Annotated in this window: 53 protein-coding genes (2 of these 53 only partly in view); 26 read left to right on the top strand and 27 right to left on the bottom strand. The window is 70.4% G+C overall.

Annotation, left to right across the window (positions count from 1 at the left end):
• On the bottom strand, positions 1-1,531 hold the 5' portion of the coding sequence (locus M1105_RS17665; RefSeq protein WP_249581707.1) for an extracellular solute-binding protein. 338 nt of this gene lie to the left of the window's left edge; the window shows 1,531 of its 1,869 coding nt (coding positions 1-1,531); its start codon is at positions 1,529-1,531; its stop codon lies beyond the left edge, outside the window.
• Positions 1,532-1,678: 147 nt separating this feature from the next.
• Complete coding sequence (locus M1105_RS17660; protein ID WP_249581706.1) at positions 1,679-2,746, bottom strand: c-type cytochrome; 1,068 nt, start codon at positions 2,744-2,746, stop codon at positions 1,679-1,681.
• A gap of 172 nt (positions 2,747-2,918) precedes the next feature.
• On the opposite strand from M1105_RS17660, the gene M1105_RS17655 reads away from it, so the two are divergent.
• Complete coding sequence (locus M1105_RS17655) at positions 2,919-3,764, top strand: prephenate dehydratase (RefSeq protein WP_249581766.1); 846 nt, start codon at positions 2,919-2,921, stop codon at positions 3,762-3,764.
• A gap of 4 nt (positions 3,765-3,768) precedes the next feature.
• On the opposite strand, the gene M1105_RS17650 is transcribed toward M1105_RS17655, so the two are convergent.
• From M1105_RS17650 to tldD, 3 genes are all read right to left on the bottom strand, one after another.
• The gene (locus M1105_RS17650; protein WP_249581705.1) at positions 3,769-4,590 is read right to left on the bottom strand and encodes a formate/nitrite transporter family protein; all 822 of its coding nucleotides are present in this window, start codon (positions 4,588-4,590) and stop codon (positions 3,769-3,771) included.
• 119 nt (positions 4,591-4,709) lie between these two features.
• Complete coding sequence (locus M1105_RS17645; RefSeq protein WP_249581704.1) at positions 4,710-5,078, bottom strand: hypothetical protein; 369 nt, start codon at positions 5,076-5,078, stop codon at positions 4,710-4,712.
• A 308-nt stretch (positions 5,079-5,386) separates the two neighbouring features.
• Entirely contained in the window at positions 5,387-6,814 is a 1,428-nt protein-coding gene (gene tldD, locus M1105_RS17640; protein ID WP_249581703.1) for a metalloprotease TldD, read from the bottom strand.
• A gap of 207 nt (positions 6,815-7,021) precedes the next feature.
• Between tldD and coxB the strand changes: the two genes are divergently transcribed.
• The 10 genes from coxB (at position 7,022) to M1105_RS17590 (ending at position 15,515) form a co-directional block, all read left to right on the top strand.
• On the top strand, positions 7,022-7,888 hold the full coding sequence (coxB, locus tag M1105_RS17635) for a cytochrome c oxidase subunit II (protein ID WP_319936803.1): 867 nt from the start codon (positions 7,022-7,024) through the stop codon (positions 7,886-7,888).
• Between the two features lie 116 nt (positions 7,889-8,004).
• Positions 8,005-8,964 carry a heme o synthase gene (locus tag M1105_RS17630; protein WP_249581701.1) on the top strand — a complete coding sequence of 320 codons (960 nt, stop codon included), beginning with the start codon at positions 8,005-8,007 and terminating at the stop codon, positions 8,962-8,964.
• Between the two features lie 17 nt (positions 8,965-8,981).
• A complete protein-coding gene (locus tag M1105_RS17625) occupies positions 8,982-9,122 on the top strand; it encodes a hypothetical protein (RefSeq protein WP_249581700.1) in 141 nt (46 codons plus the stop codon).
• Between the two features lies 1 nt (position 9,123).
• On the top strand, positions 9,124-9,744 hold the full coding sequence (locus M1105_RS17620) for a cytochrome c oxidase assembly protein (protein ID WP_249581699.1): 621 nt from the start codon (positions 9,124-9,126) through the stop codon (positions 9,742-9,744).
• A 22-nt stretch (positions 9,745-9,766) separates the two neighbouring features.
• Positions 9,767-10,582 (top strand): cytochrome c oxidase subunit 3, encoded by an 816-nt coding sequence (locus M1105_RS17615; RefSeq protein WP_249581698.1) that lies wholly within the window; start codon positions 9,767-9,769, stop codon positions 10,580-10,582.
• Positions 10,583-10,659: 77 nt separating this feature from the next.
• Positions 10,660-11,382, top strand: a complete 723-nt coding sequence (locus M1105_RS17610; RefSeq protein WP_249581697.1) for an SURF1 family protein — start codon at positions 10,660-10,662, stop codon at positions 11,380-11,382.
• A complete protein-coding gene (locus M1105_RS17605; protein ID WP_249581696.1) occupies positions 11,379-12,149 on the top strand; it encodes an SAM-dependent methyltransferase in 771 nt (256 codons plus the stop codon). The genes M1105_RS17610 and M1105_RS17605 overlap by 4 nt, the downstream gene beginning before the upstream one ends.
• A gap of 113 nt (positions 12,150-12,262) precedes the next feature.
• Entirely contained in the window at positions 12,263-13,654 is a 1,392-nt protein-coding gene (gene thrC, locus M1105_RS17600) for a threonine synthase (protein WP_249581695.1), read from the top strand.
• Positions 13,651-14,910 (top strand): M16 family metallopeptidase, encoded by a 1,260-nt coding sequence (locus M1105_RS17595; protein ID WP_249581694.1) that lies wholly within the window; start codon positions 13,651-13,653, stop codon positions 14,908-14,910. The genes thrC and M1105_RS17595 overlap by 4 nt, the downstream gene beginning before the upstream one ends.
• Before the next feature lie 5 nt (positions 14,911-14,915).
• Positions 14,916-15,515, top strand: coding sequence for a GNAT family N-acetyltransferase (locus M1105_RS17590; RefSeq protein WP_249581693.1), 600 nt, complete (start codon positions 14,916-14,918; stop codon positions 15,513-15,515).
• 3 nt (positions 15,516-15,518) lie between these two features.
• Here M1105_RS17590 and M1105_RS17585 read toward each other — a convergent pair whose 3' ends face one another.
• Entirely contained in the window at positions 15,519-16,076 is a 558-nt protein-coding gene (locus M1105_RS17585) for a YqgE/AlgH family protein (protein ID WP_249581692.1), read from the bottom strand.
• Positions 16,077-16,243: 167 nt separating this feature from the next.
• Between M1105_RS17585 and M1105_RS17580 the strand changes: the two genes are divergently transcribed.
• Positions 16,244-17,107: a protein-disulfide reductase DsbD domain-containing protein gene (locus M1105_RS17580; protein ID WP_249581691.1), complete on the top strand. Its 864-nt coding sequence runs from the start codon at positions 16,244-16,246 to the stop codon at positions 17,105-17,107.
• Between the two features lie 85 nt (positions 17,108-17,192).
• On the opposite strand, the gene rpoH is transcribed toward M1105_RS17580, so the two are convergent.
• Together rpoH and M1105_RS17570 are read right to left on the bottom strand one after the other, a co-directional pair.
• Positions 17,193-18,101 carry an RNA polymerase sigma factor RpoH gene (rpoH, locus tag M1105_RS17575; protein WP_249581690.1) on the bottom strand — a complete coding sequence of 303 codons (909 nt, stop codon included), beginning with the start codon at positions 18,099-18,101 and terminating at the stop codon, positions 17,193-17,195.
• Between the two features lie 96 nt (positions 18,102-18,197).
• Positions 18,198-19,277 (bottom strand): RluA family pseudouridine synthase, encoded by a 1,080-nt coding sequence (locus tag M1105_RS17570; protein ID WP_249581689.1) that lies wholly within the window; start codon positions 19,275-19,277, stop codon positions 18,198-18,200.
• Between M1105_RS17570 and M1105_RS17565 the strand changes: the two genes are divergently transcribed.
• A complete protein-coding gene (locus tag M1105_RS17565; protein WP_249581688.1) occupies positions 19,276-19,620 on the top strand; it encodes a DUF6476 family protein in 345 nt (114 codons plus the stop codon). The genes M1105_RS17570 and M1105_RS17565 overlap by 2 nt on opposite strands.
• Before the next feature lie 4 nt (positions 19,621-19,624).
• On the opposite strand, the gene M1105_RS17560 is transcribed toward M1105_RS17565, so the two are convergent.
• Positions 19,625-20,605 carry a P1 family peptidase gene (locus tag M1105_RS17560; protein ID WP_264759706.1) on the bottom strand — a complete coding sequence of 327 codons (981 nt, stop codon included), beginning with the start codon at positions 20,603-20,605 and terminating at the stop codon, positions 19,625-19,627.
• A gap of 130 nt (positions 20,606-20,735) precedes the next feature.
• Here M1105_RS17560 and M1105_RS17555 point away from each other — a divergent pair, with 130 nt between their 5' ends.
• On the top strand, positions 20,736-21,812 hold the full coding sequence (locus M1105_RS17555) for a CaiB/BaiF CoA transferase family protein (protein ID WP_249581687.1): 1,077 nt from the start codon (positions 20,736-20,738) through the stop codon (positions 21,810-21,812).
• A 162-nt stretch (positions 21,813-21,974) separates the two neighbouring features.
• On the opposite strand, the gene M1105_RS17550 is transcribed toward M1105_RS17555, so the two are convergent.
• Positions 21,975-22,760 carry a 3-hydroxybutyrate dehydrogenase gene (locus M1105_RS17550; protein WP_249581686.1) on the bottom strand — a complete coding sequence of 262 codons (786 nt, stop codon included), beginning with the start codon at positions 22,758-22,760 and terminating at the stop codon, positions 21,975-21,977.
• Positions 22,761-23,050: 290 nt separating this feature from the next.
• On the opposite strand from M1105_RS17550, the gene M1105_RS17545 reads away from it, so the two are divergent.
• Positions 23,051-24,847 (top strand): extracellular solute-binding protein, encoded by a 1,797-nt coding sequence (locus M1105_RS17545; RefSeq protein ID WP_264759705.1) that lies wholly within the window; start codon positions 23,051-23,053, stop codon positions 24,845-24,847.
• Complete coding sequence (gene recQ, locus M1105_RS17540) at positions 24,844-26,658, top strand: DNA helicase RecQ (RefSeq protein WP_249581684.1); 1,815 nt, start codon at positions 24,844-24,846, stop codon at positions 26,656-26,658. Before M1105_RS17545 ends, recQ begins: the two co-directional genes overlap by 4 nt.
• 1 nt (position 26,659) lies before the next feature.
• On the opposite strand, the gene M1105_RS17535 is transcribed toward recQ, so the two are convergent.
• Entirely contained in the window at positions 26,660-27,340 is a 681-nt protein-coding gene (locus M1105_RS17535) for a hypothetical protein (protein ID WP_249581683.1), read from the bottom strand.
• Between the two features lie 49 nt (positions 27,341-27,389).
• Between M1105_RS17535 and M1105_RS17530 the strand changes: the two genes are divergently transcribed.
• Positions 27,390-28,760 (top strand): sodium:solute symporter family transporter, encoded by a 1,371-nt coding sequence (locus M1105_RS17530; protein WP_249581682.1) that lies wholly within the window; start codon positions 27,390-27,392, stop codon positions 28,758-28,760.
• Positions 28,761-28,777: 17 nt separating this feature from the next.
• Here the strand turns inward: M1105_RS17530 and M1105_RS17525 are convergent, their stop codons facing one another.
• The 9 genes from M1105_RS17525 to M1105_RS17485 form a co-directional block, all read right to left on the bottom strand.
• Positions 28,778-29,548: a DUF502 domain-containing protein gene (locus M1105_RS17525; protein ID WP_249581681.1), complete on the bottom strand. Its 771-nt coding sequence runs from the start codon at positions 29,546-29,548 to the stop codon at positions 28,778-28,780.
• 78 nt (positions 29,549-29,626) lie between these two features.
• On the bottom strand, positions 29,627-30,574 hold the full coding sequence (locus M1105_RS17520; RefSeq protein WP_249581680.1) for a 2-hydroxyacid dehydrogenase: 948 nt from the start codon (positions 30,572-30,574) through the stop codon (positions 29,627-29,629).
• A 9-nt stretch (positions 30,575-30,583) separates the two neighbouring features.
• Positions 30,584-31,732, bottom strand: coding sequence for a rod shape-determining protein RodA (gene rodA / locus M1105_RS17515; RefSeq protein WP_249581679.1), 1,149 nt, complete (start codon positions 31,730-31,732; stop codon positions 30,584-30,586).
• Positions 31,729-33,705 carry a penicillin-binding protein 2 gene (gene mrdA / locus M1105_RS17510; protein WP_249581678.1) on the bottom strand — a complete coding sequence of 659 codons (1,977 nt, stop codon included), beginning with the start codon at positions 33,703-33,705 and terminating at the stop codon, positions 31,729-31,731. Before mrdA ends, rodA begins: the two co-directional genes overlap by 4 nt.
• Positions 33,706-33,708: 3 nt before the next feature.
• Positions 33,709-34,263 carry a hypothetical protein gene (locus tag M1105_RS17505; protein WP_249581677.1) on the bottom strand — a complete coding sequence of 185 codons (555 nt, stop codon included), beginning with the start codon at positions 34,261-34,263 and terminating at the stop codon, positions 33,709-33,711.
• Between the two features lie 4 nt (positions 34,264-34,267).
• Complete coding sequence (gene mreC, locus M1105_RS17500; RefSeq protein ID WP_249581676.1) at positions 34,268-35,215, bottom strand: rod shape-determining protein MreC; 948 nt, start codon at positions 35,213-35,215, stop codon at positions 34,268-34,270.
• A 17-nt stretch (positions 35,216-35,232) separates the two neighbouring features.
• Positions 35,233-36,273, bottom strand: coding sequence for a rod shape-determining protein (locus M1105_RS17495; protein ID WP_249581675.1), 1,041 nt, complete (start codon positions 36,271-36,273; stop codon positions 35,233-35,235).
• Positions 36,274-36,516: 243 nt separating this feature from the next.
• The gene (locus tag M1105_RS17490) at positions 36,517-38,088 is read right to left on the bottom strand and encodes a 2-isopropylmalate synthase (RefSeq protein ID WP_249581674.1); all 1,572 of its coding nucleotides are present in this window, start codon (positions 38,086-38,088) and stop codon (positions 36,517-36,519) included.
• Between the two features lie 244 nt (positions 38,089-38,332).
• Entirely contained in the window at positions 38,333-39,808 is a 1,476-nt protein-coding gene (locus tag M1105_RS17485; protein WP_249581673.1) for an MORN repeat-containing protein, read from the bottom strand.
• Positions 39,809-40,019: 211 nt separating this feature from the next.
• Between M1105_RS17485 and M1105_RS17480 the strand changes: the two genes are divergently transcribed.
• The 6 genes from M1105_RS17480 to M1105_RS17455 all read left to right on the top strand — a co-directional run bounded on the left by M1105_RS17480 (position 40,020) and on the right by M1105_RS17455 (position 47,697).
• The gene (locus M1105_RS17480; RefSeq protein ID WP_249581672.1) at positions 40,020-41,687 is read left to right on the top strand and encodes an NAD+ synthase; all 1,668 of its coding nucleotides are present in this window, start codon (positions 40,020-40,022) and stop codon (positions 41,685-41,687) included.
• Positions 41,684-42,241 carry a hypothetical protein gene (locus M1105_RS17475; RefSeq protein ID WP_249581671.1) on the top strand — a complete coding sequence of 186 codons (558 nt, stop codon included), beginning with the start codon at positions 41,684-41,686 and terminating at the stop codon, positions 42,239-42,241. The genes M1105_RS17480 and M1105_RS17475 overlap by 4 nt, the downstream gene beginning before the upstream one ends.
• Complete coding sequence (gene gltX, locus M1105_RS17470) at positions 42,238-43,590, top strand: glutamate--tRNA ligase (protein WP_249581670.1); 1,353 nt, start codon at positions 42,238-42,240, stop codon at positions 43,588-43,590. Before M1105_RS17475 ends, gltX begins: the two co-directional genes overlap by 4 nt.
• Positions 43,591-43,716: 126 nt before the next feature.
• Positions 43,717-45,237 carry a cysteine--tRNA ligase gene (gene cysS, locus M1105_RS17465; RefSeq protein ID WP_249581669.1) on the top strand — a complete coding sequence of 507 codons (1,521 nt, stop codon included), beginning with the start codon at positions 43,717-43,719 and terminating at the stop codon, positions 45,235-45,237.
• The gene (gene cimA / locus M1105_RS17460) at positions 45,234-46,877 is read left to right on the top strand and encodes a citramalate synthase (protein WP_249581668.1); all 1,644 of its coding nucleotides are present in this window, start codon (positions 45,234-45,236) and stop codon (positions 46,875-46,877) included. The genes cysS and cimA overlap by 4 nt, the downstream gene beginning before the upstream one ends.
• On the top strand, positions 46,870-47,697 hold the full coding sequence (locus M1105_RS17455; protein ID WP_249581667.1) for a squalene/phytoene synthase family protein: 828 nt from the start codon (positions 46,870-46,872) through the stop codon (positions 47,695-47,697). The genes cimA and M1105_RS17455 overlap by 8 nt, the downstream gene beginning before the upstream one ends.
• 7 nt (positions 47,698-47,704) lie before the next feature.
• On the opposite strand, the gene M1105_RS17450 is transcribed toward M1105_RS17455, so the two are convergent.
• From M1105_RS17450 to M1105_RS17425, 6 genes are all read right to left on the bottom strand, one after another.
• On the bottom strand, positions 47,705-47,914 hold the full coding sequence (locus M1105_RS17450; protein ID WP_249581666.1) for a hypothetical protein: 210 nt from the start codon (positions 47,912-47,914) through the stop codon (positions 47,705-47,707).
• 3 nt (positions 47,915-47,917) lie between these two features.
• On the bottom strand, positions 47,918-48,538 hold the full coding sequence (locus tag M1105_RS17445; protein WP_249581665.1) for a class I SAM-dependent methyltransferase: 621 nt from the start codon (positions 48,536-48,538) through the stop codon (positions 47,918-47,920).
• A gap of 56 nt (positions 48,539-48,594) precedes the next feature.
• Positions 48,595-49,965 (bottom strand): methylenetetrahydrofolate--tRNA-(uracil(54)-C(5))-methyltransferase (FADH(2)-oxidizing) TrmFO, encoded by a 1,371-nt coding sequence (trmFO, locus tag M1105_RS17440; RefSeq protein WP_249581664.1) that lies wholly within the window; start codon positions 49,963-49,965, stop codon positions 48,595-48,597.
• Positions 49,966-50,244: 279 nt separating this feature from the next.
• Positions 50,245-51,543, bottom strand: a complete 1,299-nt coding sequence (locus tag M1105_RS17435; protein WP_249581663.1) for an NAD(P)H-dependent oxidoreductase — start codon at positions 51,541-51,543, stop codon at positions 50,245-50,247.
• 235 nt (positions 51,544-51,778) lie between these two features.
• Positions 51,779-52,090 (bottom strand): DUF4389 domain-containing protein, encoded by a 312-nt coding sequence (locus tag M1105_RS17430; RefSeq protein WP_249581662.1) that lies wholly within the window; start codon positions 52,088-52,090, stop codon positions 51,779-51,781.
• A 110-nt stretch (positions 52,091-52,200) separates the two neighbouring features.
• On the bottom strand, positions 52,201-52,899 hold the full coding sequence (locus tag M1105_RS17425) for an aquaporin (protein WP_249581661.1): 699 nt from the start codon (positions 52,897-52,899) through the stop codon (positions 52,201-52,203).
• 352 nt (positions 52,900-53,251) lie between these two features.
• Between M1105_RS17425 and mtnA the strand changes: the two genes are divergently transcribed.
• Both mtnA and M1105_RS17415 read left to right on the top strand, forming a co-directional pair.
• Positions 53,252-54,343 (top strand): S-methyl-5-thioribose-1-phosphate isomerase, encoded by a 1,092-nt coding sequence (gene mtnA / locus M1105_RS17420; protein ID WP_249581660.1) that lies wholly within the window; start codon positions 53,252-53,254, stop codon positions 54,341-54,343.
• Positions 54,344-54,470: 127 nt separating this feature from the next.
• The gene (locus M1105_RS17415; protein ID WP_249581659.1) at positions 54,471-55,409 is read left to right on the top strand and encodes a hypothetical protein; all 939 of its coding nucleotides are present in this window, start codon (positions 54,471-54,473) and stop codon (positions 55,407-55,409) included.
• A gap of 39 nt (positions 55,410-55,448) precedes the next feature.
• Here M1105_RS17415 and M1105_RS17410 read toward each other — a convergent pair whose 3' ends face one another.
• Positions 55,449-55,643 (bottom strand): hypothetical protein, encoded by a 195-nt coding sequence (locus M1105_RS17410; protein ID WP_249581658.1) that lies wholly within the window; start codon positions 55,641-55,643, stop codon positions 55,449-55,451.
• A 209-nt stretch (positions 55,644-55,852) separates the two neighbouring features.
• Here M1105_RS17410 and lipA point away from each other — a divergent pair, with 209 nt between their 5' ends.
• Positions 55,853-55,992, top strand: partial view of a lipoyl synthase gene (gene lipA, locus M1105_RS17405; RefSeq protein WP_249581657.1) — the start only. The gene runs 814 nt beyond the window's last position; 140 of the gene's 954 nt are visible here — the first part of the coding sequence; the start codon lies at positions 55,853-55,855; the stop codon falls past the right edge of the window.

The following is a 55,992-nucleotide window of genomic DNA, read 5'->3' as shown; positions in this document are numbered from 1 at the left end:
CGGGCGTCAGCGACATCACCTTGCGGTCGGTGGTGATGTCGAAGTCGAAATCGTCCATACGCTGGCGATACTGTGCGGGGTCGATCACCCGGTTCGTCGCCGCGATGCCGATACGCTCGAGATTGCGGATATAGGGCACGGTGATCCGCTCGAAGGCCGATGAGGCGTCGAGGAACTCGATCTCCAGAAGCTCGCCCGCGGCGTTGCGCCGCTTGCCGTCCACGATGGTCCAGCCGGCGGCGTCCAGAAGCTCGGCCGCCTCGCGCAAGGCGCGCCGGTTACGGCCCGAGCCGTCGGTGACGGGCGGGACGTAGGCGGGGCCGAAGACGTCCTCGGGCAGGTCGGGCGGCAGCTCGGCGGCGAGGCGCTCGAGCAGCGCGGTCTCGCCTGGGGTGGGCAGGCCCGACGCCTCCATCGGGCCGCCCTCGAAGAAGCTGTCGGTGCGGGTGTAGAGATCGTAGAACAGCGTCTTGTTCGACCACTCGAAGTCGAAGCAGATCGCGATGGCCTTGCGCACGCGGGGGTCGGCGAACTTCGCTCGGCGCAGGTTGAACCAGTAGCCCTGCGTGCCCGAGGGACGGTTGTCGGGCAGGGTCTCGCGCACCACGTCGCCGCGCGCGAGCGCCGGGAAATCGTAGCCCGTGGCCCATTGCTTGGACCAGAATTCCTCGTTGAACAGGAACTTCCCGGCCTTGAACGCCTCGAAGCTGGCCGAGCGGTCGCGGTAGTACTCGAAGCTGATGCGCTGGTAGTTCCAGCGGCCGCGGTTCACCGGCAGGTCCTTGCCCCAGTAATCGTCGCGCAGGGCATAGGTGATGACGCGGCCGGGGTCGGCGCTCTCGACTCGGTAGGGGCCCGAGCCGAGGATGGGCGTGAGGCTCGATGCGGCGAAGTCGCGCCCCTCCCACCACTTCGCCGACATCACCGGCAGGCCAGCGACGGCCATCGGCAGGTCGCGCCGCGCGGCGTTCGGGTCGAAGTCGAAGCGCACGCGGTGCGGCCCCTCGACGGTCACGCCCGTGACGGCCGCGTATTGCAGGCGGAACGAGGGGTGGCCCTTCTCTCGCCGTATGTTGAAGGAGAGCGCCACGTCCTCGGCGGTGACGGGACTGCCGTCAGCGAAGGTGGCCTCCGGGCGCAGTTCGAAGGCGGCCCACATCCGGTCCTCGGGGTATTCGATCGACCGGGCGACGAGGCCGTACATCGAATCCGGCTCGTCCGCCGCGCTGTCCATCAGCGAGTCGAAGGTGAGGCCGGTCAGCGTCGCCGGGTTGCCCTTGAGGATGAAGGGGTTGAGGCTGTCGAACGTGCCGGGCCCGCCGCCGGTCGAGAAGGTGCCACCCTTGGGCGCCGCGGGGTTCACGTAGTCGTAATGGGCAAAGCCCTCGGGATACTTGAGGTCGCCGAAGGCAGACACGCCATGGGCGCGGATGATGCCGTCGGCCGCCTGCGCCGCCGCAAGGCGCGGCATGAGGCTCGCCGCCGCCATGCCAAGGCCGATCTGTCCGAACTTCCGCCGTGTCCAGCGCATGCTGACCCCATGTCGTTCGCCCGCCCTTACGGTTAGGGCGAAGGCGGGGGGGTTTCAAGCTGAGGCGCCCGTCGCGGCGGATTAAAAATATGAAACCGCGCCGCAATGTTCGTTGCGGCGCGGTCCGGAAGTGCCTCGGGAGCGGAGTTATTCCAGCGGCGCGGGGCTGCCGTCGGCCTCGTTGAGGTAGACGATCAGGTCGGCGCGGTCCTCGGCATCCTTGACGCCCGCGAAGGACATCTTGTTGCCCGGCGCGAAGCCCTTCGGGTCGGCGAGGAAGGCGTCGAGCTGTGCGGCGGTCCATTCACCGCCCACGCCCTTGAGCGCGTCGGAGTAGGAGAAGCCCTCGGCGCTGGCCACCGGGCGGCCGACGACGCCCCAGAGATAGGGGCCCACGCGGTTCTTGCCCTGCTCGAGCGTGTGGCAGGCCTTGCACTTGTTGAAGACCTTGGCGCCGTCCTCGGCCGAGGCGTCGGCGAAAGCGCCGGTCGCGGCGGCCACGGCGGTTTCGGCCGCGCCCTGCACGGCCTCGGCCGCCTCGCCCGCGGCCTCGACCACCGCTCCGGCGGCGGCGCCAGCCGCCTCGCTCACGGCTTCGGTCGCGGTTTCGGCCGCGGTCGCCGCTTGCTCACCGGCGGTCTCTGCCGCGGCGCCAGCCGCTTCGGCGGCATCGGTCGCGGTCTCAGCGGGCGCGGCGGCGAGCTCGATCGGCGAGCCGTCGGCCTCGTTGAGCCAGGCGATCAGGTTCACCCGGTCCTGCGGCTTCTTCATGCCGCCATAGGCCATCTTGGTGCCCGGCGCGTAGCCCTTGGGGTTCTCGAGGAAGGCGCTGAGGTGCTCGAGGTCCCAGACGCCGTCCTTGGAGCTCAGCGCCTCGGAGTAGCTGAAGCCCGACGCCGCCGCGATGTCGCGGCCGACGACGCCCCAGAGATAGGGGCCGACGGCGTTCGCGCCTTCCTCCATCTTGTGGCAGGCGCTGCACTGCTTGAACAGCTTCTCGCCCGCCGCCGCGTCGGCCGAGGCCACCAGAGCCGCGAGGTCGACGGTCTCGGTTTCGGCCCCGGCGGTCTCGGCGCCCTCGATCTCGACGGCGTAGGCAAGCACCTCGTCATGCCCGACGCCGTAGATCTGCTCGGAGAAGAAGCCCAGCAGCAGGAAGAGCAGGAACGCGCCGAGCACGGCGCCAGCGATCTTGTTGAACTCGCCTGAATCCATGGGTCTCACATCCTCCATCGCCCGTCGCAGGGCATAGCCGTTTGCGGGGCTGAATAGCGCCTTCCCCAAGGGCTTGCCAAGCCGTATAAGCCGCGACCAAACGCCTGAGGAGAGGTTTTTCGGGTGGTGGACGCGCCGGGCATGGCGCGGGAGGGGTGGGATGAACACGGAGCTGACGGGCAGAATCGCCTTCCAGGGCGAGATCGGCGCCTTCTCGCACCAGGCCTGCCGCGAGGTCTATCCGGCGATGGAGCCCTTGCCCTGCGCCACTTTCGAGGACGCGATCGCGGCCGTAAGGGGCGGCGCGGCCCGGCTGGCGATGATGCCGGTGGAGAACTCGCTCTACGGGCGGGTCGCCGACCTGCATCACCTGCTGCCCGAGTCGGGGCTCTACATCATCGGCGAGCATTTCGTGCCGATCCGGCTGCAACTGCTGGGCAGGCAGGGCATGAAGCTCGAGGACGTGCGCGAGGCGCAGAGCCACACCGTCGCGCTGGGCCAGTGCCGCATGTTCCTCAAGGAGCACGGGATCAGGGCGGTGACCGGTGGCGACACCGCGGGCAGCGCGAAGCAGGTGGCCGAGGACGACCACCCGGGGCGTGCCGCGATCGCCTCGCGGCTGGCGGGCGAAGTCTACGGGCTCGAGGTGCTGGCCGAGGACATCGAGGACGCCAAGCACAACACGACGCGATTCCTGGTCATGTCGCGCCAGAAGATCGAGGCCGACCCGCTGGGCGGCGACGCGATCACCTCGTTCGTGTTCGAGGTCAGGAACGTGCCGGCCGCTCTCTACAAGGCGATGGGCGGGTTCGCGACGAACGGCGTCAACATGATCAAGCTGGAAAGCTACATGGTCGGCGGCTCGTTCACCGCGACCCAGTTCTATGCCGACATCGAGGGCCACCCCGAGCACAGGTCGGTCCGGTTGGCGATGGAGGAGCTCGATTTTTTCACCAAGCGCGTGAAGATCCTCGGCGTCTATCCGGCCTCGCCGTTCCGACGCACGCAGGTGGCCTGACCGCTCAGCGCGCCGGGCGCAGGTAGACCGCCCAGTAGACGCCCGCGACCAGGACGCCGCCGCCGATCACGTTGCCCAGCGTGACCCACAGCATGTTGCCGAGGAAGCCGCCCGCCGTGACGGCGGCCCCATGCAGCCAGCCCGCCGGGATGAGGTACATGTTGGCGACCGAGTGCTCGAAGCCCAGCGCCACGAAGGCCGCGACCGGGAAGATCACCGCGAGGATTCGGTCGGTCACCGTGTGCGAGGCCATTGCGAGCCAGACGGCGAGGCAGACCAGCGCGTTGCACAGGATGCCGCGCACCAGCGCCTCGACGGGCCCGAGGGCCGCCTTCGCCTCGGCGATGCGGATCGCGGTCGCCGCGACCGAGCCCTCACCCGTCCCGTAGACGCCAGAGAGCCAGACCGCGAGCGCCGCGGCCAGCGAGCCCGCGAAGTTCGCGGCCCACACGATGGCCCAGGCGCGCAGCAGGCGCAGCGTCGTCACCTTCCGGTCGGCCCAGGCCATGACGATCAGGTTGTTGCCGGTGAACAGCTCCGCCCCCGCCACCACCACGAGGATCAGGCCCAGCGAGAAGGCGATCCCCGCCACCCAGCGCGTGAGGCCATATCCCAGCACCGGATCGGTGAGCACCAGCGTCGCCAGCATCCCCCCGAAGGCGATGAAGACGCCCGCGAGCCCGCCCAGCATGACCATCGGCACCGGCGCGAGATTGGCCTTGCGCACGCCCACCTCCTCGACCAGCCGCGCGATCATCTGCGGGGGGTGAGCGTCAGCCGCCGCCACGGGATGTGGCGGGGCAGGGGGAAGATGGTCGTCGCGCACGGCTTGCTCCCGGTAGCCCGTGTCCGTCATTCGGACCGCAGCATAGCAAGCCGCGAGCGCGGATGCTTGATCTGGATCAGAATGGCGCTGCGGCGGCCCCGCCGCATGCGCCGCACCGCTCAGGGGATTTCCCTGATGAGGGCGAACACCCCGACATCGCGCGCGATGAAGTACCGCTCCATTTCAGGCAGCACCTGAGGCGTGTCGAGCATCCGGCTGCGATACCGGTTGGCCGCGGGCTCGGGCGCCACCGCGGCGTCGCCGAAGGCGTAGCGCAGGCTCTCGGCCGTCACCGAGTGCTGGTAGGCGTTGAGCACGTGGCAGGCGTCCCGCATCCGCAACGCGAAATCTATCGGCAGCCTTCCCTCGGCCTGTGCCTCGAAGAAGCTGCAATCGAGATCGTCTGCGCGAGCGGGGCTCGTCGGCGCGGCCGTGGCAATCGTGGCGCTGGTCAGCAAGACGATGGTCCAAGGGGAAAAGCCGGTCATGATCGCCCTCATGGCAACCATGCACGGTCCCGGCTTCTGCATCCTGCAAATTGTTTCAAGGACACGCGCAAGAACGGCCCGGAATTGGCCTGGAGGCTAAGAGAACGTTTACATTCGTTACCACATTTCACGGCGCGCTGATTTCGTGGGACTCCATCATAGAATTTTCGTGATGTCCCGGCTCGCCGACCCCTCCAGCCGAGGCCGCTGCCAGCAACCCTGCTTTGATGCGGTCCGGGGCAGAGCACGGGCGTGACCCAAGTGGCGTCCCGAGCCACGCTGCGACGCCATCCACCCGGGGGCCGCCGTCAGGCCCCCGCGCCGCCTACCGTCAGCCCCTCGATCAGCAGCGTCGGCTGGCCCACGCCCACGGGCACGCCCTGGCCGTTCTTGCCGCAGGTGCCGATGCCGGGGTCCATGGCCATGTCGTTGCCGATAGCGCGCACCTTGTGCAGCGCGGTCGGCCCGTCGCCGATCAGGGTGGCGCCCTTGACCGGGTGGAGAATGCGGCCGTTCTTCACCCGGTAGGCCTCGGTGCACGAGAACACGAACTTGCCGTTGGTGATGTCCACCTGCCCGCCGCCGAAGTTCACGGCATAGATGCCATCCTTAACGCTCGCCACGATGTCGGCGGGCGTGGCGTCGCCGCCCAGCATGATGGTGTTGGTCATCCTGGGCATCGGGATATGGGCGTAGGACTGCCGCCGCCCGTTGCCGGTGGGGGCGACACCCATCAGGCGCGCGTTCTGGCGGTCCTGCATGTAGCCCGTCAGGACACCGTCCTCGATCAGCACCGTGCGGCCCGAGGGCGTGCCCTCGTCGTCGATGGTGAGCGAGCCGCGGCGGTCGGGGATGGTGCCGTCATCCACCACCGTCACGCCGGGCGCGGCCACGCGCTTGCCCATCAGCGACGAGAAGGCCGAGGTGCCCTTGCGGTTGAAGTCGCCTTCCAGCCCGTGGCCCACGGCCTCGTGCAGCAGGATGCCGGGCCAGCCGGGACCCAGCGCCACCTCCATGACGCCGGCGGGGGCGTCCTCGGCGTCGAGGTTGACCAGCGCCTGACGCAGCGCCTCGGCCGCCATGGCCTGCCAGTTCCCCTCGGACAGCAAGACGTCGAGCCCGTGGCGTCCGCCGGCCCCGGCCGAGCCGGATTCGCGCCGGCCATCCTTCTCGACGATCACCGAGATGTTGAGCCGGGCGAGCGGGCGGTGATCGCGGGCGCGCCACCCCTCGGGGCGCAGGATCTCGACCTCCTGCACGCTGGCCGAGAGCGCGGCGGTGACCTGCACCACGCGCGGGTCGCGGGCGCGAAGCCAGGCGTCGATTTCCGACAGCAGCCCGATCTTGCCGGCGAGCGGGCGCTCGGACACCGGGTCGCTGGCCGCGTAGAGCACGCGGTTGGTGCGGCCCGGCGGGGGGGAGATGGTGCCGCCGCCTTCGCGCGCGGCAAGCCGGGCGGTCTGGGCCGCCCGTTTCAGCGCGGCCTCGGTCAGTTCGGTCGAATGGGCATAGCCGGCGGTCGGGCCCGCCACCGCCCTGAGCCCGAAACCCTCGCCCGAATCGTAGGAGGCGGTGCGCAGCCGCCCGTCGTCGAACACCAGCATCTCGGCCCGCGAGCGCTCGATGAACAGCTCGCCATCATCGGCGCCGGCCACCGCCTCGCGCAGAATCGCAAGGGCGCGGGTCTCGTCGAGATGCGTCTCGAAGGGGCGGAAGGGCGAGTCGGCGGACGACATGGGCGCTCCAGACTGGGTTCACCGGCGGGGCAGGCCTTGACCGAGATCAAAAAGCGGCGTCTTGCCGCGCAGCATCTGCTTGCCCTCTCCCGGTCAATATGGTGATAGAGGCACGATGGCAAGGCATGGGGAGTTGCGCGACGCAACCGGCGCCCCCCGCGCCTCGCCCCGGAAACTGGGCATTTCGACGGGGAAGGCACGATGCAGATGGCAAGGATCTCCACGTTCGCCATGTCGGCGCTGATCGCAGCGACCGCGGGGCTGGCGCAGGCGCAGGACGTGTTGACGGGCAAGCCGCATCCGAACGGCATCGCCCTTCAGGCGCCCGTGACGCCGGTGGCGCATGATCTCGTGTGGCTCGACAACATGCTGCTGGTGATCATCACGCTGATCTCGATCTTCGTGCTGGCGCTGCTGGTGATCGTGGTTATGAAGTACAACGCCAAGGCCAACCCGACGCCCGCGCGCTTCACGCACAACGCGGTGCTCGAGGTGTTCTGGACGGCGATCCCGGTCATCATCCTGTTCGTCATCGCCGTGCCCTCGCTGAAGCTGCTGTTCAAGCAGCTTGACGTGCCGGAGGCGGATCTCACCATCAAGGCCACCGGCAACCAGTGGTTCTGGAGCTACGAGTATCCCGATCAGGGCATCAGCCTGGACGCCTTCATGATCGGCGGCGGCAGCGCGAACCTGACCGACGAGATCCGCGGCGAGCTTGCGGATGCGGGCTACAGCGAGGACGAGTTCCTGCTGGCCACCGACACCCGTGTCGTCGTCCCTGTGAACGCGAACGTGCATGTGCTGGTCACCGGGTCCGACGTGATCCACGCCTGGGCGGTGCCGTCCTTCGGCGTGAAGATCGACGCGATCCCCGGCCGCACCAACGAGACCTGGTTCCGCGCCGAGCAGGTCGGCACCTATTTCGGCCAGTGCTCGGAGCTTTGCGGCAAGGACCATTCCTACATGCCGATCGTGGTCGAGGTGGTGAGCCAGGAGGACTACGACGCCTGGGTGGCCGAGCAAACTGCGTCGCGCGCGGGCGCGACGAAGGTGGCGCTGAACGCGGCCGACTGAGATGCGGCGCGGCCGCGGCGGGGGAACCTCCGCGGCCTCGCGCAGACCGGGCGCCCGAGGGGCGCCCTGCGGGCGGTGCCCCGCGACAGACCGATCCGCCGAGAGATGGTGACCGCGTGACCGACATCACTCCCGATCTTGCGACACGCGCCGGCGCGGCCGAGCCGGGCTTCGGCGACTATGTACGCCTGCTCAAGCCGCGGGTGATGTCGCTCGTCGTCTTCACCGCGCTCGCAGGCATGATGGCGGCGCCTTCGGGCGTGCACCCGGTCGAGGCCTTCGCGGCGCTGGTGTGCATCGCGGTGGGCGCGGGCGCCTCGGGCGCGCTGAACATGTGGTACGACGCCGACATCGACGCCGAGATGGCCCGCACGAAGGGCCGCCCCGTCCCAACGGGGCAGGTCGAGCCGGGCGAGGCGCTGGGCCTGGGGCTGGGCCTCTCGATCCTGTCGGTGACGATGCTCGGCCTGTTCGCGAACCCGCTGGCGGCGGCGCTTCTGGCCTTCACGATCTTCTTCTACGCGGTGATCTACACGATGTGGCTCAAGCGCGCGACGCCGCAGAACATCGTGATCGGCGGAGCGGCGGGCGCCTTCCCGCCGGTGATCGCCTGGGCCGCCGTGACCGGCGAGATCACGCTGGCACCCGTGCTGATGTTCCTGGTGATCTTCCTGTGGACGCCGCCGCATTTCTGGGCGCTGGCGCTGTGGCGGCGCAGCGACTACGCCAAGGTCTCGGTGCCGATGCTGCCGGTCGTGGCAGGCGATGCCGAGACGCGGCGCCAGATCTGGTTCTATTCGCTGCTGCTGGCGCCCGTTGCGGTGGCGCCGGCCTTCACTGTGGCCGGCGGGCCGGTCTACCTGGTCGTGTCGGTGCTGGCGACGGCCGATTTCCTGCGCCGGGCATGGGCGGTGCGCCGCCGAGATCATGCCGCGGCCGAGGCCGACCGGTTCCGCGCCGAGAAGAAGCTGTTCGGCGTCTCGATCGTCTATCTGTTCGCGATCTTCGGCGCGTTCATCGCCGATGCCCTGTTGCGCGCCCTGGCGGCCCCGCTGGGCTGGCCAGTGTGGTTCTGAGGGGAGGCGGGGACGCGATGCGCAAGGATCACGAGCTTCACCGCCGGCGCCGCGGGCGGAACCTTGGCGTGCTGGCCGTGCTTGTTGCCTTCGTGGTCCTCCTCTTCTGGGTGACCGTCGTGAAGATGGGCACCCATGCAGGCAATCCGTGGGGCTGAGATGACGAAGCTCGACATGACGCGCGCCGGGCGCAGGCCCGAGAAGCTCTGGAAGAAGGCGATCCCGCTGGTGGGCGTGGTCGCCGGGATGGTGGGCATGGCCTATGCGGCGGTGCCATTCTACGACTGGTTCTGCCGGGTGACCGGCTTTGGCGGCACGACGCAGGTGGCGCAGGCGGGCGACGCGGTCGAAGTGCTGGACCGCATGGTGACGGTGCGCTTCGACGGCTCGCTGAGCCGCGGCATGCCGTGGCAGTTCCGCCCCGCGACGCCGCCGACCGAGATCCGGATCGGCGAGACGGGGCTGGCCTTCTACGAGGCCTACAACCCCACCGATCACCCGATCACGGGCACGGCGACATTCAACGTCACGCCCTTCGCGGCGGGGGCGTATTTCACCAAGATCGACTGTTTCTGCTTCACCGAGCAAACGCTCCAGCCCGGCGAGCGGGTGATGATGCCCGTCACCTTCTATGTCGACCCCGACATCGTGACGGACCCCGAGACCGACCGCGTGCACACGATCACGCTGTCCTACACCTTCTACGAGACCGAGCCCGACCAGCAGGCCCGGCTCGACACGGAACTGGGAGGCGCCGCAGCGTCCGCCCGGCGGAACTGACGGCGCAATGGAGGGAGAGGCCATGGCCCACGAGAAGAACCACGACTACCACATCCTGCCGCCGAGCCCCTGGCCCTTCATGGGGGCCGTGGGCGCCTTCGTCATGCTTTCGGGCATGGTGGTGTTCATGAAGGGCGGCACGCCGGCGATCGCGCTCCTGGGCCTCGCCATCGTGCTCTACACGATGTTCGTGTGGTGGCGCGACGTGATCTCCGAGGCGCATGGCGGCGACCACACCCCGGTCGTGCGCATCGGCCTGCGCTACGGGATGATCCTGTTCATCATCTCCGAGGTGATGTTCTTCTCGGCCTGGTTCTGGTCGTTCTTCAAGCACGCGATCTTCCCGATGACGGGCGATTTCGGGCTCGAGGCGACCTCCGCCGCCGCCGATGGCGTGTGGCCGCCCGAGGGCATCCTTACCTTCGACCCGTGGCACCTGCCGCTGATCAACACGCTGATCCTGCTGCTGTCGGGCACGACCGTCACCTGGGCGCACCATTCGCTGATCGAGGGCAAGCGGCCGGGCCTGATCTATGGCCTGATGGCGACGGTGGTGCTGGGCGCGGTGTTCACGATGTTCCAGGCCTACGAGTACAGCCACGCGGCGTTCTCGTTCTCGGGCAACATCTACGGCGCGAACTTCTTCATGGCGACGGGGTTCCACGGCTTCCACGTGATCGTCGGCACGATCTTCCTATTCGTCTGCCTGATGCGGGCCCGTGCGGGCCACTTCACGGCCGAGCAGCATGTCGGCTTCGAGGCGGCGGCCTGGTACTGGCACTTCGTCGACGTGGTCTGGCTGTTCCTGTTCGCCTGCATCTACATCTGGGGCGCCTGACGCCACAGCCGAACGACGACCTCGCCGCCGCTCGGCAGTGCCGGGCGGCGGTTTCGCATCCAATGGGAGCCCGCGCCATGATGCGCATCCGCCGCGGCGCCATCGCGCCCATCGTGATCGGTGTGCTGGGCGTGGCAATCCTGCTGGGCCTCTGTGCCTGGCAGGTGCAGCGCCTCGCCTGGAAGGAAGGGCTGATCGCAACGCTCGAGGCGCGCCTCGAGCGTGCGCCCGCCGCGCTGCCGGCCGCCCCGGGTCCCGAGGACGAGTTCCTGCGCGTGGCGGTGACCGGCCGCTTCGATGGCGAGGCGGGCAGCCATGGATTCCCCGACGCGCCGTTCCTTACGACGCGCGCGCGCGAGCCGGGATACCGTCTCATCCAGCCCTTCCGACTCGCGGACGGGCGGCGGATCATGGTTGACCGCGGCTTCGTGCCGGCGGCGCTGAAGAACGAGGGCGGGTTCGCCGTCCGGCCCACGCCCGCGCCCGGAGGCGAGATGACGCTGACCGGCGCGTTGCGTTTCCCGAACGAGACGGCCGACCCTCCCTTCGGCGCGCGCGACAACGTGTGGGTGGCGCGCGACCTTGGCGCGATGGCGCGGGTGTTCGCGGCGGATCCGGTGCTGGTGGTCTCAGAGACCTCGTCCGCAGGCCCCGAGGGCTGGCCGCAACCGATGCCGCTGGAGGTGGACCTGCCGAACGACCACCTCGGCTACGCGATCACCTGGGGCTCGCTTGCGCTGGTCTGGGCGCTCATGTCGGCGGTCTGGCTGCGGCGCGAACTGCGCGCGGCGGGCCGGTGAGCAGCGCGCCGACCACGCCCGCGACCGATCCTGCGAAGGCTGCGCTGATCGCGCTTCATCGCGGGCTGGAACGTCTGGGTCCCGGCAGCGACGCCGTCTCGCGCGATATCCTGAAGGCGTTGCCTCGACTGCCCTCGCCGCCCCGTCTCGCGGATCTGGGCTGCGGCTCGGGTGCCGCGAGCCTCATGCTGGCAGCGCATTTCCAGGCCCCTGTCCTCGCCGTCGACCTCTCGGCCGAGTTTCTCGGCGACCTCGCGCATCGTGCGGCCGCACGGGGGCTCGGGGCGCTGATCCGCCCGGTCCTGGCCGATATGGGAGCCCTCGACTGGCCCGAGGCCTCGCTCGACCTGCTGTGGTCCGAGGGGGCGGCCTACAACCTCGGTTTCGCGGGTGCCCTCGGCGCGTGGCGCCGGTTGCTGGCGCCGCTGGGTGTGGCCGTGGTCTCGGAACTCTCGTGGCATGTGCCGAACCCGCCTGAGGAAGCGGCCGCCTACTGGCGCGCGGCCTATCCCGACGTCAGCGACGAGGCCGGCAACCGCGCCCGTGCCGAGGCCGCGGGCTACCGCTTGCTGGGCCTGCGGCGCCTGCCGCGACAGGCGTGGTGGGACAGCTACTACGACCCGCTGCTCGCGCGGATCGCGAAATTGCGACCCGGGGGATCGCCGGAACTGGCCGAGGCCATTGCCGAGACCGAGACCGAGATCGACATCTTCCGCCGCTTTGGCGACAGCTACGGCTACACGTTCTACATCCTCGGGGCGGACTGACACCCGGGGTCGATGCACGCTGGTCGCGGTGCGCCTTGCCGCGTCCGGCATGGACATTGTGCCCCCCGGCGTGCTGCGCTATGAGGCGCGGCAGGAACGAGGGGACCCGGCTCATGCGCTACATCTCGACCCGCGGACAGGCACCGGAGCTCGATTTCGAGGCGGCGATGCTGACGGGCCTGGCGCGCGACGGCGGTCTCTACGTGCCCGAGACGGTGCCCGCGATGCGACCGGCCGAGATCGCGGCGCTTGCGGGGCTGTCCTACGAGGACGCGGCCTTCAGGGTCATGCGCCCGTTCATCGGCGACTGTTTCAGCGACGACGCGTTCCGCGCTATCATCGCGCGCGCCTATGCCGCCTTCCCGCACCCCGCGCGCTGCCCGCTGGTCCAGATCGGGCCGAACGACTGGGTGCTCGAGCTGCATCACGGGCCGACGCTGGCGTTCAAGGACGTGGCGATGCAGCTGATCGGCCAGATGTTCGAGACGGTCCTGGCGCGACGGGGCGAGCGGGTGACCATCGTCGGCGCGACCAGCGGAGACACCGGCTCGGCGGCGATCGAGGCTTTCCGCGGGCTTGACGCGGTGGACGTGGTGATCCTCTACCCGCATGGCCGGGTCAGCGAGGTGCAGCGCCGCCAGATGACGACGCCGGCCGAGCCCAATGTCCACGCGCTGGCGGTCGAGGGCACCTTCGACGACTGCCAGGCGCTGGTGAAGGGGATGTTCAACGACTTCGCCTTCCGCGACGAGGTGGGGCTCGCGGCGGTGAACTCGATCAACTGGGCCCGGGTTCTGGCGCAGGTGGTCTATTACATCACCGCGGCCGTGAGCCTCGGCGCGCCGCACCGGGCCGTGAGCTTCTCGGTTCCCACGGGCAATTTCGGCGACATCTTCGCGGGGCACATCGCGCGGCGGATGGGCCTGCCGATCGAGACCCTTGTGATCGCGACCAACGAGAACGATATCCTGCATCGGACGCTGGAAACCGGCGTCTACGAGAGCCGCGGGGTCGTCGCGACCATCGCGCCTTCCATGGACATCCAGGTCAGCTCGAATTTCGAGCGGCTGCTGTTCGAACTCTACGGCGCGGACGGCCAGGCGGTGGCGACCGCGATGGACGAACTGAAATCGACGGGCCGATTCGCGCTGCCGCAAGGCGCGCGGGAGGCGTTGCGCGCGGGGTTCGCCTCGGCGCGCGTGGACAGGGACGAGGCGATGACGACGATCGCAAGGCTGCATCGCGAGACGGGGATCGTGCTCGACCCCCACACCGCCATCGGCGTGGCGGCAGCGGGGCATGCGCGCGGCGACGCGGCAGTGCCGATGGTCACGCTGGGCACGGCCCATGCCGCGAAGTTCCCCGACGCGGTCGAGCAGGCCTGCGGGCTGCGCCCTGCGCTTCCCGCGCGGATGGCCGACCTCTACGACCGGCCCGAGCGGGTCACGGTGGTCGCGAATGATCTTGCCGCGGTCGAGGCGCTGGTGCGGGAGCGGCGGCGATGAGCATCGAGATCTCGCGCCTCGCCAATGGCTTCCGCGTCGCGACCGAAGTGATGCCGGGCTTCGGCTCGGCCAGCGTCGGCATCTGGATCGACGCGGGCACGCGCCACGAGCGGGCCGACGAGAACGGCATCGCGCATTTCCTCGAGCACATGGCGTTCAAGGGCACGGCGCGGCGCTCGGCGCTCGACATCGCCGAGGCGATCGAGGATGTGGGTGGCTACCTCAACGCCTATACCTCGCGCGAGCGCACGGCCTACTACGCCCGGGTGCTGCCGGGAGACGTGCCGCTCGCGCTCGACATCCTCGCCGACATCCTGCGCGCGCCGAAACTGGCCGAGGCGGATATCGAGCTGGAACGCGGCGTGATCCTGCAGGAGATCGGGCAGGCGCTCGACACGCCCGACGACATCATCTTCGACTGGCTGCAGGAGGTGGCATACCCCGCGCAGGCGATGGGGCGGTCGATCCTGGGCCCGGCGGCGGCGGTGCGCGGCTTCGGGCGCGAGCACCTCGCGGGCTTCATCGCCGAGCATTACCGGCCCGAGCGGATGCTCCTCGCGGCCGCGGGCGCGGTCGACCACGGCGCGATCCTGCGCCTGGCCGAGGGTCTGTTCGGCGACATGGCGCCGGGGACCGAGCCCGCGCCCGAGCCCGCGGCCTTCAGGGGCGGCGAGCGGCGGGTCAAGAAGAAGCTGGAACAGGCGCATTTCGCGCTGGCGCTGTCCTCGCCCAGCTATCGCGACGAGCGCTATTACGCCGCCCAGATCGCGGCGACGGCGCTGGGGGGCGGCATGTCCTCGCGCCTGTTCCAGGAGGCGCGCGAGAGGCGGGGGCTGTGCTACACGATCTTCGCGCAGTGTTCGGCCTGGGCGGATTCGGGCATGCTGACGGTCTATGCCGGCACCGGGGCCGAGGCGATCGGCGGCCTCGTGGACCTGACCGTCGACGAGTTGCAGCGCGCGGCCGGCGACCTGGCCGAGGCCGAAATCGCGCGGGCCCGTGCGCAGACCCGGGCAGGGCTGGTGATGGGGCTGGAAAGCGCCTCGGCCCGGGCAGAGCGGCTGGCCACGCAGGTGTCGATCTGGGGCCGCGCGATCCCGGTCGAGGAGACGGTCGCCCGCGTCGATGCCGTCGGCGTGGCCGAGGCGCGCGCCGCCGTGGCGGACTTCGCGCGCTCGGCCCCTGCCGTCGCGCTCTACGGCCCGGTCGCGGGGGCACGCCCGGCGGCCGAGATCGCGCGCCGCCTGGCTGCCTGAGGGCGATGTTCCTCCGCCGCGCCCGCAACCGCCCGCCCGAGATCGGCACCGGGCGGCTGCTGCTGCGCCCGCCCAGGATGGGCGACTACGAGGGCTGGGCGCGGCTGCGGCGCGAGAGCCGCGCCTTCCTCCAGCCCTGGGAACCCGCCTGGGCGCGCGATCACCTCACCTCGCGGTCCTTCCGCAACCGGGTCATCTGGGCCGAGCGCGCGATCCGGCTGGGCGAGGCGCTGCCGCTGATGCTGTTCCGGATCGAGGACGGGGCGATCCTGGGCGGCCTCACGCTGTCGAACATCCGGCGCGAGCCGGCGCAGGCCGGTACGCTGGGCTACTGGATCGGCGCGCCTTACGCCCGTGCGGGCTACATGACCGAGGCGCTGGCGGCGCTGCGCGAGCACGCCTTCGGCGAGATGGACCTCTCGCGGCTCGAAGCCGCCTGCCTGCCTGACAACCTGCCCTCGCGCAAGCTGCTCGAACGGTGCCAGTTCAAGTACGAGGGGGTCGCGCAGGCCTACCTGCAGATCGACGGGCGCTGGCGCAATCACGTCCTCTATGCCGCGCTGCGGCCGGATCGCCGTGGACGGGTCGAGACGCAGGGGCGCTGAGGCTCAGGCGCTGCCGCCGGGCGAGACCAGCATGGACGCGCTGATGCCGAGCTTGGCGAGGGCGCGTTCCCATTTGCGCGACTGGTCGTCGCCGAACAGAAGCTCGCGATCTGCCTCGCAGGTCAGCCAGCCATTCTGGCGCAGCTCGGCCTCGAGCTGGCCCGGCGCCCAGCCGGCATAGCCCAGCGCGACGATGGCATCGCGCGGCCCGTGGCCGGCGCCCATGGCGTGCAGGATGTCGAGCGTCGCGGTCATCGAAACGCTGTCGTTCACATGCATTGTCGCCTCGGCGCTCTCGTAGTCGGTCGAGTGCAGCACGAAGCCCCGGCCGGGCTCGACCGGACCGCCCTGGCGCACCCGCACGTCGCGCAGCGCGGCGCCGAGCGGAATGCCAAGCGTGCCGAACAGGTCCGCAAGCGTGAGGTCCCCCGCCTCGCGGTTGACGACGAGACCCATCGCGCCCTCGTCGGAATGGGCGCAGAGATAGACGAGGCTGCGCTGGAACCGCGGGTCGCTCATCGACGGCATGGCGATCAGGATCTGGCCGTCAAGGAACTGCACGACACCCGCCTCCTGCGCGGCGCCACTCTCCGTTCCGCCATCAATGTCCCTAGGCTGGCTCATGCAACAAATGTGGACCCGCATCGGGGCGAGGGCAAGTCGGCAGCCCTGCGGCATCTGGTGATCGGCTGGCGATGACGGAAATGCTATGTTCATGTCAGGCGGGGATGATTATCTATCGGGCCATGAGAACGGCATGGGCATATCTGCTGGCCACGGCGCTCGGCGCTGGCGCGGTGCCGGGCGTGATGCCCGGCGCCCCGGCTTTGGCGCAGGCGATCGTCTCGACCGGCGAATCCTTCGTGACCGCGCGGCTCGCGGTCGGCCCCCGCAGCGGCGACGGCCTGCGCGAGGCGGGGCTGGTGCTCGACATCGCGAAGGGCTGGAAGACCTACTGGCGCAATCCGGGCGAGGCCGGCATCCCGCCCGCCTTCGACTGGTCGGGCTCGCGGAACGTCGCCGACATCGAGATCGACTGGCCGCGCCCGACCAGCTTCGAGAGCTTCGGCATGCGGACGCTGGGCTATGCCCGGCAGGTGGTGCTGCCGCTGCGCATCCACCCGGTGGACCCGGCAGCCCCGGTCGGGCTCGACCTGCGCGTGGCGCTGGGCGTGTGCTCGGACATCTGCATCCTCGAGGAGACGCGCGTCCAGCGCGAGATCCCTGCCGGGGCCGAGGGCGAGGACGCGGCCCTGATCGCCGCCGCCCGCGCCACCGTGCCGGGGCCGGGTGCGGGGCAGGGGCTGGTCTCGGCCGTCTGCCGGGTCACCGGGACGGGCACCGATCGCGGCTTCACCGCGCGGCTGGTCTTCGACAAGGCGCTGGCCGACCCGACGATCGTGCTTGAGGGGCCCGCCGACAGCTGGTTCCACGGCACTGAGATAGCGTCGGACGGCGCCGAGATCGCCGTCAGCTCGCAGCTTTCGCTGGTCGACCCCGCCGCGTGGATCGAGCGGGGCGATCTCAGGATCAGCGTGTTCGCGGGCGATGTCGCGGCCGATATAAGGGGCTGCACGGCACCCGCGGGCTGAAGCGCCGCTGCGTCACGCGGGCGGCATGAAAAAGGCCCCGGCGCGCGATGCCCCGGGGCCTTCGGTCTGTCATATGGGTGCCGCGTCAGGCGCCCACGGCCGGGATCAGGCCCTTCTCGGCGGCAAGCTCGCGCATGCGCTTCTGCAGCTTCTCGAAGCCGCGGACCTCGATCTGGCGGATGCGCTCGCGGCTCACGTCATAGACCTTCGAGAGGTCCTCGAGCGTCACCGGCTCGTCCTTCAGGCGCCGCTCGGTCAGGATGTGGCGCTCGCGCTCGTTGAGCGTGGCCAGCGCCTCCATCAGCAACTCTCGCCGGGCGTCCAGTTCCTGCGTCTCGGCATACTGCGCGGCCTGGTCGGCGTCGTCGTCGGCCAGCCAGTCCTGCCATTCGCTGGTGCCCTCGCCGTCGCCCTTGATGGTGGCATTCAGCGAGCTGTCGCCGCCGCCCGAGAGGCGCCGGTTCATCGACACCACCTCGTCCTCGGACACGCCGAGGTCCGTTGCGATCTTCGTCACATGCTCGGGGCGCAGGTCGCCTTCCTCCAGCGCGCCGATCTTGCCCTTGGCCTTACGCAGGTTGAAGAACAGCTTCTTCTGCGCCGCCGTGGTGCCCAGCTTCACCATCGACCAGGACCGCAGGATGTATTCCTGGATCGAGGCGCGGATCCACCACATGGCATAGGTCGCAAGCCGGAAGCCCTTGTCCGGGTCGAAGCGCTTGACCGCCTGCATCAGGCCCACATTGGCCTCGGACACGACCTCGGCCGTCGGCAGGCCGTAACCGCGATAGCCCATCGCGATCTTGGCCGCCAGGCGCAGATGCGAGGTCACCAGCCTGTGCGCGGCCTCGCGGTCGCCGTGGTCGACCCAAGCCTTGGCCAGCATGAATTCCTCGTCCGGGTCCAGCATCGGGAACTTGCGGATCTCGGAGAGATAGCGGCTCATTCCCTGTTCCGGCGAGGGCGCGGGAAGCGCCGAATAGGTGCTGCTCATTCGGTCCCTCTCTCTCGTTCTTGCCCCTTGGCGCGGATCTGAGGTCGGCGAGATATAGGATCGCCGTTCCGCGCGACTATCCTTTCAACGACCAATCTAAGATTTCCGGCGCAAAATACACAAAAGCGTGTCCATATCAGGTGGAATCGGGCTCTCGAAGCAAAGATCGGCACCCGTGACCGGGTGGCGGAAGCCGAGCCGCGCCGCATGGAGCGCCTGACGTGGAAACGCGGCCAGCGCAGCGCGGGTTCCCTCGCCGGCCACGTCGGGCGAGAGGCGCCGCGGCCGGCCATAAACCTGGTCGCCCACCAGCGGGTGGCCGACATGGGCGGCATGGACGCGGATCTGGTGGGTGCGGCCGGTCTCGAGCCGAAAGGCCGCGAGGCAGGCAAAGGGCCGATCGCCGAAGACCTCGATCACCCGCAGGCGGCTGACAGCGTGCCGCCCGCCCGCGCGCGCGACGGCCATGCGCTTGCGGTCGACCGGGTGGCGCGCGATCGCGGCCTCGATGCGGATCCAGCCGTCCTCGAAGCTCACGCCAGGCAGGCCGGCGAGGCGCGGCTCGGCCCGGTCGGGCACACCCCACAGGATTGCGCGGTATTCGCGCTCGATGTCATGGGCGGCGAAGAGGGCGGCGAGCCCGGCCATGGCAGCCTCGGTCTTAGCGACGACCAGCAGGCCCGAGGTGTCCTTGTCGATGCGGTGGACGATGCCGGGGCGCCGCTCGCCGCCGATGCCGGCAAGGCTTGCGCCGCAATGCGCGAGCAGCGCGTTCACCAGCGTCCCGCGCTCCGCCCCCGGCGCGGGGTGGACCACCATCCCGGCGGGCTTGTCGATGACGATCAGGTGCGCGTCCTCGTGGACCACGCTCAACGGGATGGCCTCGGGCTCGGGGCGCGCGGGGGCGGGGGCGGGCATGGCGAGGCGGAACACCTCGCCCGCCTTGACTTTGCGCCTCGCGGCGGTGACGGTCGCGCCGGTCGCGTCGCTGACCCGGCCGGCGGCGAGCGCATCGGCGATGCGCGAGCGCGACAGGCCCGGAAGGCCGGCCGCTGCTTCTGCCAGCGCCTTGTCGAGGCGCAGCCCGTCGGCCGCATCCGGGATGGCCAGGTCGTGGACCTGCTCGCCCACACCCGGCGGGGCCGGCATATCGTCGTCGTCGAGAGGATCGTCCATGCCTGATGCCCGCCGCTACGACCCCGAGGACGAACCGCCCGAGCCCGCGCCGGTGCGCCGGCTGCGGCTGATGGTCAGCGCCCTGATCTTCGTGCTCATCGCGGGGGTGGTAACGGTCGCGGCGACGCTTGTCATCCGGCTTGGCGCGATCGAGCCTGCCAAGGCGCCGCCGATCGGCGCCGAGCGGCTCAGCCTGCCTGCGGGCGAGATGATCTTGGCGATGGGGCAGGGCGGCGGGCGCGTGCTGATCGCCACGCGCGACGCCGAGGGGGTCGAGCGGCTGCGCGCCTTCGACGCGGACAGCGGGGCGGAAAGCTCGGTCACGCTGATCGAACGGGACTGAGGGGTCACGAAAGCTCGCGCCAGGCGGGCAGGCCCGCGAGGGGCGCGGCCTCGACCACGCCGCGGGTGACGGCGCGCGCGACGCAGTCGGCCGCCAGCATGCCGATCCGCGAGAGCGCCGCGAGATCGGCGGGCGGCCCGGCGCGGCCGGTCGACAGCACGAACACCGTGTCGCCATCGAGCGGCGCATGAACAGGGCGGATCGCGCGGGCGAAGCCGTCATGCGCCATCGCGGCGATACGCCCCGCCTGGGCCCGCGTCAGGCGCGCGTCGGTCGCGACCACGACGAGCGTGGTGTTCGCCCGCGCCTCGCCCGCGAAGCCGTGGTCGAGCGTGGCGGGCGGCCCGGCCGGTGGTTCGACGCCGCCCCATTCGCCCGCCTGCTCCAGCCACCACGCCCAGGGCGTGCGGCCGCCCGGCATGACGACCGAGCCAAGCGGGTTCGCCACCGCCAGCGCGCCGATCGTGACGCCGCCCGCCACGAAGGACGCGGTGCCGAGCCCGCCCTTCAGCCCGCCCGCCTTCGCGCCCAGCCCCGCGCCGGCATTGCCCAGCGCGAAGTCCGGGCCGGCCGCGGCGGCCGCCTCGCGCCCCAGCCGCCACCAGGGGGGCGTCTGCCAGTCCTTGGGACCGCCGATGGCGAGGTCGAAGATGATCGCGGCGGGTACGATGGGCACGACCGCCCCGCCCACCGCGAAGCCGCGGCCCTGTTCGCGCAGCCAGTCCATCACACCCCCGGCCGCGTCGAGCCCGTAGGCCGAGCCGCCCGAGAGCGCGAGCCCGTGCACCACCTCGACCGTGCCGAGGGGACCCAGCGCGTCGGTCTCGCGCGTGCCGGGGCCGCCGCCGCGGACGTCGCAGGCGGCGATGGCAGGGGTTTCGGGAATGACGGCGGTCGCGCCGGTGGTCAGCGCCGCATCCTCGGCATTGCCGACGAAGATGCCCGCGACATCGGTGATCGAATTGCGCGGCCCCGGCCGGATCATCGCTCGCCCCCACGGTTGACGCGCCCCGAGCCTATACCGCGCGGGACGCCGCGCAAGCCCCGGCGCCCGCCGCTTGCGCGCGCCGCCGCGCGCGGCCAAGCTGGCAGGGGGCAGCGACAGGGGGGATGGCATGGCCGGGCCGCTGACTGGGACGCGGATCGTCGAGTTCGAGGGCATCGGCCCCGCGCCCTATGCCGGGATGCTGCTGGCCGACATGGGCGCGGACGTGGTCAAGATCGCCCGCCCGGCCGTCGCACGCGGGCCGCTGATCGCGGACACCGGCGCCGCGGTGATGGACCGGGGCAAGCGGGTGGTCGCGCTCGATCTCAAGGCCGCTGCGGGGCGCGAGGCGGCTCTGGCGCTGGCCGCGCGTGCCGACGGGCTGATCGAGGGGCTGCGGCCGGGGGTGATGGAGCGCCTCGGCTTCGGTCCGGCCGAGACGCAGGCCCTGAACCCCCGGCTCGCCTACGTCCGCGTGACCGGCTGGGGGCAGGCGGGACCGCTGGCGCAGACGGCGGGGCACGACATCAACTACATCGCGCTCACGGGCGCGCTGCACGCGATGGGCGAGCCGGCGCGCCCGCCCGTGCCGCCCCTGAACCTCGTGGGCGATTTCGGCGGCGGTGGGATGCTGGCGGCGCTGGGCATGCTGGGTGCGCTGATCGAGGCCGGGCGCACCGGGCGCGGGCCGGTCGTCGATTCGGCCATGATCGACGGGGCGGCGAGCCAGATGGCCTTCATCTATGCCTGGGCGGCCTCAGGCGTCTGGCGCAACCGGCGGGGCGACAACCTGCTGGATGGCGCGGCACCCTTCTACCGCTGCTATACATGCGCCGGCGGCGGCTTCGTCGCGGTTGGCGCCATCGAGCCGCAGTTCTTCCGGGCGATGATGCAGGGCGTGGGCCTCGACCCCGCCGACTGGGACCAGTCGGACCGCGCCGCATGGCCCCGGCTGGCCGAGGCGCTGGCTGCGCGGTTCGCCACCCGCAGCCGCGACGCGTGGGCGGAACTGTTCGCCGGGACGGATGCCTGCGTCACGCCTGTTCTGAGCCTGGGCGAGGCGTCCCGCCACCCCCATGTCGCGGCCCGCGCGACCATCGCGGGCAGCCCGCCGATCCCCGCGCCCGCGCCCCGCTTCCCGGGCACCGAGGCCCCGCGCGCCCGGCGCGAGGCGAGCCTTGCCGAAGTGCTGGAAGGCTGGGCCTGATACCGGCCTGCAGTGATCGGACCAGACCGTCGGAATGTCCGCTGCCCCTGCCCGCGAGCCGGGGCCTCGTTCTGGCCGCATACGACACTAGGCCCCGGGTCGCGCCCGGGGCAGCACAGTCAGGCGGCATGAGCCGGCCTCAAGGAAAACCGGCCTGAGCCCTCAGAGCGCCGTCCAGCCGCCATCCACCGAGATCGTGGTGCCGGTGATCTGGGCCGCGTCCTCCGAGCACAGGAACGCCACGGTGCCGCCGATCTGCTCAGTCGTGGCGAACTGCTTCGAGGGCTGACGGGCCAGCATCACCTCGCGGATGACGGTGTCGCGGTCCATGCCGTGCGCCTTCATCTGGTCGGGGATCTGCGCCTCGACCAGCGGCGTGAGCACGTAGCCCGGGCAGACCGCGTTGCAGGTGATCCCCTCGCCCGCGACCTCGAGCGCCGTGACCTTCGAGAAGCCGACCACGCCATGCTTGGCCGCGACATAGGCCGACTTGAAGGGCGAGGCGGTCAGCCCATGCGCCGAGGCGACGTTGACGATCCGCCCCCAGCCGGCCGCGCGCATCCCCGGCAGCGCCGCGGCGGTGGTGTGGAAGGCCGAAGTGAGGTTGATCGCGATGATCGCGTCCCACCGCTCGACCGGGAAGTCCTCGATCCGCTCGACATGCTGGATGCCGGCGTTGTTCACGAGGATATCGACCCGCCCGAACCGCTCGGCCGCCCGCGCGATCAGTGCGCGGCAGTCGTCGCCTTTCGACATGTCGGCGCGGATGTAGGCGACCTCCGAGCCGGCCTCGGCGGCGAGCTCGCGGGCGAGGTCGTGGTCCTCGGCCCGGTCGGTGAACGAGTTGATCACCACCTTCGCGCCCCGCATTGCCAGCGTACGCGCCACCCCCAGCCCGATGCCCGAATTCGACCCGGTGACGACCGCGACCTTGCCCGTGAGCGCCATGACCTTTGCCCCTTTACCTTGCCTTGCCTTCCGGGCCACCCTGCCGGGCGGCCCGCCTTCGGTTGCGGCGGCCAGCATAATGTTGCAATGCAAAATTGCGAGAGCGAAAACAGGCAATGGCCGGGCAGGGCAGCGTGCAGGGCGACGCGATGAAACAAAAAAAAGCGCCCCACGAAGGGGGCGCGTCAGGTGTTGAGGCAGGTTTCATACAGGCAAGAAACCTATCGAGCAGTGATCTGACGATACGCAATCTTGCCCGTTTCGGCAAGGGGGTTTTCGCATCGGATTCAATGACACTTCTAAGACGTGCTGGCATCGCGCTTTTCGCGGTTCTCGCGGGGCTCGCCGGCCCCGCCTCGGGGGCGCCGGAGCACGGAATCGCGATGCATGGAAAACCCGCTTTGGAATCAGGCTTTACGGCCTTTCCCTATAGCAACGAATCAGCTCCGAAGGGCGGGCGTGCGGTGTTCGGCGAGGTTGGCGGCTTCGACAGCCTCAACCCCTTCATCCTCAAGGGTCGCGCCCCCTGGGCGGTCGCACCGCACATGGTCGAGTCGCTGATGGCGCGCAGCCAGGACGAGCCCTTCACGCTTTATGGCCTCCTGGCGGAAACGGTCGAGACCCCGCCCGACCGGTCCTGGGTCGAGTTCACGCTGCGCCCGCAGGCCCGATTCTCGGACGGCTCGCCCGTCACGGTGGAGGACGTCATCTGGTCCTTCGAGACGCTAGGTCGCGAGGGGCACCCCCGCTACCGCAACGCCTGGGACAGCATCGCCGCCATTCGCCGCGGCGGCGAGCGCACGTTGCGCATCGAGTTCTCGGAACCGAACCGCGAGCTTCCCCTGATCCTCGGCCTGCGCCCGGTGCTCAAGAGGGCGCAGTGGGAGGGGCGGCCTTTCGGCGAATCCGGGCTCGAGCCGATCATCGGTTCGGGGCCGTATTTCATCGCGGATTTCGAACCGGGGCGCTTCGTCACCTTCCGGCGCGACCCCGACTGGTGGGGGGCCGACCTGCCGGTGAACCGCGGCCTGAACAACTTCGATGAGGTGCGCTACGAGTATTTCCGGAACGCCGATGCACTGTGGCAGGCCGTGCAGACGGGGGCTGTGGACTTCTTCGCCGATGCCGACCCCGTGCGCTGGGCCGAGGGCTACGAGTTCCCCGCGGCTCTGAGCGGGCGGCTGGTGCGGACCGAGATCGCGCATGGCCGGCCGACAGGGATGGACGGCTTCGTCTTCAATTCCCGCCGCGCGCCTCTGAGCGACCGGCGGGTGCGCGAGGCGCTGGCGCTCGCCTTCGACTGGGAATGGGTCAACGAGCGGCTCTACCGCGGCGAACTGCGGCGCATCCGCTCGTTCTTCGACAACTCGCCGCTGGGCTTCGACGGTCCCGCCGAGGGGCGCGAGCGCGAGATCCTCGCGCCCTTCGCCGCGCATCTGCCGCCCGGCACGCTGGAGGAAGGCTGGCGCCCGCCGGTCTCGGACGGCACGGGGCGCGACCGGCGCAACCTGCGCGCGGCGGCGGCGCTGCTGGACGAGGCGGGCTGGACGGTGGTCGACGGTCAGCGGCGCAACGCCGAGGGCCGGCCGCTGGTGGTCGAGGCGCTTGTCGTCTCGACCGAGGACGAGACGCTTGCCAGCATCTGGTCGCAGGCGGTGGCCCGGCTTGGCGCCAAGATGCTGGTCCGGCGGGTCGATGCGGCGCAATACCAGCTCAGGCGGCAGGATTACGACTTCGACATCGTGACCAACCGCTGGTCGATGTCGCTGAGCCCCGGGACCGAGCAGCGTCTCTATTTCGGCGCGGCCGGGCGCGAGACGCCGGGGACGCGCAACTACATGGGCGTGGCCGACCCCGCGGTCGAGGCGGCGATCGACGCGATGCTGGCGGCCGAGGGCGAGGACGATTTCCGCGCCGCGGTGCGCGCGCTCGACCGGGTGCTGATGGCAGGGATCTACGTCGTGCCCTTCGGCGCGCTGCCCACCGACCGGATCGCGCATTCGGCGGGCGTGCGCGGCCCCGAGCGCGCGCCGCTCTATGGCTGGTGGGGCTGGTGGGCCGGGCCCGGCCTGTGGTGGCGCGAATGAGGGACGCGGCAGGGGCGACGACGCCCGACCGCGAGGTGCTGGCGCGGGTCTTCGGCTTTCACGATTACCGGCCCGGGCAGGGCGAGATCGTGGCCGCGATGCTGGCGGGCGAGGACGTGCTGGCGATCATGCCCACGGGGGGCGGCAAGTCGTTGTGCTACCAGTTGCCGGCGCTGGTGGGCGGGCGGCTCACGGTCGTCATCTCGCCGCTGATCGCGCTGATGCAGGATCAGGTGGCGGCGCTGCGCGAGAACGGCGTGACGGCGGCGGCGCTGTCGTCGGCGACCGCGCCGGACGAGCGCGACTGGATCCTAGACGTGGTGCGCGAGGGGCGGCTGAGGCTGCTCTACATCGCGCCCGAGCGGCTGGCGTCCGAGCGGTTCTGCGACTGGCTGGCGGGGCTTGGCATCGCGCGGCTGGCGGTGGACGAGGCGCATTGCATCAGCCAGTGGGGGCACGACTTCCGGCCCGACTACCTGCGGCTGGGCGAGCTTGCCGCGCGCCTCGGCGTGCCTGTGGGGGCCTTCACCGCCACGGCCGACGAGGACACGCGGGCCGAGATCGTCCGTCGCCTGTTCGCGGGGCGACGCCCGCGCAGCTTCATCCGCGGCTTCGACCGGCCGAACCTCTCCCTCGCCTTCCAGCCCAAGGCAAGCCCGCGCCGGCAGGTGCTGGACTTCGTGGCGGCGCGGCCGGGGCAGTCGGGCATCGTCTATTGCGCGACGCGCGACCGGGCCGAGGGCATGGCCGCGGCGCTGCGCGAGGCGGGGGTCGACGCGCTGACCTACCATGCGGGGCTCGACGCCGACGAGCGCACGGCGCGCCAGACCCGCTTCACCCGCGGCGAGGGCGTGGTGATGGCGGCGACGGTGGCCTTCGGCATGGGGGTGGACAAGCCCGACGTGCGCTTCGTTGTGCAGGCCGACCTGCCCAAGTCGATCGAGGCCTATTACCAGGAGATCGGCCGCGCCGGGCGCGACGGCCTGCCGGCCGACACGCTGACGCTCTATGGCGCCGACGACATCCGGCTCGCGCGCGCCCGGATCGACGAGGGCGACGCACCACCCGAGCGCAAGCGCGCCGATCACGCGCGGCTTTCCGCCCTGCTGGCGCTGGCCGAGGCGCCGGCCTGCCGGCGCCAGACGCTGCTCGCCTATTTCGGCGAGGCGGCGGGGCCCTGCGGCAACTGCGACCTGTGCCGCGAGCCGCCCGAGCGGATCGACGGGACCGAGATCGCGCAGATGGCGCTGTCGGCCATGCTGCGCACCGGCGAGGGCTTCGGCGCGGGGCATGTGGTGGCGGTGCTGCGGGGCGAGGCGGACGATCGCATCCGGCGCCTCGGCCATGACCAGATCCGCACCTTCGGCGTCGGCGCGGCGCATGGGCGGGGCGACTGGCAGGCGTGGCTCAGGCAGATGCTGGCCTTGGGCCTCTGCACCATCGACGGCGAGCGCGGCGGGGCATGGCGGGTGACCGAGGCAGGCTGGGAGGTGCTGCGCGGCACGCAGCCCGTCGAGCTGAAGCGCGAGACGCCCGCGCGCAAGGCCGCGGCACGGAAGGGCGCACTCCCCGCGCCCCGGATGGCGCCCGAGGACGAGGCGCTGCTGCGTGCGCTGAAGGCGCGCCGCGCCGAACTGGCGCGCGAGGCGAACGTGCCGGCCTATGTGGTCTTCTCCGACCGCAGCCTGATCGAGATGGCGGCGCGCCGCCCCGCGACACCCAGCCAGATGGGCGAGGTCCACGGTGTCGGCGCGGCCAAGCTGGAACGCTATGGAGACACCTTCCTCGCCGTGATCCGCGAGGCGGGCTGAGTCAGAGCACGCAGCCCGCCCGCGCCGCCCGGGCATAGGCCGCGAGTTCCGGCCGGGCCACCCGGCCGGACGCGAGGAAGCCGTCGATGAGCGCCTCGACCCGGCCCGGCGCCCGATCGTGCGCGTGGCCAAGGCCGTGCAGCGCGGCCTCCTGCCAGGCGGCATGGGGCAGGGCGAGGATGGCGCCCATCACCTCGATCAGTGCCGCATCGAGCGCCGAGGCCTCGGCGGGATCGGCGGGCGGCTCGATCCATAGGAGGTCGAAGAACATGTAGGCCGTCAGCCCGAGCGGCCCGCCATCTTCGGAGAGATGCCCCAGCGCAGGCGGGCAGCGCGGCGCGATCACCTCGGAGAACAGGCGCTCGAACCTCGCGACGAGGGCAAGCCGCACCGCCTGCGGCACCGCGGGCGTGCCGATGCAGCGGATCATCAGCGGCTCGGCAGAATCGAAGATCCAGCGCAGGCCCGCGGCGACCGAGAGATCGTCGCAAGCCGCCATCCGCGCGCCGGGTTCGGTCAGCAGCCAGCCCAGATGCGCGGCGAACTCGGCAGCATCGCCGTGCGGCGGGTCGAGGTCGGGCGTGAAGAAGTAGTCGTCGACCGTCGCCGGGCGGGTGAGGATCGCCATCAGCCAGTCGTCATGCCCGTCCATCCGCTCACGCCCCGTTGACTTCGATTTCATGCCTTCTGCTGCTAGCACGTCCTGAACGGAACCTCACGGAGACCATGCCATGACCCTTGAGACCGCGCTCGCCCTGGGCGCGACGGCCGCCATCATGGTGGCATCCTTTGCCGTCTCGCGCCGGGCCGCGACGCCCGAGGGCTTCTTCGGCGGGGTCGATCTCGAGGGTCGGGCGCCGGGCCTGTGGATGCTGGTCCTGAGCCAGGTGACCACCTGGATCTTCGCGCGCTCGCTGCTGACGGCGGCCGTCCTCGCGTTCCATTACGGCCTCGCCGGGGCGCTGGCCTACACGGCCTATTACCTCAGCTTCTTCACCGGCGGGCTGGTGATCGACCGGCTGAGGGCGACGGGCGGGCAGGGTTCGATCCATGACTTCCTGCGCGCGCGCTTCGGGACGGCGGGGACGGCGTGCTTCAACATCCTCATCGGTGCGCGGCTGCTGTCCGAGGTGTTCGCGAACCTGCTGATGGTGGGGCTGGTATTCAGCGCGACCGGCAGCCTTGGCTACTGGGGCGCGATCGCCGCGATCTCGGCGCTGACGCTGGGCTATTCGATGCTTGGGGGGCTCTCGGCCTCGCTGCGTACCGATGTCGTGCAGATGCTGGTGTTCCTGGGGCTGCTCGTGGCGGTGTGGCTTGCGGTGTCGGCACTGCCGCAGGTGGCGGCAGCGGACCTTGCGACGCCGGCAGGGGTCGATCAGGGGCCGGGCTGGGTGCTGCTGGCGGTCGCGCTCCTACAGGTGATCAGCTATCCGCTGCACGACCCGGTGATGACCGACCGGGGCTTCATCGCCGACCGGGCGACGACGCGCGCGAGCTTCTGGCTGGCGGGGGTGCTGGGCATGGCCTCGATCTTCGCCTTCGCCATGCTGGGCGTGGTGGCGGCGCATCACGCGGCCGGGGCGAAGGATTTCCAGACGGCGCTGTCGGGCCTGCTGGGGGCGCCGCTGACGGTGATGGTCAACCTCGCGCTGATCGTCTCGGCGGTCTCGACCATGGACTCGACGCTGTCGAGCGCGGCCAAGCTCGCCGTCGTGGACATGGGGCTCGCGCGCCGGACGCTGGCGAACGGGCGGGTCGCGATGGCGCTGTGCATGGCGGGCGGTCTCGGCTTCCTCGCGCTGGGCTGGGACGAGCTCTACACGGCCGTCGCGGTGTCGGGCACGGCGTCGATGTTCCTCGCGCCCGTGGCCGTGATCTCGATCATCGGCGGGCGAGAGGTCGCGCGCTGGGCCTATCTCCTGGCCTTTGCCGCGGCGATGCTGGGGGCGGGTCTCTACGCTGTGGAAAGCGAGGGCGGGACGCAGATCGTGGGCGCGCTCACGGGGTTCGAGCACAAGTACTCGAAGCTGCTGGCCATCTGCGTGGCGGTGCTGGCGATCGGCTTCGGCGCCTTCGCCGCTGGGCTGCGGCGGCGCTGAGGGCGGGGGCCGCGCCTTCAGCCCTTGTCGTTGTTGCCGTTCAGGCTCGCCCCCGCGACGCGGGCAAGCTGTTCCTTGCGGCGCGCGATGCGGGCCTGCTCGGCGGCGATCTCTTCGCGCGAGGGCGGGCTGACGAGACCCGCCGAGATGATCAGCTTGGCCGCCTCCTCGATCGTCATGTCGAGCGGGATCACGTCGGTCTTGGGGATGAACATCAGGAAGCCCGAGGTCGGGTTCGGCGTGGTCGGCAGGAACACCGACACCATCTCGCGCCCGCCGGTGCGGCTGAGAATCTCGCCCTTGGTGTCGGTCGAGATGAAGGCGATGGCCCAGACGCCCTTGCGCGGATACTCGATCAGGCAGGCCTGCCGGAACGAGCTCTTGGACTGGCTCAGCACGGTTTCAACGAGCTGCTTGAGCGCGTTGTAGATCGAACGCACCACGGGCATCCGGTCGACGAAGTCCTCGCCCACCCGAATGAGCTGCTTGCCGAAGACGCGCTTGGCGAAATAGCCGACGACCGTGGTGAAGATCAGGAAGACGATCAGCCCGTAGCCGGGGATGTCGGCGTCGATATAGGTGCGCGGGTTGTAGGGCGCGGGCACCAGCGGCAGCACGCGCGAGTCGACGAAGGTGATGAAGGCCCAGGTAAGATACAGCGTCACCACCACCGGGACGACGACGATCAGGCCCGTGAGGAAATTCGCCCGAAGCCGATGGCCAAGCGAAACCCGCCGGCGCCGCGAGGTCCGGGCCTTCCGACCGCCGTTGCCGTTCTCGCCCGTCATCGCCGTCCGCTCCCCGTCACTCGCGCCAAACACTTAGTCCCGCGGCGAGCGCCACGCAATGGCAGGGCGCGGCGCCGCTCAGTAGCCGTGCGCGCGGTCGACGACATGGGTGAACGGCTCGCCCCGCTCGTCGCGGGCGATCTGGCGCACCAGCGAGAGCGAGGCGGTCTCGGGCCGGGTGACCGAGGCGATGTGCGGCGTGACGGTGACCCGCGGGTGCGTCCAGTAGCGGTGCTCGGGGGGCAGGGGCTCGACGTCGAACACATCCATCGTGGCGTGGCGCAGGCGGCCCGCGTCGAGCGCCGCGAGCAGCGCCTCGTGGTCGATCAGCGGCCCGCGGCCCGCGTTCACCACGCAGGCGCCGTCGGGCAGCATGCCGATGCGCCGCGCGTCCAGGATGCGCGAGGTATCGGCCGTGAGCGGCAGCAGCAGCACGAGGATCTCGGAATCGGAGAGGGTGCGGCCAAGCCCACCCTCGCCGGCGAGGCAGCGCACGCCCGGCACGCGCTTCTCCGTCCGCGACCAGCCGGTCACGCGAAAGCCGTTGGCCGCAAGCCGCCCCGCGCAGACCGACCCGAGCGCGCCGAGGCCGAGCACGCCGACATGGCGCTCGCGCGCGAGCGGCGGCGCGCCGGTCCCCCATTCGCCCGACGGGCCCGCGCCGATGAAGCGGTCGATGTCGAGATGGTGGCGCATCACGTGGCCGACGACGTAGTCGATCATGCCCAGCGTCAGCCCCTCCTCGACCATCCGCACCAGCGGCACGCCGTGCGGCAGCGGCAGGCGCAGGATGTCCTCGACCCCTGCCCAGAGGCTGAGGAGCGCCTTGAGCCGCGTGTAGGGCGCGAAGTCGCGAACCGGCCCGCTGCCGGTGATGATCAGGTAGTCCACCTCGGCCGGGTCGGCGTCGGCGGGGTCCATGCACAGGAGCATCCCGACCCCCTCGGCCTCGGCCGCGCGGGTCAGGCTGGTCTCGTAGGCGGCGCGCTCGGACGGCTTGCCCGCATAGACGACGAGAGGGGCCATGGAACCTTCCTACTTGCGATGGACATGGGCGGACTGGATCAGCCCGAATGCGATCATCAACACCAGCATGGCCGAGCCGCCATAGCTGACCAGCGGCAGCGGCACGCCGACGACGGGCACTAGGCCCATCACCATCGCCATGTTGATCGCCCAGAAGAAGAAGAACGTCGCGGCGAGGCCCCCGGTGATCAGCGCGCCGAACCGGTCGCGGTTGCGGGCCATCGAGACGAAGCAGAACACGATCACCAGCACGTAGAGCCCCAGCAGCGAGGCCGAGCCGACGAAGCCGAACTCCTCGCTCAGCGTGGTGAAGATGAAGTCGGTGTGCTTCTCGGGCAGGAAGTTGAGGCGCGACTGCGTGCCCTGCATGAAGCCGCGCCCCGAGAACCCGCCCGAGCCCATGGCGATCTTCGACTGCGTGATGTGATAGCCGGCGCCCAGCGGGTCCTGCTCGGGATCGAGGAAGGTCAGGATGCGGCGGTACTGGTAGTCCTTGAGCAACTGCCAGTCGGTCCCGCGCGAGGCCATCACCGCCCACACGACGCCACCCGCCGCCGCCGCGGCGGCCCCGAAATACCAGATCGACACGCCCGCCAGGAACATCACGACCGCCCCGCTCATGGCGATCAGCAGCGCCGTCCCGAGGTCGGGCTGCTTGAGAACCAGCACCATCGGCACGAGGATCAGCAGGAGCGGCGGGATCAGCCAGAGCGGGTGGCTGGTGAGGTCGCGCGACAGCCACGTGTAATAGCGCGCGAGTACCAGCACGATCGCGATCTTCATCAGCTCGGACGGCTGGAGCTGGATCGGGCCGAGGTCGATCCAGCGTGTCGCGCCCATGCCGGTCTCGCCCGCGACCTCGACCGCGACCAGGAGCGCCAGCGCGACGAGATAGGCGAAGGGCGACGCCCATTTCCAGAACCGGATGTCGATCAGCGCGACGATGAGCATGATGACGAGGCCGGCGCCGAAGCGCGTCATCTGGCGCGCCGACCACGGGTCGAGCTTGCCGCCCGCCACCGAGTAGAGCATCAGGAAGCCCACGCTGGCGATGGCGCCGAGCAGCAGCACCAGCGCCCAGTCGAGCCGCAGCAGCCGCGCGAGCAGGCCGGGGCGCTCGGCCCTGCGCACGGCGCGGGCTTCGGCGAGCGGCATCATGTCGGCACCTGTGCGCCGCCCTCGGCCGGCGCGGCCGGGGGCTCCGCGGGTGCGGGGCGCTCGGGCCGCTGGTCGGCCGGGTAGGCCGAAAGGGGCGGCTCGGCGCCATAGAGCGCGCGCATCAGGATGTCGCGCGCCACCGGTGCCGCGGCCGCCGAGCCGCCGCCGCCATGCTCGACGATGACCGAGATCGCGTATTTCGGCCGGTCCGACGGCGCATAGGCGACGAACAGCGCGTGGTCGCGCCGATTCCAGGGCAGGTCCTCGTTGCGGAACACGCCGCGCGCGCGCTCGGCCGCGGTGATGTTGCGGACCTGGCTGGTCCCGGTCTTGCCCGCCACCAGCGCCGCGTCATCGACGATGCGCGAGCGCCACGCCGTCCCGCGGCGACTGTTCATCACCGCGTGCATCCCCTCGCGCACGACCTGAAGCTGTGCCTCGGTCAGGCCCAGCGGCGGGGCCTCGGGGACGGGCAGGGGCACGCCGTCGCGCGCCCGGATCAGCCGCGGCGCGACCGCGCGGCCGGTGGCGATGCGGGCGGTCATCACAGCAAGCTGCAGCGGCGTCGCCAGCACGAAGCCCTGGCCGATCCCGGAATTGAGCGTGTCGCCCACCTGCCAGCCCTGCTTCTTCGACGCCCGCTTCCAGTCGCGGGTCGGGATCAGGCCGCCCTTGATGGCGGGCGACGGCAGCTCGTGCTCGGTGCCGAGGCCGAGGCGACGGGCCATCTCGGCGATGCGGTCGATGCCGACGCGCTTGGCGACCTCGTAGTAATAGACATCGCAGGACTGCTCGAGCGACTCGCGCATGTCGACATGGCCATGCCCGCCGCGGCGCCAGCAGTGGAAGCGGCGGTCGCCGAGCTGGTAGCCGCCATTGCAGAACACCCGGTCGCCCGGCCTGATCACGCCCGCCTCGAGCGCGGCCAGCGCCACCACCATCTTGAAGGTCGAGCCCGGCGGATACATCCCCGAGGCCCACTTGTTGTGCAGCGGCCGGTGGTCGTTCTGCGTCAGCGCGCCATAGTCGGTCTGCGATATCCCCTGGACGAAGAGATTGGGCTCGAATGTCGGGTTGGAGGCAAGCGCAAGCAGATCGCCGCTGGTGACGTCCATCAGCACGGCCGCCGCGCTCTCGTTGCCGAGGCGCTCGTGGCAGAAGCGCTGGAGGTCGAGGCCGAGCGTGAGCTGGAGGTCCTTGCCTGCCGCGCCCTCGACGCGGTCGATCTCGCGGATGACGCGGCCCACGGCGTTCACCTCGATCCGCCGCGTGCCGGCCGAGCCGCGCAACTCGCGCTCAGCGGCGCGCTCGAGGCCGTCCTTGCCGATCTGGAACTCGGGCACCTGAAGGATCGGGTCCTGGTCGTCCGGGTCCTGCAGGTCGCGCTCGGTGACGCGCCCGACATAGCCAACGACATGCGCGGTGTAGGGGCCGTGCGGATAGTGGCGCGAGAGCCCGACCTCGGGCAGCACGCCGGGCAGGGCCGGGGCGTTGGCGTTGACCGCGGCGAAGCCCCGCCAGTCGAGGAAATCGGCGATCGGCACGGGGACGAAGGCGGGCTTGGCCGAGAACTCCTTGAGAATCCGCCGCATCTGGTGCTCGGGGATGTCGATGATCCGGGCGAGGCGCTGCAGCATCTCCTCGGGGTCGCCGGCCTGCTCGCGGACCATCACAACGCGATAATTCTGGCGGTTCTCGGCCAGCGGCACGCCGTTGCGGTCGAAGATCTCGGCCCGGGCGGGGGCGATCAGGCGCAGGTTGATGCGGTTTTCCTCGGCCAGCAGGCGGTAGTGCTCGGTCTCGACGATCTGGAGCTGGCGCATCCGCCAGGCCAGCGTCCCCGCGACCAGAAGCTGCGCGCCCAGCAGGATCGCCCCGCGCCGGCTGATCCCGCTCGACGCCCCCTCCTGCGCCGGAGCCTTCTGGCGGAAGCGGAGCGGGCCCGCCGCCCCGGTGCCGCGCGTCGCCCCCATCGCTCAGGCCTCGCCCTTGAGGCCGGCGCGGCCGGGCGCCGCGGCGGCACGCCAGCCGATGCCGAAGATCCAGCGGATGGTCAAAACTACCGGCGCATAGGCCAGCATCGTCACCACCCATTGCCGGCCGAGATCGAACAGGTAGGGCGGCTGCACGAAGGTCACGAACAGCACGGCCCATTGCACCGCGAGCATCGCGAGGAAAGCGGCCGCCACCAACGCCCATTCGCTGACCAGCGAGCGCCGCGCCATGGCGGCCGAGCGCGCGCGCAGCGCCTCGGACGCCACCAGGAGCGCGAGCGCCCCCAGCCCCACCGGCAGGTCGGTCAGCAGGTCGCGCACGAGGCCCAGCGCCAGCACGAGACCCGCCGGAGCCGAGGCGGGTTGGCGCAGCGCGATCGCGGCGACGATGCAGAACAGCAGGTCGGGCGAGGGGATCGCCTGCGGCCCCACGCCGATCGGCGCGGCCTCGACGAAGATGGCGAGCAGGCCCAGCGCGGTCAGCAGCGCCATGCGCAGGACACGCGCGCCGGGGGGAAGGGCAGGGGCGAGGCGCATCGGCTCAGTTCCCCACGGCCGGGGGCGGCAGCGTGCCGGGGGGCAGTGCGCTCTGCGGCAGCATCGGGCCAAACTGCTCGGGCGCGGGCGCGGGCGGCACGATCAGCCCGGCCGGACGGTCGATGCGCGTGTCCGGCTGGTAGCGCAGCACGCGCACGAATTCGAGCCGGTTGTAGTCGGCCGCGAGGGTCGCCCGGAGGCCGCCGTCCGGCATCTCGATCACGCGCCCGACCGGCAGGCCGGGCGGGAAGACGCCGCCCTCGCCCGAGGTCTCGACCTGGTCGCCCGGGCGCACCTCATCGACCGCATCGACGAATTCGAGCCGCGGCGCCGAGGCCCCGTCGCCCGCCAGGATCGCCCGCCGCCCCGAGGGCCGGATCATGACCGGCACGCGCGACGAGAAGTCGGTGAGAAGAAGGACGCGCGCCGCCGTCTCGCCGGTGCCGACGACGCGGCCCACGAGGCCCGCGCCATCCACCGCCGCCGAGCCGTCGAGCACGCCGTCGCGCTCGCCCACGTTCACCAGCACGGTCTGCGAGAACGGCCCGCCCGAGTCGCCGATCACGTCGCCAGTGACGAAGACCGTGCGGGGCGCGAGGCGAACATGGTTCAGGGCGCGGAGCTGGGCGTTCTCCTCCTCCAGCGCGCGCGCCGTCTCGCGCCAGGCGCGCAGGCGCTGGATCTCGCGGCGCAGGGCACGGTTCTGCTCGTAGACGTCAAGGAAGTTGCGATAGTCGCGCAGCATGGCGGTGGCGACCTCGATCGGCCCCGCGACCCAGGACATGCCGGGCAGCACCGCGTCGGCAAGCTCCATGCGCAGCCGCTCGACGCGCGGGTTGTCGATGCGCCAGAGCGCGAACAGGCCGAGGCACAGCACCGCCGCCGCGAGCAGGAAGGCGCGGCGCAGCCTGCGTTCCAGTTCGCCGGTCCTGTCGTCGCCGGGGCGTGCCATCGCGCCCTCCGCTGGCCTCAGACGCTGATCTTCATGACATGGGCGAGGCGATCGAGATGCTCGAGCGCGCGGCCGGTGCCAAGAGCCACGCAGTGCAGCGGCTCCTCTGCCACCGAAATGGCGAGGCCGGTCTGCTCGCGCAGCGCGAGATCGAGCTCGCCGAGGAGCGCTCCGCCGCCCGCCAGCATGACGCCGTTGTCGACGATGTCGGCCGCGAGGTCGGGGGGCGTGGCCTCGAGCGCGACCATGACCGATTCCACGATCTGCTGCACCGGCTCGGCCAGGCTCTCGGCGATCTGGGCCTGTGTGATCTCCTGCTCCTTGGGCACGCCGTTCAGGAGGTCGCGGCCGCGGATCGTCATGGTCTTGCCGATCCCGTCGGCGGGCATCCGCGCCGTGCCGATGGCCTTCTTGATCTTCTCGGCGGTCGACTCGCCGATCAGCAGGTTGTGCTGGCGGCGCAGGTGGCTGATGATCGCCTCGTCCATCTTGTCGCCGCCGACGCGGACGGATCGCGCATAGACGATGTCCGAGAGCGACAACACCGCCACCTCGGTCGTCCCGCCGCCGATGTCGACGATCATCGACCCCGTGGGCTCGGTGATCGGCAGTCCGGCGCCGATGGCCGCGGCGATGGGTTCCGGGATCAGATAGGCCTTGCGCGCGCCGGCGGAGAGGACCGACTGCTCGATGGCGCGCTCCTCGACCGCGGTCGCGCCATAGGGCACGCAGACCACGATCACGGGCTTGGCGAACATCGTGTTCGGCTGCACCTTCTTGATGAAGTGCTTGATCATCTCCTCGGCCACGTCGAAATCGGCGATCACGCCGTCGCGCATCGGCCGGATGGCCTGGATCGAGCCGGGCGTGCGGCCAAGCATCAGCTTGGCGTCCTCGCCGACGGCCTTGACCTCCTTCTTGCCCGCGATGGTCTGGTAGGCAACGACCGAGGGCTCGTTCAGCACGACCCCCTTGCCCTTGACGTAGACGAGCGTGTTCGCCGTCCCGAGGTCGATGGCCATGTCATTGGAGAACATGCCGAACAGTCCGCCGAACATGCGCGTGCCTTCCGTTTCGTGCCTGCGTTCGCTGCCTGCGGTTGTCGCGCCGCGGCGTTCTTGCCGCCCGGGTCTTGCCGTCCGGGTCAGGGTGGGAAAGCTTATAGGACCGCGCGCGCCGCGCTGCAAAGGGAGATTGACCCGGCGCGCGGGCGGACAGGGCGGTGCGGCGGCAATTGCATAACGCGGGGGAGGTGCCCGCCGCGCGCGAAGCGGCGGCGGGGTCGTGCGGCAGGGCGGGGATCAGATCCCCGCGAGCGCGGCGCTGGGCTTGCCCTTCTCGCGGCGCACGAGCAGCTTGTTGAGCGCGTGGCAATAGGCGCGGCACGAGGCGACGACCGTGTCCGTGTCCGAGGACTGGCTGGTCACGATCTTGCCGCCCTCGCGCATCCGCACGCTGACGGTGGCCTGCGCGTCGGTCCCCTCGGTCACGGCATGGACCTGATAGAGTTCCAGCCGCGCGTCATGCGGCACCAGCGCCTTGACCGCGTTGAAGGCCGCATCCACCGGGCCGTCGCCGGTCGCGGTGTGGCGGAACTCGCGGCCGTCGATCTCGAGGATGATGTCGGCAGACTGCGGCGCCTCGGTGCCGCAGATCACGCGCAGGAACTTGAGCTTGATGCGCTCGGCCGCCTCGTCGGCCTTGGCCTCGCTCACCAGCGCGATGATGTCGTCGTCGAACACTTCCTTCTTGCGGTCCGCCAGCGCCTTGAAGCGGACGAAGGCATCCTCGAAGGCGTTGTCACCCAGGTCGAAGCCCAGGTCCTGCAGCTTGGTGCGCAGTGCGTGGCGGCCCGAATGCTTGCCCATCACCAGGTTCGACTCGGTCAGGCCCACATCCTCGGGGCGCATGATCTCGTAGGTGCCGGCGTGCTTCAGCATGCCGTCCTGGTGGATGCCGCTCTCATGCGCAAAGGCGTTCTTGCCGACGATGGCCTTGTTGAACTGCACGGGAAAGCCGGTGATTGACGAGACGAGCCGGCTCGCCTGCATGATCCGCGTCGTGTCGATGCCGGTACGGTAGGGCATGATGTCGTTGCGCACGCGCATCGCCATCACCACCTCCTCGAGCGCGGCGTTGCCCGCCCGTTCGCCGAGCCCGTTGATGGTGCATTCGATCTGCCGCGCGCCCGCGTCGACCGCGGCCAGCGCGTTCGCCACGGCCATGCCGAGGTCGTTGTGGCAATGGGTCGAGATCGTCACCGCGTCGATCCCCGGCACCCGCTCGCGCAGCATTCGGATCAGGGCGGCCGATTCGCCGGGCGCGGTGTAGCCGACCGTGTCGGGGATGTTGATGGTGGTCGCGCCCGACTGGATCGCGACCGTCACCGCCTCGACGAGGAAGTCGTGCTCGGTGCGGGTGCCGTCCTCGGGGCTCCACTGCACGTCGTCGGTCAGGGTGCGGGCGTGGCCCACGCTCTCGGCGATCTTCTCGATCACCTGCGCGGGGGTCAGCTGCAGCTTGAACTCCATGTGCAGGGGCGAGGTCGAGATGAAGGTGTGGATGCGCCCGCGCCTCGCATGTTGCAGCGCCTCCCAGGCCCGGTCGATGTCGCGCTTCGAGGCGCGCGACAGGCCGCAGACCACGGCATTCTGCGTGGCCTTCGCTATCTCGCGGACGGCCTCGAAATCACCCTCCGAGGCGATCGGGAAGCCCGCCTCGATGATGTCCACGCCCATCTCGTCCAGAAGCGCCGCGATCTGCAGCTTCTCGTCCAGCGTCATCGAGGCGCCGGGCGACTGCTCGCCGTCGCGCAGGGTGGTGTCGAAGATCTTCACGCGGTCCTGGTCCGCGGAGGGAATACGGTCGGTCATGTCGGTGGCCTTGTGCTTCGTGATGTCTGTGATCCCGGCGGTGCGTTCGTCGCTCCCCTGAGCGCGCGCACCGCGGATCGCGGCACGCTCAGGGGCGGCTAAGCAGAAGGAGCCCGCCGAGGAGTGCGGGGCGCGCCGTGATCGCGATGCCGAGGTCGAAACACATGGCGCGCACAATACCCGTTTGCCGGGGAAAGGAAAGCGGAAATCTCGCGCCGCCCATGCCGGGGCGCCCGGCGCCGCGTCAGTTCGCGGCGGCTGCGTTGCTCGCCTCGGTGCCCGCCTCGGGAACCGGGCAGTCTCCATTGGCGTCGGCCGGCCCGCCGCGGGCGCCATCCTCCCAGCAGCCTTCGAACACGGTGCCGGAGGCGTAGCTCATCACGCCGAAGCCGTGCTGGCGGCCCTTGATGAAGTTGCCCGTGTAGACGTCGCCGTTGGGGTAGGTGGCCTTGCCCTCGCCATGGATGTCGCCGCCCAGCCAGCCGCCCTCGTAAGTGAAGCCGTCGGCGAGCGTGAGCTTGCCTTGGCCCTCGCGCTGGCCCTCGACGAAGCCGCCCTCGTAGACGGCGCCGTCGGGATAGGTCAGCTTGCCGCTGCCGTGCTGGATGCCGGCCTTCCAGCCGCCCGTGTAGACATGGCCGTCGGGGTAGGTCATCACGCCCTCGCCCTCGTGGCGGGCGCTGGCGAACTGGCCTTCGTAGACCGATCCGTTGGCATAGCGCGCGACCCCTTGGCCCGCGATCACGCCGCCCTGCCATTCGCCCTCGTATGAGCCGCCATCGGCATAGGTGATCTTGCCCTGTCCCTCGGGCGAGCCGGCGACGAAGCTGCCCTCGTAGCGCGAGCCGTTGGGGTAGGAGGCGACCCCCTGGCCCTCGATCTGGCCGGCGATCCAGTCGCCCTCGTAGGTGTAGCCATCGACGCCGATGAACTTGCCCTTGCCGTGGCGGTCGCCGTCGCGGAACTCGCCCTCGTAGCGGTCGCCGCTGGCATAGGTGGCGACGCCCTGGCCGTGGCGGCGTCCCTCGACGAAATCGCCCTCGTAGCGGTCGCCATTGGCGTAGACGGCACCGCCCTTGCCGGTGATCTGGCCCTCGGCCCAGTCGCCCTCGTAGACGAAGCCGTCGGGCAGCGTGATCTTGCCCTTGCCGTGGCGCAGGCCGTTCACGAAGTCGCCCTCGTAGACTGCGCCGTCCGGGTAGGTGACAGTGCCCTTGCCCTGCTGCACGCCGTCGATCCACTCGCCGTCGTAGCGATAGCCGTTGTCGCGGGTCATCACGCCCCGCCCGTGATGGGCCGAGTTCCTGAACCCGCCCTCGTAGGTCATGCCGTTGCCGTAGTCGGCGCGGCCGGTGCCCTCGATCACGCCGGCGCGCCACTCGCCGGTGTAGCTGCCGCCATTGGCATAGGTGATGGTGCCCTGGCCATGCGGGACGTCGTCGAGAAAATCGCCCTCGTAGATCGAGCCGTTGGCGAACTTGGCGCGGCCCTTGCCCTCGCGCTCGCCCTCGACCCACTGGCCGGAATATTCGTAGCCATCGGGGGCGATGTAGGTGCCCTCGCCGTGCTGCTTGCCGTCCTTGAACTGGCCCTGGTAGATCGCGCCCGATTCGTATTCCTTGGTCGCGACCGCGGTCGAGGCGTCCTGCGCCAGCACCGCGCCGGTGACGAGCCCGGTTGCAAGTGCGATCGCTGCGCTCGCAGTGGCAATCCTGCGCATTCCCGTCTTCCCTCGTCTTTCGGGAGGCATGCTCGCGCGCCCGTCCCTGTGTCTTGTGGTTGCCCGCAGTCTATGAACCAAACTGTGGCAAGACAACGGCCCATTGCGGGCCATCGGCCGAAGGCGCGGCACGCGGCGGCGGATGCCGGACTTGCCCTCGGTCGCGCGGCCCCTTAATCCCCGACCCCGTGCCTGAGCGGAGTGCCCCCCGATGTCCCAGCCCGACCTGATCCGGATCACGCTGGCCCAGATGAACCCCGTTGCGGGCGACATCGCGGGCAATGCCGATCTTGCCCGGCGGGCCTGGGCGGCGGGGCGGGCGGCAGGAGCCGACCTCGTGATGCTGCCCGAGATGTTCCTCTCGGGCTATCAGGTGCTCGACCTCTCGGTGCGGCCCGCGTTCCTGCGGGACTGCGACGCGGCGGTGACGCGGCTCGCGGCGGATTGCGCCGACGGCCCGGCGCTGGCGATCGGCGCGCCCCATCCCGAGAAGGGCGGCGTCTACAACGCCTACCACCTGATCGAGAAGGGCCGGCTCAGGGCGAGCTTCCTCAAGCACCACCGCCCGAACTACGGCGTGTTCGACGAGAAACGCCTCTATGCCGAGGGGCCGTTCCCCGGTCCGATCGAGGTGGCGGGCGTGCGCATGGGCTTCCCGATCTGCGAGGATATCTGGTTCGCGGACGTCTGCGAGACGCTGGAGGAATCGGGGGCCGAGCTTCTGCTCTCTCCCAACGGCTCGCCCTACGAGGGGCCGGCGAAGATCGACATCCGGATGAACCACGGCGTCGGCCGGGTGGTCGAGACCGGGCTGCCGCTGGTCTACCTGAACCTGATCGGCGCGCAGGACGACCAGGTGTTCGACGGCGGCAGCTTCGGGCTCAATCCGGGCGGGCGGCTCGCATGCCAGATGCCCTATTTCGACGAGGCGATCGAGACCGTCGAGTTCCACCGCACGCCCGAGGGCTGGCGCCTTGCGCAGGGCCGGCTCGCCCCGGTGCCCGAGGCGCCCGAACTCGACTACCGCGCGATGGTCGAGGCCACGCGCGACTACGTGCTGAAATCGGGCTTCAAGCGCGTCCTTCTGGGGCTGTCGGGCGGCATCGACTCGGCGCTGGTCGCGACCATCGCGGCCGACGCGTTGGGGCCGGGGAGCGTGCGCTGCGTGATGCTGCCCTCGCGCTTCACCTCGCCCGCGAGCCTCGAGGACGCGGCCGACTGCGCCCGGCGCCTTGGCGTCGCGCACCAGACCCTGCCGATCGAGGCAGCGGTGGTCGCGGTGAATGCGGGCCTCGCGCCGTTCTTCGAGGGCCTCGCCCCGGACGTGACCGAGGAGAACATCCAGAGTCGGATGCGCGGGCTCTATCTCATGGCGCTGTCGAACAAGTTCGGCGAGCTGTTGCTCACCACCGGCAACAAGTCCGAGGTCGCGGTCGGCTACGCCACACTCTATGGCGACATGAACGGCGCCTACAACCCGATCAAGGACCTCTACAAGACCCGCGTCTTCGCCGCCGCGCGCTGGCGCAACGCCACGCACCGGCCATGGATGCGCGCCCCGGCGGGCGAGGTGATCCCGCTCAGGGTGATCGAGAAGGCCCCCTCGGCCGAACTGCGCGAGGGGCAGCGCGACGAGGACAGCCTGCCGCCCTACGCGATCCTCGACGGCATCCTCGAGGGGCTGATCGAGCGCGAGATGTCGGTAGCCGAACTGGTGGCCGAGGGCTTCGAGCGCGAGACGGTGCTGAAGGTGCAGGGGCTGCTCTACGTCTCGGAATACAAGCGCTTCCAGTCGGCGCCGGGGGCCAAGCTGACCAAGAAGGCGTTCTGGCTGGACCGCCGCTACCCGGTCGTGAACCGCTGGAGGGACCGCGGGTGAGCGAGGCGGCGAAGGACGGCATGCCCCGGGCGGGCGCGCGGATCCGGATCGCCGCATCGCGCGGCAACGCGCTGATCCTGCTCGCGCTCGGCGCGGCGCTTCCGGGGATGCTGATTACCGTCACCCGGCCATGGGGCATGGAGCTGCGCGAGCTTGCGGCCTTTGCGCCCTTCATCATGTTCCTGTCGGCGATCCTTCTCGCCTGCGGCGCGGGGCTTGCCCTGCGCTGGCGCCCGGTGTTCGAGGCGGACGAGCGCGGTATTGCCATGCCGCTGGGCATGCTGGGCCTCGTGCGCCTGCCCTGGGAGGCCGTGGCCGCCTGGGGCATCGCCGAGCGGCGCGTGCCCTGGCTTCCGGTGCTGAACCAGCGCGTCTTCGCGCTGTGGCTGCACGACCGGCACGCCGTGCCGCGGCTGAGGCAGGGCGAGATCGCGCTCAACCGCGCGATTATGGGGGCGGACCTTGTGCTCAGCGACTGGTTCGTGCCGCGCGGCTTCGACGCCATCGTGCTGACCTGCCGGACGCTGAGACCGGAACTGGAGCGCCGCCGATGACCGTGACCCGCTTCGCGCCCTCGCCCACGGGGCTGCTGCACGCCGGTAACCTGCGCACGGCGGTGCTGAACTGGCTGATGGCGCGCAAGCTTGGCGGGCGCTTCATCCTGCGCATCGACGACACCGACTCCGAGCGGTCGGAGGAGCGGTTCGTGGACGCGATCCGCCGCGATCTCGACTGGCTGGGGCTGCATTGGGATGCCGAGGTCCGGCAGTCTGCGCGGCTCGACCTATACGCGGCGGCGGCCGACCGGCTGCGGGCGGCGGGGCGGCTCTATGACTGCTACGAGACGGCGGCGGAACTCGACCTGCGCCGCAAGGTCCAGCTCTCGCGCCACCTGCCGCCAGTCTACGACCGCGCGGCGCTGGGGCTGGGCGACGCCGAGCGCGCCCGGCTGAGGGCCGAGGGCCGGGCGCCGCACTGGCGCTTCCTGCTGGAGCGCGAGGCGGTGGAGTGGGACGACCTGATCCGCGGCCCCGAGCGGGTCGAGGCGGCCTCGCTGTCCGACCCCGTGCTGATCCGCGAGGACGCGCAGGTGCTCTACACGCTCGCCTCGGTGGTGGACGATGCGGATCTGGGCGTCACGCATGTCATCCGTGGAGCCGATCACGTCACCAACACCGGCACGCAGATCCAGATCTTCGCGGCGTTGGGGGCGGCGGCGCCTGCCTTCGGGCATCACTCGCTGCTGGTGGGGCCCGAGGGGGAGGGGCTGTCGAAGCGCCTCGGCAGCCTGTCGGTCGCGGCGCTGCGCGAGGCGGGGGTCGAGCCGATGGCGGTGGTGAGCTTCCTCGCGCGGCTGGGCTCGTCGCATCCGGTCGAGGTGGCGACCGACATGGCGGCGCTGGTCGAGGGGTTCGAGATCGGGAGTTTCGGCGCCTCGCCGACGCGCTTCGATCCCGAGGAACTGGCGGCGCATTCGGCCAAGACGCTTCGGGCCTTGCCATTCGATGATGTGAGGAAACGCCTGGAATACATTGGCGTTGAAACTAAACTCACTCCTGATTTTTGGACGGCCGTGGGGCCGAACCTCGACCGGATGGCGGATGCGTTCGAGTGGTGGGCAATCTGCCGCGACGGTGCCGAGGCAGTGGTAGCGCCGGAGGATGCCGAGTTCGTGGCGCAGGCGCTGACCCTGCTGCCGCCGCGACCTTGGGGGGCGGACACCTGGAAGGCATGGACCGACACCGTCAAGGCCGCGACCGGGCGCAAGGGGCGCGCGCTGTTCCTGCCGCTGCGCCGGGCGCTGACGGGCCGCGACCACGGCCCCGAGATGGCGGCACTGATGCCCCTGCTCGCGCCCCCGCGATTGACAGACGCCGCGCGAGGCGGCAGAGAGGGCGCATGAACGCCGCGATCCTCATCTGCCGGATCTGCATTACCCGCTGACACATCGTCCGCGGCGCGTTCTCGCCTTTCCAGCACCACCCGGAAATGCTAGCCCGCCGCGGGGACAACGCCGCGAGCATGGGCCATGACGACGATCAAGCTCTACAACACCCGGACCCGGTCGAAGGAGGTGTTCACCCCCATCGACCCCGCGAATGTCCGCATGTATGTCTGCGGCCCCACGGTCTATGACCGCGCCCATATCGGCAACGCGCGCCCGGTGGTGGTGTTCGACGTGCTGTTCCGCCTGCTGCGCCATGTTTATCGCGAGGACGCTGTGACTTACGTCCGAAACTTCACGGACGTGGACGACAAGATCAACGCCCGCGCGGCCGAGACGCGCCAGCCCGGCGAGAGCACGCTCGACGCCATCCGGCGCATCACCGACGAGACCACGCGCTGGTATCTGGACGACATGGACGCATTGGGGGCGCTGCGCCCCACCCACATGCCGCGCGCGACCGAATACATCCCCCAGATGGTCGCGATGATCGAGAAGCTGATCGCCGACGGCCACGCCTACGAGGCCGAGGGGCATGTGCTGTTCGACGTGCCCTCGTGGCCCGAGTATGGCCGCCTCTCGCGCCGCTCGACCGACGAGCTGCTGGCGGGCGCGCGGGTGGACGTGGCGCCCTACAAGCGCAGCGCGATGGACTTCGTGCTGTGGAAGCCCTCGGACGACGACACGCCGGGCTGGGAGAGCCCGTGGGGCCGCGGCCGCCCCGGCTGGCACATCGAGTGCTCGGCCATGTCGAAGGCCCTGCTGGGCGAGCAGTTCGACATCCACGGCGGCGGCATCGACCTGGTTTTCCCCCACCACGAGAACGAACTGGCGCAAAGCTGCTGCGCCAACCACACCGACCTGATGGCCAATGTGTGGATGCACAACGGGTTCCTGCAGGTCGAGGGGGAGAAGATGTCCAAGTCCTTGGGCAACTTCTTCACCGTGAAGGATTTGCTCGACAAGGGCATCCCGGGCGAGGTGATCCGGTTCGTGCTGCTGTCGACGAAGTATACCGAGCCGCTGGATTGGACGGAGAAACGGGTCGAGAAGGCAGAGGCGACGCTCAGGAAGTGGCGGGCGCTCGCCAAGGGCGTCGAGCCCTCGCCGAGCGTGCCGGCGACTGTCGTCGCCACACTCGCCGACGACCTCAACACGCCCAAGGCGATCGCGGAATTGCATGCGCTTGCGGCGAGCAATCCGGCGGAACTTGCGGCGGGGGCGGCGCTGCTCGGACTCCTTTCGCCCGGTCTTGGAGAGTGGGCTAGAGGGCCGATTGTATCTGATGAAGTGGGTCGGCAGCTGGACGAACTGATCCGAGCAAGAGCCGCAGCTCGAGCCGCGAAAGACTTTGGAACCGCTGACAAACTTCGTGACGCGATGGCGAAGGCGGGAGTAACGCTCAAAGATCATTCTGGCGGTAAAGTTTCAATCGACATCGACCCTCTGAGAGCAGCGGAGTTCTTTAAGGAACTGAGCGACTTGGAAAGACGCCAAATATTCGGACCCCAAGGTTATCTAGGCGGGCCAAGTATCGGAATAAACGAGCTTTACGAAGGCTACATTTTATATGTCCTATCTTCGGTGGAGAGTAACGCAAGATGACCCGCGAGCGCCTCTACCTCTACGACACCACCCTTCGCGACGGGCAGCAGACGCAGGGCGTCGATTTTTCGGTTGCGGACAAGGTCAAGATCGCCAGGACGCTCGATGCGCTGGGGCTCGACTATATCGAGGGCGGCTGGCCGGGGGCGAACCCCACCGACTCGGGCTTCTTCCGCGAGGCGCCGAAACTCCGCCACGCCACCTTCACCGCCTTCGGCATGACCAAGCGGGCAGGGCGCTCGGCCGCCAATGACGATGTGCTGGCCGAGGTTGTGAACGCGCGCACGCCCGCCGTCTGCCTCGTCGGCAAGAGCCACGACTACCACGTCGAGAAGGCGCTGGGGATCACGCTCGACGAGAACCTCGCCAACGTCCGCGAGTCGGTTGCCCACCTTGTCGCGCAGGGCCGCGAGGCGCTGTTCGATGCCGAGCATTTCTTCGACGGCTGGAAGGCCAACCGCGCCTATGCGCTGGCCTGTCTCGATGCCGCGATGGAGGGCGGCGCGCGCTGGGTGGTGCTGTGCGACACCAATGGCGGCACGCTGCCGGCCGAGGTGGCCGAGATCACGGCGGACGTGACCGCGCGGATTCCGGGCAGCCACGTCGGCATCCACACCCATGACGACACCGGGAATGCGGTCGCGAACACGCTCGCGGCCATCGACGCCGGCGCGCGGCAGGTGCAGGGCACGCTCAACGGCTTGGGCGAGCGGTGCGGCAATGCGAACCTCTGCACCATCATCCCGACGCTGATGCTGAAGGCGCCCTATCGCGACCGCTTCGAGATCGGCGTGAGCGACGAGGGGCTGAGGGACCTGCGCCGGGCCTCGCTGCTGCTGGACGAGGTGCTGAACCGCCAGCCGAACCGGCACGCGCCTTACGTCGGCGCCGCCGCCTTCGCGCACAAGGCGGGCCTTCATGCCTCGGCGATCCTCAAGAACCCTGCGACCTACGAGCACATCGAGCCCGAAGCGGTCGGCAACGCGCGCATCGTGCCGATGTCGAACCAGGCGGGGCGGTCGAACATGCTGCGCCGGCTGGCCGAGGCCGGGATCGAGGTGGACCGCGACGACCCGCGCCTTTCGCACCTGCTGGCCGCGGTCAAGGAGCGCGAGGACCAGGGCTTTGCCTACGACTCGGCCGAGGCGTCGTTCGACCTGCTGGCCCGCCGGATGTTGGGCTGCCTGCCGGTGTTCTTCGAGATCGACCGCTACCGCGTCTCGATCGAGCGGCGCTTCAACGCGCTGGGCGAGCGGGTGACGGCCTCCGAGGCTGTCGTCGCGGTGCATGTCGACGGCGAGCGGATGATCTCGGCCTCCGAGTCGATCGACCCGGTGACGCATCAGGACCAGGGGCCGGTCAACGCGCTGGCGCGCGCGCTGCAGAAGGACCTGGGCCGCTACCAGGACTATATCGGCGACCTGCGGCTGGTGGACTTCAAGGTCCGCATCATCGGCGCGGGGACCGAAGCCGTGACGCGCGTGCTGCTGGACAGCTCGGACGACACCGGCGAGGTGTGGTCGACCGTGGGCGTGTCGGCCAACATCGTGGACGCCTCGTTCCAGGCGCTCGAGGACGCCATCGTGACCAAGCTGATCCGGATGAAGGCGCCCGCCATCCGCATGGCCGTGCATGGCTGAGCCGCCGCTCGGCCCCTGCGCCGCCATCGTGCGGCGCTACGACCCGGAGCTGTTCCACGCGGCCCTGTTCGCGCCGGAGCCGCTGCGCGAGCGGCTGATGGTGCTCTATGCCTTCGACATCGAGCTCTCGCGCGCCGCGGCACGGGCCGACCGGGCCGAGCCCGGGCCGATCATCGCCCGGATGCGGTTGCAGTTCTGGCGCGACGTGGTTACGGGGGCGGGTGTCGGCGCGCACGAGGTGGCGGCACCGCTGACCGCGCTGATCGGCGAGGCGCTGGCCCCGCGCGCTCTGCTGGACGGGCTGATCGAGGCGCGCGAGATGGAGCTGGCGGCCCCCTTCGACCGCGCGGCCTTCGACGCCTGGCTCGCGGCGCGTTTCGGCGGGCTCACGCGGCTGGCGACGGGCGCGCTGGGTGCGACCGGGGCGGGCGAGGTCGCCGATGCGGCCGGGCGCGCGGTGGGGACCGCCTTCGCGCTGCGGCTCGCCGCGCCCATGGCGGTGCAGTCGGGGCTGGTGCTGCTGCCTGATCTGACGCGCGAGGCGCATGGGGCGCTGATGCGGGGCGAGACCAACGAGGCCCTGCGGCTGGCGGCCCGGGCGCTGGCGGCGGAGGGGCTCACGAGCCTTCGCGCGGCCCGCGCCGGGCGCCGCGAGGTCGGGCGCGCGGCCGTGCCCGCATTCCTGCACCTGTGGCGCGCCGAACTCGACCTGCGGGCCGCGCTTCGGCCGGGCTTCGACATGGTGACGGGCTTTCCCGATCCGGGCGGAACGCGGCGGGCGCTGACGCTGATGACGCACGCGCTGACGGGCCGCTGGTAGGTTCGGCTCAGAGTCCGATCAGGGCCAGCGCCACCCAGCCCCCAAGCGGCGCGAGCATCAGTGCCACCGGCTTCCACAGCGGGATCTCGCGCGCGCCGCCCAGCCGGGCGCCAAGCAGGAGCGCGCCGGCCGCGAGCGCCACGAGGATGCCGAACTCACCCGCCAGCGGCGCCGCCGCACAGACCGCGAAGACCGCCCAGAACGGCAGCGCCCGCATCGCTCAGCGCTTGCGCAGGACGTAGATCGTGACGGTCCCGGCAGCGGGCTCGGGCTCGAAGCGCTCGGACAGCAGAAGGTCGGCGGCGCCCGTGTCCGTGAGATCGCAGACCCGGCCCCGGATGCTGCCGTCAGCCGCCGCCTCGGCGTCGAGCGAGAAGGCGAGGCATCCGCCCGACGGCAGGAGCGCGAGCATCCCGTCGATCACGGTCGGGGGCATCGCTGCCGGGTTCACCGCCCCGATCGTGACCGCGTTGGCATAGGCGCCCGGCTCGAGCGCCAGCGGCTGCGAGAGGTCGAGCCGCGCGAGATGCCGGTAGACCTGCCGGTCGGCCGCGCCGGCCAGCATCTCGGCGGAAGGGTCGAAGCCGTCGATGCAATCGAATCCCGCCGCCCGCAGCGCGAGCCCGCCAAGCCCGGCACCGCAGCCGATCTCAGCAACGGGCTGGGTGGGGTCGGCGACAAAGCGGGCCAGCGCCTCGGCGCATCGGCGGGCGGTCTCGTAACCCTCGGCCACGGGACCATCGGCGCATTCCGCCGCCTGCTCGTCGTAGAAGCTGCGTCCCTCGGCCGATGCGGGCTGCGCGTGATCGCCCGCCCCGTCGCCGTTGTCGTGCCCGTTCATCCGCGCGCTCCGTTCCGATTCGCCCCTGAGGATACCACCCGCGGGCGGCGCGGCGGCTATTCGGCGGCAGCGGGCGTGGCGTCGGGGTCGAGCCAGCGAAGGAAGGCGGTCTTTGCACGCGCGGTGTAGGCCCGGGCCCGGTCGCGCTTGCCCCTGCGCCCGGATCTTATCGCCTCCAGCGGCGGGAACAGTCCGAAGTTCACGTTCATCGGCTGGAAGGTGGACGCATCCGCCCCACCGGTGATGTGCGCGAGCAGGGCGCCCATCGCGCTCTCGGGCGGCGGGGGCGCAAGCGTCTGGCCAAGGCGCTCGGCAGCGGCGAAGCGGCCTGCGAGGATGCCCATGGCGCCGGACTCGACATAGCCCTCGACCCCGGTGATCTGCCCCGCGAAGCGCAGCCGCGGCATGGCGTGCAACCGCATCTGCCCGTCGAGCAGCCGCGGGGAGTTCAGGAAAGTGTTGCGGTGGATGCCGCCGAGACGCGCGAATCTCGCGTTCTCGAGGCCCGGGATCAGCGCGAACACCTCGGCCTGCGCGCCGTATTTCAGCTTCGTCTGGAAGCCCACGAGGTTGTAGAGCGTGCCCAGCCGGTTCTCGCGGCGCAGTTGCACCACGGCATGGGGCTTCACGTCCGGCTGATGCGGGTTGGTCAGGCCCACGGGCTTGAGCGGGCCATAGCGCAGGGTCTCGCGGCCGCGCTCGGCCATCACCTCGATGGGCAGGCAGCCCTCGAAATAGGGGGTGTCGCGCTCCCAGTCCTTGAACTCGGTCTTTGGCGCGGCGATGAGCGCGTCGATGAATCGGTCATACTGCTCGCGCGACATCGGGCAGTTGAGATAGGCGGTGCGCTCGTCCTCGGTCTCGCCCTTGTCGTAGCGCGACTGGAACCAGGCGCGGGACATGTCCACGCTGTCGGCATGGACGATGGGGGCGATCGCGTCGAAGAAGGCGAGGCTGGTCTCGCCGGTCAGCTCGCGGATCGCGGCGGCGAGCGCCGGCGAGGTGAGGGGGCCGGTCGCGACGATCACGCTAGACCAGTCGGGCGGCGGCAGACCCGCCACCTCGCCGCGCGCGATGGTGATCAGGGGATGCGCCTCCAACGCCCGGGTCACGCGCGCGGAAAAGACCTCGCGGTCGACCGCGAGCGCGCCTCCTGCGGGGACCGACGCCTCGGCTGCGGCCGCCATCATGATCGAGCCCGCGCGCCGCATCTCCCAGTGCAGCAGGCCCACGGCGTTCGTCTCGTCGTCGTCCGAACGGAAGGAGTTCGAGCACACGAGCTCGGCGAAGCCGCCCGTCTGGTGCGCATCGGTGCCCACCTCGGGGCGCATCTCGTGCAGGATGACGGGCACGCCCATCGAGGCCGCGGCCCATGCGGCCTCGGAGCCTGCCATGCCGGCGCCGATGATGTGGATGGGCTCGATCATGGCTAGGGGATAGGTGCGGTGGCGGCCGGGGTCAAGGGAGCCGGGCCGGTCGGAGCCGGCGCACGGCGTCGGCGCGCGCAGACTGACGCGCGCAGCGCCCCGAGCGATCGCGGCTGCGCGCGACCGGAGGGGCCATCGACGTCCCGGGTAAGGCCCGGGACAGCGGAACCCTCCGGCAGCGCGAGGTCCCCGCATCGAGACCGGTACAGCTGGGGCCGGCGGCAGGGCGAGGTCCTGAGTCGAGCCCGGGACAGCGGCGGGACGGCCAGCCGGCCGCGCTCAGCCCACTGGCGCGAAGCGGGCCTCCATCTCGCGCCGAGCCACGACGTCGGCGCGGGTCGTGTCGATCTCGACGGCGTCCCAGCGGATCACCTCGCCCCGCGCGATGGGGTGGCGCACCACGGCGTCATGGGCGAGGCCGATGGGCAGCGCGCCTTCGGCCATCGCGCGGGCGGCGGGGGCGACGCGGCCATAGGCGGCATATCCGCCCTCGCCATCCAGCCGGTCGCCCGGCTTCAGGTCGCGCTTGGCGACCGCCATCACGTCGGCGCGGAACTCGGTGACCGAACCGATCGGGCGCCCGTCGCGCGCCGCCCGCAGGACCGAGCGGCCAAGTTCCAGCCCGATCAGGTGGCAGGGGCGGTAGAGCGCGGCATAGCGCCCCGTCCTGTCGGTTTTCACGCCATACTGGGCGAAACAGGCCGCCGAGTAGGGGTTCGGCGCCTCGACGACGACATAGACGCCCCAGCGAAGGTCGCGGAAGACCGGGCGGCCGTCACGCTCGTCGCAGGCCACAACCTCGACCATCCCCTTGGCGTCAAGGATGCCGCCATCCTCGCGCGGGCGCAGGACATGGGGCAGGTCGTCGACCCCGCAGGGCGGGAAGGCGAGGCCCATCGCAGGCGCATCGAGGCCGCAGGAATTCGCGATCGCCGCCATCTCGATCGCCGACTTCGTGCCGTCCATGAACGAGGTGAACATCTGGCTGTTCATCCCGGCGGCGCGGGCGCCCTCGGCGGTGATGCCGTAATGGTCCCAGACGCGGTCGGGTGTGAGTTCGTGATAGCCGGGCAGGTATTTGGTGCCCTTGCCTGCGGCGACCACCGGAAAGCCGCAGTCACGGGCCCATTCCACCAATTCGGCCACCAGCGCCGGCTGGTCGCCATAGGCCATCGAGATGACGACGCCGGCCGCGCGCGCCTCGGCAGCGAGCAGGGGGCCGACAAGGGCGTCGGCCTCGACATTGACCATCACGACATGGCGGCGGGCGGCGATGGCCGCGCGGGCGTGGCGGATGCCGGCGAGCGGGCTCCCGGTGGCCTCGATCACCACGTCGAGATCGATCTCGCGCGCCATGGCGGCGCCATCCTCGAGGAAGGCCGTGCCGGCAATCCGCGGGGCGTCCCAGCCCACGGCCTCGCAGGCGCGCCGGGCGCGGGCGGGGTCGAGATCGGCAATGGCCGCGATCTCGATTGCCGGTGTGGTGGGCACCTGCGCGAGGAACATCGAACCGAACTTGCCGGCGCCGATCAGGCCGACGCGGACGGGAGAGGCGGGGGAGGAATCGCGGCGCATCATGGCCGAGATGCTAGCGAAAGCGCAGCCTCCGTCGAGTCCCGATCCGGGCGCGCCGCGCCCGGGGCATCGAGCCCCGGTCGCGGCGGACGGCGGCGCTGCCGCCGCGGGCGCAGAGCCTGAGGGGTGTCGGCAAGACGACGTCGGGCGATGCGGCGCACGCGCGGCCCGTCGGGCTGCGCGTGGCGCCCGGCCGGCCCTCGATGGGCCGGACGGGCGCTCGTCGGGGGCGCGTCGCTCAGTCGGCCTTCGGCCAGGACGCCCAGGGGAAGGGCCGCTCCTCGGTCGCGCAGGCCTGGAAGCGGCCGACCTGCTCGAGCCAGCGCCCGAGCGACCGCCCGAAGTCCACGAGGAATGCGTTCGGCGCCCCGGTAATCAGCATGGAGAGGAACTGGATCACCGCGGTGATGGCAAGCAGCGCCTGCGAGAAGTAGAACGCCACGAGGAAGAACAGCATGAACGCACCGCGGATCAGCACGGGCTTGCGGTCGGGCTTGCTCTCGGTCGCGGGCGCGTCGTCGTAGTCTTCGTCAAAGGTTGCCGGCGGCATGGCGGCACTCCTTCTGCCGTTGCGCGAATGCGGGATCGCTTCCTCGAGATGTGATCGCCCGGTCCACGGTTCAATGGCCGGGCCGGCCTTGAGGCGGCCCGGCCGTGGCGTCACGGTGCGGTGATCCGTGCCTTGTGCAGGATCCCGCCGATCGCCCCGCCGATCAAGGGCGCCACGATGAAGAGCCAGAGTTGCCCGAGCGCCCCGCCCCCCGCGAAAAGCGCGGGCCCGACCGAGCGCGCCGGATTGACCGACGTGCCCGTGATCGTGATGCCGACAAGGTGGATCATCGTCAGCGTAAGTCCGATCACCAGACCGGCGACGGCCGCGTTTGCCTTGTCGGCGGTCACGCCGAGAATGACCACGAGAAAGATGGCGGTGGCGACGACCTCGAAGATGAAGGCGGAGATCATCGTGAACCCGCCGCCATAGCCCGGGCCCCAGCCGTTCTGGCCAAGGCCGTTCGCCGCGACGTCGTAGCCGCCCTCGCGCCCGGTGGCGATCAGGAAGATCAGGAACGCGGCAGCGACCGCGCCCGCGACCTGTCCGGCCACGTAGCCGACGAAATCGCCCGCCGAGATGCGGCCGGCCACGAGGCAGCCCATGCTGACGGCAGGGTTGAGATGGGCCCCGGAGACGGCGCCGATCGAATAGGCCATCGCAACCACGGAAATGCCGAATGCGAGGCTTATGCCCGTGATGTTTATCGGACTTGCGATCCCGACGCCCGCGCTGGCGAGCACGGCGCTGCCGACACCGAAGAAGACGAGGGTAAAGGTGCCGACGCCCTCGGCAATGTATTTCTTCATGGGAACACTCCGCGAGAAACGGTCGAACGACCGCGGCGGCAGGATGGCATGAATCGAAATCAACCACATCGCGAATTATCGGGCGAGGATTCAATCGTTCGGCCTCGCCGCCCCCGGGATATTCTCGCTCTCGCGCCGCCGCGCGCTGTCGTCGGCGGCCGTCTTTGCGTCCAACCGCACCGCAGCGTCCGGGCCTCGTATCCCGCCGCAACCTCGTGGTCGAGCGTCTTCGCACGGCGTGCAGTCCGCCCCCCGCCATGCCGACGACCGGGCCCCGGTGGCGCCCGGGCCTTGCATGCGCCCCCAAGCGGATCGATGTTGAGGGGGGACGAAACGCGGAGGATCGCGACGCATGAAGGTGCAGGGCAGGCATTACCGGCCGATCTGGCTCGACGACGACGGCTGGCGGGTGCGGATCATCGATCAGACGCGGCTGCCCTTCGCCTTCGAGGTGGCGGTGCTGGAAAGCTCGGAGGACGCCGCCCGCGCGATCCGCGACATGCTGGTGCGCGGCGCGCCGCTGATCGGCGTGACCGCCGCTTATGGCATGGCGCTGGCGATGCGCGAGGACCCCTCGGACCTGTGGCTCGGGCAGGCCCATGAGCGGCTGATGCGGACGCGCCCGACCGCGATCAACCTGCGCTGGGCGCTCGACGACATGCGGATGCGCCTGCGCGGCCTCGCGCCGGGCGAGCGGGCCGAGGCAGCCTATGCGCGGGCGGCGGAGCTGGCGGACGAGGATGTCGAGATCAACCGGCTGATCGGTCGCCACGGGCTCGCGCTGATCGAGGCGGCGGCCGCGCGCAAGGGGGGGCCGGTCAACATCCTCACCCACTGCAACGCGGGCTGGCTTGCCACCTGCGACTGGGGCACCGCGACCTCGCCGATCTACCAGGCGCATGACGCCGGCATCCCGGTGCATGTCTGGGTGGACGAGACGCGGCCCCGCAACCAGGGCGGACATCTGACGGCGTGGGAGCTGCACAATCACGGCGTGCCGCACACCGTGGTGGTGGACAATGCCGGCGGCCACCTGATGCAGCACGGCGATGTCGACCTGTGCTTCGTCGGCACCGACCGGGTGACCGCGACCGGCGATGTCTGCAACAAGATCGGGACATACCTCAAGGCGCTGGCGGCGAAGGACAACGGCGTGCCCTTCTATGTCTGCCTGCCCTCGCCGACGATCGACTGGACGGTGCGCGACGGCGTGGCCGAGATCCCCATCGAGGAGCGTGCGGCGGCCGAGGTCACGCATGTCACCGGCCTGACCGACGAGGGCGAGGTGATCCGCACGCGCGTCGTGTCGCCCGGCAGCCTGGCCTCGAACCCCGCGTTCGATGTGACCCCGGGGCGCCTGGTGACAGGGCTCGTGACCGAGCGCGGCGTGACCGAGGCGACCGGGTCCGGCCTCTTGCGCCTGTTCCCCGAGCGCGCCGCCTGAGCCCGGCGGCACCTCGGCCCGCGCGAATCCGATTGTCACCGGCCTGCGCGATCTGCCAGCGTGACGCTGGGCTGTCGGGATTTCCGCCAGTTCGATTTCGCAATCTTTCCGGCCAAGCGGGGGGCTGATGGCAAAGGAATTCAAGAAGCTCAAGGCAGAGTGGGCGGCCTGCGAGAAGAAGATCCTCGACGTTTGGGGCGATCTAGACGGCGCGGCGCAGAGCGACAAGAACATCAAGGACTGGCTTGAGGGCGCGCGCGAGGACCTGGTCGATCGGGTCATAGAGGCCCGCAAGGGCGGCGCGGCCGGGAAGACGCTCGCCGATTTCCTCAAGGTCGCCGAGGTCAAGAAGGCATGGACCCAGATCCAGCCGATGCTCAAGAAGCTCAACGACGCGCATGACCGCTACCAGGCGGGGGTGGCGTCGTTCCGCAAGCTCCACGCCGAGGCGGTCGCGATCAAGTCCACCGCCGAGGACGAGGTCGCCGCGCGCAAGAAGAAGATCTTCGACTCGAAATCCATCCCGGATCTCGAAGCGCTGGCCAAGGAGATCGGCAAGGCGCTGAGCGAGAGCGGCAGCAGGCACATGCGATCGGTGCAGGATTTCGCGAAGGAGAAGCCGAAGGCCTTCACCTTCGACAAGACCTACGAGAAGAGGCTGGATCAGGACGTCGCCTCGGGCGTGAACTCGGTCAAGGTCAATGCCGACGACGATGCCGCGATGCGGCAGCTGGCGCCGCGCCATCTCTCCGTTACCGCGGCGAAGATCGGCGACATGTCAAAGGCCGCGACCAAGCACTGCGTCGAGGCGCTGAAGGCCGGGAAGGCGGGCGACGCCAAGGCCGCGGCGGCGTCCCTGGGTAAGGCGATCAAGCTGGCCGAGGCGGCCGAGAAGATATCGGACGACTTCAACAAGACCCTCAAGGCGCATTCGAGCGAAGTGAAGGCGCACAAGGACGGCTCGGAAATGCTCAAGCGGCTCAACCACATCGGCAAGCTGGTGAAGGCGCTGCTGACGCAGGTGGAGCAGACCCAGAAGGCGCTGGAGAAGATGCCCGCGGCCTGATGCGGACGCCGCGCTCTGTCATGGGCGGCGGTGCGGCGTTCAGTTCACCAGCGCCACGACGAAGACCGCGACGGCAGCCGCGCCGATCGCGAGCCATGTGCCGCGGGAGATCAGCCGGCCCGCGCCCGATCTCGCGAAGCGCGCGTAGACGGCGAAGCCGGTTCCGATGCGGGCGTCGCGCGGGTCGAGGCCGAGGATATCGCCGGCGGCGGGCTTGGGTCGGGCGGTGCTCATCGGGCGGTCTCCCCGGCTGCGGTACGGATCGCCTCGATGGTCGCATGCCGCCGCCGGTCGTCAAGACCCGCGGCGGCGCCGGTTGCGAGGCGCAACGCCTGCGCGCCGTCATGCCACCGCGCGGCCTGGCGCGGGGCGTGGAAATGCCGCGAGACTTGCGCGCGCCGCGCTCCTATAGTGCGGCCCGAGCCGAGAGCGGAGCATCGACCTTGGACCGAGACCTGAAGAACCCCGCCGCGCGACACCCCGAGAAGGCGCATCGCGCGGACAACGCCAGCCCCCGCAAGCCCGCCTGGATCCGCGTCAAGGCACCGACCAGCGAGGGATATCGCGAGACCCACCGCATCAT

It is taken from the genome of Thermohalobaculum sediminis (assembly GCF_023487995.1).
Classification (GTDB): Bacteria; Pseudomonadota; Alphaproteobacteria; order Rhodobacterales; family Rhodobacteraceae; genus Thermohalobaculum; species Thermohalobaculum sediminis.
This window is presented reverse-complemented; position numbering and strand designations above follow the sequence as displayed.

Coding starts and splice junctions, on each gene's coding strand:
- M1105_RS17620 (WP_249581699.1), top strand. CDS start 9,124: ATGACGAAGCTCGACATGACGCGCGCCGGGCGCAGGCCCGAGAAGCTC.
- M1105_RS17610 (WP_249581697.1), top strand. CDS start 10,660: ATGATGCGCATCCGCCGCGGCGCCATCGCGCCCATCGTGATCGGTGTG.
- M1105_RS17485 (WP_249581673.1), bottom strand. CDS start 39,808: ATGCGCAGGATTGCCACTGCGAGCGCAGCGATCGCACTTGCAACCGGG.
- M1105_RS17525 (WP_249581681.1), bottom strand. CDS start 29,548: ATGACGGGCGAGAACGGCAACGGCGGTCGGAAGGCCCGGACCTCGCGG.
- rpoH (WP_249581690.1), bottom strand. CDS start 18,101: ATGAGCAGCACCTATTCGGCGCTTCCCGCGCCCTCGCCGGAACAGGGA.
- tldD (WP_249581703.1), bottom strand. CDS start 6,814: ATGTCGTCCGCCGACTCGCCCTTCCGCCCCTTCGAGACGCATCTCGAC.
- mrdA (WP_249581678.1), bottom strand. CDS start 33,705: ATGGGGGCGACGCGCGGCACCGGGGCGGCGGGCCCGCTCCGCTTCCGC.
- thrC (WP_249581695.1), top strand. CDS start 12,263: ATGCGCTACATCTCGACCCGCGGACAGGCACCGGAGCTCGATTTCGAG.
- rodA (WP_249581679.1), bottom strand. CDS start 31,732: ATGATGCCGCTCGCCGAAGCCCGCGCCGTGCGCAGGGCCGAGCGCCCC.
- M1105_RS17530 (WP_249581682.1), top strand. CDS start 27,390: ATGACCCTTGAGACCGCGCTCGCCCTGGGCGCGACGGCCGCCATCATG.
- M1105_RS17505 (WP_249581677.1), bottom strand. CDS start 34,263: ATGCGCCTCGCCCCTGCCCTTCCCCCCGGCGCGCGTGTCCTGCGCATG.
- M1105_RS17595 (WP_249581694.1), top strand. CDS start 13,651: ATGAGCATCGAGATCTCGCGCCTCGCCAATGGCTTCCGCGTCGCGACC.
- M1105_RS17560 (WP_264759706.1), bottom strand. CDS start 20,605: ATGATCCGGCCGGGGCCGCGCAATTCGATCACCGATGTCGCGGGCATC.
- M1105_RS17520 (WP_249581680.1), bottom strand. CDS start 30,574: ATGGCCCCTCTCGTCGTCTATGCGGGCAAGCCGTCCGAGCGCGCCGCC.
- M1105_RS17490 (WP_249581674.1), bottom strand. CDS start 38,088: ATGACCGACCGTATTCCCTCCGCGGACCAGGACCGCGTGAAGATCTTC.
- M1105_RS17555 (WP_249581687.1), top strand. CDS start 20,736: ATGGCCGGGCCGCTGACTGGGACGCGGATCGTCGAGTTCGAGGGCATC.
- M1105_RS17590 (WP_249581693.1), top strand. CDS start 14,916: ATGTTCCTCCGCCGCGCCCGCAACCGCCCGCCCGAGATCGGCACCGGG.
- cysS (WP_249581669.1), top strand. CDS start 43,717: ATGACGACGATCAAGCTCTACAACACCCGGACCCGGTCGAAGGAGGTG.
- M1105_RS17425 (WP_249581661.1), bottom strand. CDS start 52,899: ATGAAGAAATACATTGCCGAGGGCGTCGGCACCTTTACCCTCGTCTTC.
- M1105_RS17435 (WP_249581663.1), bottom strand. CDS start 51,543: ATGATGCGCCGCGATTCCTCCCCCGCCTCTCCCGTCCGCGTCGGCCTG.
- M1105_RS17645 (WP_249581704.1), bottom strand. CDS start 5,078: ATGACCGGCTTTTCCCCTTGGACCATCGTCTTGCTGACCAGCGCCACG.
- M1105_RS17565 (WP_249581688.1), top strand. CDS start 19,276: ATGCCTGATGCCCGCCGCTACGACCCCGAGGACGAACCGCCCGAGCCC.
- recQ (WP_249581684.1), top strand. CDS start 24,844: ATGAGGGACGCGGCAGGGGCGACGACGCCCGACCGCGAGGTGCTGGCG.
- M1105_RS17455 (WP_249581667.1), top strand. CDS start 46,870: ATGGCTGAGCCGCCGCTCGGCCCCTGCGCCGCCATCGTGCGGCGCTAC.
- M1105_RS17495 (WP_249581675.1), bottom strand. CDS start 36,273: ATGTTCGGCGGACTGTTCGGCATGTTCTCCAATGACATGGCCATCGAC.
- trmFO (WP_249581664.1), bottom strand. CDS start 49,965: ATGATCGAGCCCATCCACATCATCGGCGCCGGCATGGCAGGCTCCGAG.
- mreC (WP_249581676.1), bottom strand. CDS start 35,215: ATGGCACGCCCCGGCGACGACAGGACCGGCGAACTGGAACGCAGGCTG.
- M1105_RS17445 (WP_249581665.1), bottom strand. CDS start 48,538: ATGAACGGGCACGACAACGGCGACGGGGCGGGCGATCACGCGCAGCCC.
- M1105_RS17480 (WP_249581672.1), top strand. CDS start 40,020: ATGTCCCAGCCCGACCTGATCCGGATCACGCTGGCCCAGATGAACCCC.
- M1105_RS17450 (WP_249581666.1), bottom strand. CDS start 47,914: ATGCGGGCGCTGCCGTTCTGGGCGGTCTTCGCGGTCTGTGCGGCGGCG.
- M1105_RS17580 (WP_249581691.1), top strand. CDS start 16,244: ATGATTATCTATCGGGCCATGAGAACGGCATGGGCATATCTGCTGGCC.
- M1105_RS17550 (WP_249581686.1), bottom strand. CDS start 22,760: ATGGCGCTCACGGGCAAGGTCGCGGTCGTCACCGGGTCGAATTCGGGC.
- M1105_RS17660 (WP_249581706.1), bottom strand. CDS start 2,746: ATGGATTCAGGCGAGTTCAACAAGATCGCTGGCGCCGTGCTCGGCGCG.
- M1105_RS17415 (WP_249581659.1), top strand. CDS start 54,471: ATGGCAAAGGAATTCAAGAAGCTCAAGGCAGAGTGGGCGGCCTGCGAG.
- M1105_RS17535 (WP_249581683.1), bottom strand. CDS start 27,340: ATGAAATCGAAGTCAACGGGGCGTGAGCGGATGGACGGGCATGACGAC.
- gltX (WP_249581670.1), top strand. CDS start 42,238: ATGACCGTGACCCGCTTCGCGCCCTCGCCCACGGGGCTGCTGCACGCC.
- M1105_RS17545 (WP_264759705.1), top strand. CDS start 23,051: ATGACACTTCTAAGACGTGCTGGCATCGCGCTTTTCGCGGTTCTCGCG.
- M1105_RS17430 (WP_249581662.1), bottom strand. CDS start 52,090: ATGCCGCCGGCAACCTTTGACGAAGACTACGACGACGCGCCCGCGACC.
- mtnA (WP_249581660.1), top strand. CDS start 53,252: ATGAAGGTGCAGGGCAGGCATTACCGGCCGATCTGGCTCGACGACGAC.
- coxB (WP_319936803.1), top strand. CDS start 7,022: ATGGCAAGGATCTCCACGTTCGCCATGTCGGCGCTGATCGCAGCGACC.
- M1105_RS17625 (WP_249581700.1), top strand. CDS start 8,982: ATGCGCAAGGATCACGAGCTTCACCGCCGGCGCCGCGGGCGGAACCTT.
- cimA (WP_249581668.1), top strand. CDS start 45,234: ATGACCCGCGAGCGCCTCTACCTCTACGACACCACCCTTCGCGACGGG.
- M1105_RS17570 (WP_249581689.1), bottom strand. CDS start 19,277: ATGGACGATCCTCTCGACGACGACGATATGCCGGCCCCGCCGGGTGTG.
- M1105_RS17615 (WP_249581698.1), top strand. CDS start 9,767: ATGGCCCACGAGAAGAACCACGACTACCACATCCTGCCGCCGAGCCCC.
- M1105_RS17410 (WP_249581658.1), bottom strand. CDS start 55,643: ATGAGCACCGCCCGACCCAAGCCCGCCGCCGGCGATATCCTCGGCCTC.